This window comes from Paenibacillus marchantiophytorum (genome assembly GCF_014640555.1).
GTDB lineage: Bacteria > Bacillota > Bacilli > Paenibacillales > NBRC-103111 > Paenibacillus_E > Paenibacillus_E marchantiophytorum.
In genome coordinates, this window is record NZ_BMHE01000045.1 from 1 (window position 1) to 57,671 (window position 57,671).

Here is a 57,671-nt window from a genome sequence, read left to right on the forward strand (position 1 = left end):
ATAAATAGTCATTTTAAAGTAAATTCGGGGTTTTCATTGGGGGGGGAGAGGAATAGACGAAACCTACTCCTCCCGATGTTTGCTAAATTTAAGGAGTTAATCGACGGTCTCTGTAGTTCCGCTATTGCCACAGCATCCCTGCTATTTGCCCAAATAACGTACCAGAGTTCCCCTTCAGGATTTGTTGCTTGAAGAGGCACATCTCTCAACTCTCAGGGCGGCTGAAAACGGGAAGAGATCTAAATTTTTAAGCAAAAAGTTTTTGATCATCGGCAGGTTATAAGTTCTTGGTGCCTCAAGCCGATATAGACGGCAATTTCCAAGCACATTCGAAAATAGCAAACTTTTTGCCGAAGAATTTGGAATGCGGGGTTCATTCGAAGAGCTAGAATAAAGCTATCAAGATAGACAAGAGGAGAGAAACGTTATGGCCCAAATAGCTCGACAGTTCCGCAGATACAGTATCATGTATGTGCTTCTGCTGCCCGGTTTGCTGTATTTTGCGGTATTCAAGTACGTTCCTATGATGTATATCACCGCTGGTTTCAAAAATTACAATGTGCTTAAAGGGCTGTGGGAAAGTCCGTGGGTAGGATGGCAGAACTTCAAATTCTTCTTCGAAGGTGTCTACTTTTACCAAATTATTGGGAATACGATACTGATTTCTTTATACAAGCTCGTGTTTTCTTTTCCTGCTCCAATTATTTTGGCTTTGATGCTGAATAGCGTTACTTCCGGCGGATTCAAGCGAACGATTCAGACATTGACGTATTTGCCTCACTTTTTGTCATGGGTGATCATCTACGGCTTAATGGTTGCTTTTCTAGCGCCGGGCACCGGACTGGTCAACCAACTGCTGACAGCCTTCCATCTGGAGCGCATCTCGTTCCTCACGGAGCCGAGTTTGATTAGATCGCTCATTGTCGGAACGGATATTTGGCAGTCGGTCGGTTGGGGGGCCATCATTTACTTGGCCGCTTTGACGGGAATCGATCCTTCCCTTTACGAGGCAGCAACCGTTGACGGTGCTTCCCGTTGGAGGCAAATTTGGAGCATCACGCTGCCAGGAATCCGCAACGTAATTATTTTGATGCTGATTCTGCGCCTCAGTGCGATTCTCGATGTAGGTTTCGATCAAATCTATATCATGATGAACCCGCTGAATCAGGAGAAGGCGGATGTCATTGAAACCTGGGTCTACCGGGTCGGCATGCAGGAAGGCCGTATTGGGCTCGCGACGGCGGTAGGACTGTTCAAGTCTGTCATCGGCTTCGTGTTAGTGCTCGGCGCTAACCGACTAGCCAAGAGATTCGACGGACAAATCTGGTAGGAGGAAGCTCTATGAATACTATGACCAATAGCGAACGCATCACCCAAATACTGAACTATACGCTGCTTTCCCTACTCGCTGCTACATGTGTGATTCCTTTCATCTACGTCATCACTGTGTCAGTCACGCCTATATCCGAGGTAATTAAGAATGACGGCCTCGTCCTCATTCCCACTAAGGTGACCTGGACTGCCTATGAGGCGATTATGCAAGGCGGACGACTGACAGAAGCTTATCAGGCTACGCTGTTCCGGGTTGGGGTTGGAACGGTTTTCAATCTTATCTTCACCGTCCTTACGGCCTTGCCTCTTTCCCGCAAATCTCTCCCTGGGCGCAGTTATTTCCTGATGTTCATTGTATTCACGATGCTGTTTAACGGGGGCTTCATTCCGAGCTATTTGCTCGTGAAGGAGATCGGCTTGCTGGACTCATCATGGTCTCTCATTATCCCTGGGCTAATCAATGCCTTTTACATGATGATCGTTAAAAGTTTCTTCGAACAACTGCCAGAGGCTATCGATGAAGCGGCAAGGATCGACGGTGCCGGTGAATTGGCTATTTTGTTTCGGATCGTGCTTCCGCTATCTGTCCCGATTATCGCAACGGTCGGCTTATTCTACGCGGTGTGGCACTGGAACAGCTATTTCGACGCTTTGTTGTATATCAACGATGCATCGAAGCAGCCTCTGCAGCTGTTTTTAAGACAAATCTTGCTTGCTTCGGTAGCGATCAGCGGGGATGCCGCTGAAGCCGCCAATTCGGTTAACCCCATATCGGTGCAGATGGCCTCCGTTGCAGTGACGACAATTCCAATTCTGCTCGTGTATCCATTCATCCAGAAGCATTTCACCAGAGGTGTTCTGCTCGGTTCGGTCAAGGGATAGCCGAGCAGGCTCTGCCATCTTTATCATGAGGAAACTCTTGATATAAACATGTATAATACATTTTAAGGGAGAGGTTTATCGATGAAAAAGAGACATGCACAAGCTATGCTTGCCCTGACTGTTGCCCTAAGTATGACTGCGGCTGGCTGCAGCAAGGCCGATTCAAAACCGGGGACTGACAACAAGGCAACAACAAGTGCCCAGCCGGAGGCTCAGAAGAAGCTGAAGCTGAATTTCTACAACACGATCGGCTACCGACTGACAACGCCGATGCCTTCGAAGGAAAACGACCCTATCCGCCAAATGATCGAGAAGGACAACAACATTGAGTTGGAGATGACGCTCGGCGGCGAGAATTGGAAGGATAAGCTGAATCTGCTTATTTCGTCCAATCAAATTCCGGACATTCTCACATTTCCCGACCGCGCAAGCGCCATTAAATATTACGACCAAGGACTTGTCGCAGAGCTGGACGATGCGCTCAAGGAAGTGCCTGAGCTGACCAAGGCTTTCGATCCATCTAGACTAGAGCCTATGAAATATAAGGGCCATATGATTGGGGTTCCGGCGTCCGAAGGGGTCGGAGGTGTGAATGGCTGGTGGATAAACACAACTTGGTTGAAGAAGTTGAACCTTCAAGTTCCGACTAATCAGCAAGAACTTATGAACGTTATGAAGGCGTTCACATTCAATGATCCGGACGGGAACGGCAAGAACGACACGTACGGATTCCTCGCCATGCTGCCTAAGGATGGATCGCTTGGAAACAGCAGCGGGGCTCAAGGATTCCAGCAAATTTTCTGGATGTTCGGGGTACAGCCAGGCTTCGTCGACGTGAAGGAAGGTAAGGTCGCTCTGTACAACACGGACCCGAAAACCAAAGAAGCGCTGCAGTTCATTAACGAAATGATTCAAGCCAAAGTTGTTGATCCGGACTGGGTAACGATTGATGATGGGCTGAAGCGGGATAATAAGATGTATCAGGGCAAGGACGGCATTATGATTGTAGACTGGCGCCGTATGGAGCCTGCCGAACAGAAGAAAATGCAGGATGTCGGCGGAAGCGTACCGGAGTGGAAACAGATTGCGCCGCCGAAAGGGCCGTACGGCGATCAAATTCTCGATGTGAAGCCATTCCAGCAGTCGCTGATCGGCCTTTCTAAGGAAGCGCTTAAGGATCCCGCCAAGACCAAGCGCGCCATGCAGTTCATTCAATATTTGTATACGAACAAGGAAGCTTATCCTTACCTGGCTTACGGAATTAAAGATAAAACCTTCAAGACCGTGAACGGCCAGCCAGCCTTGATCGACAGGGCGACCTACAATGAGAAGGAAGTGGAATGGCGCTATAATTACGCCTTCGTCCGCAAGGCCAATGACGGCGTGTACTTTGACTTCAAGAATCCGGATGTCACCAATGCTAATCAGAAAATTAATACCAGCTATTTAAAAGACAACAATGTCAATCCTCGTGTATTTGACGATCCGAATGATCCTCTGGCACAGGACCGCGTCAAGTATGTTAATGAGATGATGCTCAAGTTCGTCACCGGCAAGGAGCCGCTCAGCAATTGGGATACGTATGTGAAGACACTGGAGGACAAATTTAAGCTTAACGACGCCATCGCCAACTACACCAAACAGCTCCAAAGCGATGGCGTGATTAAATAACCGTTCCAAGAAGGGGAGACGCCGTTCTCCTCTTCTTCCCTATGGGGAACGGGAATAACCATGCAGGGGTGGAACGTATGCGGGATAGGATTCGAAAGCTGTTTCACACTATATCTTTCCGATTATTCATTGTTTGTTTCATCTTTGTGCTGAGCTCGGAAGTGATTGTGAGCACCTTGTCCTACCGGTACATTAAGAATGAGATTTCCACCAGCCAAATGGAACTGGCCAAGCAGCTTCTCGTAAAGGAACAGCAGTATATGGACTTATATTTCGCCCTGGTCCAGAACACGATTGCCCTGTTATCCTCGTCTTCCGAAACGTGGCGCAACGATATGAGCGCGGCCCAAGCGGGGTTGGAGGGGGTATATCGCACTCACTCCGAGATGCTGACGGATGTGTATTTGATCCGAAAGGACCTTTCCATAATTGGAGGCAATCCTGTCACTAAGGTATTGAACGATCCGATGCCAACTCGGGAGGAGCTGTACCGAACTGCTTACAGCAACGCTTATGGCAGTATTTCGGTCAGTAATCCCTACCAATCTTTCTTCTCCGGCTGGACGGTTACATTCACCAAAGTGTTGACTTTCGCCGGGGAACCGATGGTTATTGCGGTTGACCTTAACTTAACGGCCTTGCAGGAGCGAATGGACCAGATCAGTCACGGCAGCAACCTGCAGCTTGCCATTCTCGACGATCAAGGTCGTGTCATTCTCGAGCCTTCTGCGGGCGGGCCATTCCGAGCGAGAGACCACCAGCTTCTGTTCGACGAACGGGACAGCATGGAGTTGATCCATCAGAAGGACGATGTGTTCCAAGAGCATATGAACGGTATTCCTGTCACCGTGATGAAAGGCTTCATTCCTAGAACGAAATGGATTGTGTTCGCTTTCTCCGACAGCACCTCGCTGCAGAAATCCCTGCAGCGGATGGAAAGCTTTTTCTTCTGGCTGCTGGCTGTTGGTCTCCTCCTCAGCATTGTGACGGCAGCCTTCGTTGCCCGGATGATTCGGACACCGGTCTATTACTTGATCCGCAAGATGAGTCAGGTGAGACAGGGCGATCTGAATGTAACGATTCCCAGGATACGGAATGATGAATTCGGCGAGCTGACCGATACGTTTAATACGATGCTGGGGCGGATACGAACGCTGCTTGAGCAAGTCAACATCAGCGAACGCAGGAAGAAGGAACTAGAAATCCAGGTGCTGCAATCGCAAATCAATCCGCACTTTCTCTATAATACGTTAGGCTCGATCAGTAATGTGGTGGACGTAGGCAGATATGATGAAGTGGACAATTTGATCGGCGCGCTGATCGCCATTCTGGAATATGGCATTACGGATTTCTCCGATAGGGCCAGTCTGAACCAGGAACTTAGGAATGTAAAAGATTACTTGCACATCCAGAATGTCCGGTATGACAGCGTGTTCGAGCTCCTGGAAGAGATCGATCCTGAGGTGCTAACACATCCCGTATTGAGAATGGCGCTTCAGCCGATTGTGGAGAACAGTATTTTCCACGGCTATGGCGGCGGAAGACTAGCGGGCGTAATTCGCATTACAGCGCTGCGCGCGGAGGGTCAACTCGTGATTGATGTAACGGACGAAGGGGTGGGGATGTCTCCAGAGAAGGTGTCGCTGCTGCTTCTCCCTCTTCAGGAGAATGCCGCTCTAACGGAAAGGCGCAAACGAATCGGCTTGTACAACATTCATCAGCGAATTCAGTTGAACTACGGCGAGTCTTACGGTCTTAGCGTGTGGAGTGAGGAAGGCAAGGGGACCCGGGTCACATTGCGGTTTCCCGATTTGCGAGTGAATGAACGGAATATCTTAGCCGTCTAAGGAGGAATGGACATGCGGGAAGTGATCACATGCTTGATCGTCGATGACGAGCCGCCGATGGTGCAGCGGCTGCAGCGCATGTTCGAGCGGTGGGCAGAGCAGCGGCTGCCGTATAAGCTGGTAGGATCAGCTTATTCGGGCAGCGAGGGGCTGGAGCAGGCTGAGCGACTGAAGCCGGATTTGATTTTGACGGATGTGGTCATGCCGGGCAAGAATGGCTTGGAGATGATTAGAGAGCTGAGGGAAAGTCACCCCCGCATTGAATTTATCATTCTGAGCGCATACGCTGACTTTGCTTACGCCAAGCAGGCGATTGCCATGGGAGTTTTTGAATATTTGGTCAAGGTGCCGCTGCGGGAGCAGGAGGTGCTAGCGGCACTGGCGAAGGCGCGGGATAATGTGCTGGGTTGGGAGGAGAAGGACCTAAGGCTGCACAGCCTCAGCGGAGCAGTGAAAGGTGATTCTCACCGAATGCGCAAGCAGATGCTCGATGAGCTTATACGAGGAGAGATGAGCGCCACGACGATGAAGCGAAGAAGCCTTGAGTACGCTCCGAGCTTCCAGCCTGGCCAGTACGCCAGCTTTGTGGTGCGTTTGGATGACTATGCGGCCTTCTGTGCAGAGTATTCGCCTGCTGACCGCAATTCGCTCAAGTACGGCATGCTGAATATTATGGAGGAGGTGCTTCAGGCTGCGGGCGGTTGTTTCGTATGTGAGATGTCCCCCAACACGCTTGTCGGATTTGCCATGATTCAGGCAGCGGGAGAACAAGGCGTTGATAGACAGGGGCTTGAGCTGGCCGAGGAGCTTCTTACCCACATGAAATCATATTTGCGTCTATCCGTTTCCATTGGAGTGAGCCGCCGACATCGTGGCTGGGAGCAGGCAGCCGAAGCGTATAGGGAGGCTTTGGCAGCACTAGCTGATTCGTTCTACTTCAGCTTCGGCATGGTCGTAACGCCGAATCGCCGCTTGGTCTATAACGAAGCCGATGCGCGAGTCATGTTCGAGCGGTTTGAACATGTACTGGATCGCGTATCCTCGGCTTCTGATAAAGACGAGCTGGCACCGCTTCTCAAGCTGCTGCACACGTACCGCATTCCCTCGTACAAGCTGCTGCCCTATCTCGAGAGGTGGTTAGTCCGGCTGCAGCGCAAGTTGTTCCGGGTCGGCAATGAGCTGGATGACACGAAGCCGCTCCAACAGGACGTCTGTACGCATTTGCATCAATTGACGGAATGGCTCCGTTTGGAGTGGGAGCGTATCTTATCCAAAGCGGAGCCTGTAAGTCTAAGACCGGATATGGCCAAGGCGATCCTGTACGTCGAGGAGCACCTCCACGAGTCGCTCTCGCTGAGCCATCTTGCGGACCATATTCACTTGAATCTGTCCTATGTCAGCGAGCTGTTCAAGAAAGAGCTGGGCATCAACTTTACAGACTACGTCGCCAAGCGCAGGATTGAGCGGGCTATTGAGCTTATGCGCAAGCAGGCTTATACGAATCAAGAGCTTGCAGAGGCTGTTGGCATTCAGAATGAGAAATATTTTTGTACGCTCTTTAAGAAAATTACCGGCACTTCGCCGCAGAAATATGAGCCTAACGGCAGAAGAATCTAATGGAGAGCGAGAGGATAGACAGTGACTATAGCTCGATTTCAGAGACGCAGTTCCTTGCCATGGGAATGGGGAACCGATACGGGCCTCATCTGGCATCCAGCCGAGGTGGAAACACATTATGAACACCCGGCGCAGTCTTATTGTCAATTCCGCAAAAGCTTTGAGCTCCCTGCGGATGTGACGGCATCCGGAACGCTGAGAATTTTTGCCGACTCCAGGTATATTGTATATGTGAATGGGATGTACGCAGGTCGAGGACCTTGCCGGAGTGATCCCAGATGGCAGTATGTCGACGAGCTTCCGGTTTCGAAGCTGCTTCGGCCAGGCCGAAACTGCATCGCTGTCATGGTGCTGTATTACGGCTACGGAACTGGGCAATCAATCGATCGGATTCCCGCACTGCTGGCTGAGCTGAGCGTGTCCGTGCCTGGAGGAGAGACGATCCTTCTGGGTACGAACTCGACATGGTTATGTCGCAAAGCGGACGCTTACGATTCTCGAGCCCCTCGAGTGAACGGCTGCCAAGGGCCCATCGAAATATACGATGCCCGGCTGGAACGGGAGGACTGGCATCTGCCAGACACTGCGGTGGACGGCTGGGAGTCGGCCCAACAGCGAGGTTTCCGGCTGTCGCCCTTCTGGAACTTCGTGCGCAGACCCATTCCGCTGCTGGAAGAGAAGGAGCTGGATGCGCTGCGGTTTGTGAGCCGTGGCGTCATCCCTAAGCTTCCGGCACCTTCCGGGAGAATGCATCTGGATATCATGGAGGAAACGAAGGGAATGCATCTGATCGAGGCAAGCCCCTTGGATTCGCCACGAGACGTAGGGTCTCAATCGCCTTCACCAGACGAGGCTGAAGTGCTGACCTACGATTTCGGCAGGATCGAGCCAGGTTATTTGCAGCTTGAGGTTACCGGTACCGCCGGTACCGTCGTCGATGTGGTGTATGCCGAAGAGCTGTGGGAAGGCAAGGCGCTGCTTAACGGGAATAACAATCGTTCCCTGGATAGATTTATCCTCGCAGAGGGACGACAGCAGCTGGAAGTGGGCTTTGGCTGGAAGGCGTGCCGCTACGTACAGCTGCGGGTTCGGCATGTGGATTCCCGCCCCGTTTGTGTGCACAGGGTGGGGCTGCGAACCCGCCGCTACCCTGTGGCGCAGCCAGCGGCGTTCAAGTGCAGTGACCAGACGCTGCAGCGGGTCTGGGAAATCTCCGAGCATACTATACGCATCTGTATGCAGGATGCTTTCGTCGATTCGCCCAGTCGCGAGCAGCAGCAGTGGATGGGTGATGGACGCTGGCAGGGGCTTTACCAGACGTATTATTCAGGGGATGGAAGGCTGCACCGCAAGCTTCTGGAACAGGTTGGCCAATCTCAGGATTGGCAGGGTATGACGGCCCAGCGGTATCCGGATGGACATCACAACTACCCGCCGATTCCGTCGTTTTGCCTGCACTGGATCAGTTCCTTCGGCGAGTATCGGGACGCTTACGGGGATGACGGGCTTCTGGCCGAATGGTGGCCGAACATCGTTCAGGCACTTCGCTGGTTCTCAGGCTTCGAGGATGAAGATGGACTGCTTGTGGACGTGCCATATTGGGCCTATGTGGACGCGGGCGAGGCGCCACTCGGCAGATGGCCGGACGTAGAACGCGGTGGGATCGTTACGGCGCTCAACTTGCTTTATCTGGAAGCGATGCGCCAAGCGATCAGCTATGCCGGATTGGCCGGGGATCATGAGGCCGAGGCGTATTACAAGAGGGTAAGCGACCGATTAGCGGACAGTATCAAGCAAACTTTATGGCTGCCGGAGGTCGGCGTCTACATGGAGTGTTTGGTCAAAGGCGTCCCTAGTGTACTATACAGTGAATCGGCGAACGCCCTAGCGTTGGTTGTTCTGCATGCAGTTGAAGACGAGCGAAGCCGAGAGATTTATGAGGCGATATTCTCGACTGAAGCGGCAGGGAGAGCCATTCAAGCCAGCCCATTCTTCATGTTGACCGTTTATAGGGCACTCGGCAAGCTTGGCCGTGAAGAGCGTATGCTGGAGCTGGTGCTTGAGAGGTACGGTCCAATGGTTGAAGCCGGTGCTACGACGGTATGGGAATGGTGGGGCTTGTTCTATCAGGATAAGCAGTCGGGGGAAGTGCATTTCAGCTCAGCGTGCCACGCCTGGGGAAGCATGCCCGTTTACATGTTCTTACATGCGATTCTGGGTGTACGCTCACTTAAACCCGGACACACCGTAGTAGAGATTTCCCCACGGCTCCTTGGCGGTCTAACCTGGGCGGAAGGTTCTATTCCGACGGCATGCGGCGTTTTGGCAGTTCGGGTGGAACGCGAGACCGAGCACGCCGTAGAAATTCGGCTGAACCTGACAGTGCCCGAAGGTGTAACCGTCTTGTCTCAAGGTGTTTCTTATGGCGTGGGTAAGCATGTGGTATATGTAGGATAAAAATAAAACGAGCAAACCCTCGTGACTTTAACCTCTTAGTTATAAACTCGATAACAATGAAATCATAAGAGTTTATGACTTTGGTTAGAAAGATAACTTGGAAATAAGCGTTTCCAAGAACATCAACAGCCTCTCAGTTCCTATGCAACAATCGTTTATCAGTCAAGCCATTATTTAGTTCTTTATTACAGCAATGTTAATTCAAAAACTGCAGCTCCAACGCTAACCGAAATGAAACAGGTCACTCGCGGCTGTACCGGATTGGGTAGGCGAAGAGGTCACACTGCGTGCTTCTACTCTAAAGGATGCTGTGATTATCAGGGCACGGACAGAACATCACGGATGGCGCACGGTTCGTGTAGCGCGTTTCCCCTACGAAGCCGGGAATCAGGCAGGTCCTTATACCTGTTCGCCAACCCGTGCGGGATTCGAGGTCACCTTCACTCGCTGGGGTTTCACAGAGCCGGACCAAGATCTTCATATTGATCCTCCCGTAGAATAGTGAATTCACAAGTAGCCGTTGCAAAGTGCAGATTGGGACTTGCTGGCATCACCGTAACGCTGAATTTCAGCGTTAACGAACGCCAAACGCCCCTCCGTCACCCCATAAGGCTGAAAAACAACCTTAACGCAGCCGAATTCTGGGCAAAGCTTCGACACCCCCACCGTAACGCTGAATTTCAGCGTTAACGAACGCCAAACGCTCATCCGCCACTCCGTAAGGCTGAAAAACAACCTTAACGCAGCCGATTAGGCTGCCGTATGATTGGCAGCCTTTGGCTCACTTACCAGGAAAATCACTTCAACCATTGCTGCACATAATTGATAAACCGTTTGGTGGCTGGTGATGCATCCTTCATGGAATGAACGGCAATGCCCAGGAAGCGGTAACGATGATCCTCCAACTCCAGCGAGTGAACGTTGTGATCCCTTCCCTGAAGCACCAGTTCAGGAAGTATGGAGATGCCCAGCCCGTTCTCCACCATCGCGATGATAGCATAATCATCCCCAGACGAGAACTTAATGGTAGGTTTGATCGACGATTGATCCAAGATGCGTCTGACATCGTAATCCGATCCTTCACGCTGAATGATGAAGGGCTCTTTGTCAATCTGTGATAAAGGGAAGAAGGGGAGTTGACTCAGGGGATGCGTCATCGGCAAAATGGCCAACATCCGGTCCTTCTTCAGTGGAACAACATCAAAGCTTCCCCGTGCGGGAATTGTAATAAACCCGCAGTCCACTTCGCCTGCTGCGATCCAGTTCTCGATCTCTTCATAGTCGCCTTCCATCAGTTTAAATGTAATATTCGGATAGTCATTCTGATATTGCTTCATCATGCCTGGAAGCCAGTGAACAGACACGCTGGTAAAGGTGCCGATACGGATCGTTCCCGTTTCTAAGCCATGGATGGAGGCAGCAACCTGCTTCAATTGCTCGTTCCAATTGAGGATTTCTCGGATCGGTTTGAGCAGCTGCTCGCCATTCGCCGTTAATTTGACGCCCGAGCGACCACGGAGCAGAAGCGTGAATCCAAGCTCCGATTCCAGACTGCTAATGGTATGGCTTACGCCTGATTGGGTGAAGCCCAGCAATTCGGCAGCCTTGGTCAGGCTCCCCAACTCAACGACTTTCATGAAAACTTCGTATTTGGCTATACTCAATGAAATCCGCCCCTTCCAATTTACATGAGTAATTATCATGTATAGTATAATAAACATTCATTATTCTTGTATATAAAGGTTTAGTATACTAGGGTAGCAACGGAACTGGAAATCATTACAGCTGAGATAAGAAGCAGGAGGATCAGAAATGAATCGTCAAAAAGCAGAGTGGTTGATGATCGCAGTGACCTTATGTTGGGGATCTTCGTACCTCTTCATGCAGTATGGATTGAATGCCATCGATGAGTTTAATTTAATCGCTTTGCGTTTCGGATTTGCTTTCCTTGTCACAGCAGGCCTTTTCTTTAAACATTTACGGAGAACGAATTTATCCACTATCAAATATGGAGCTTATCTCGGGTTCTTATTGTTTTGTATCTTTACATGCATTACCTTTGGCCTGAAAACGACAACGACATCCAATGCCGGCTTTTTGGTTAGCCTCACGGTCATTTTTGTGCCCTTCATTTATGTTCTTGTATGTAAGAGAAAGCCGCATCCCAGCCTTATCGTTGGCGTCAGCCTCGCCTTCATCGGAATGGGGCTCCTTACGCTCAACAGCCAATTACGTATATATCCGGGTGATTTCTTATGCATTCTGTCAGCGTTATTTTACGCCGTTTATATCATCCTTACTAGAACCGCAGCTAAAAAAGTGGATTCGCTGAATTTGGGTATATGGCAATTAGGTTTTGCTGGCGCCTTAGGATTGCTGTTCTCGTTTATTTTTGAAACGCCTTCGCTACCAGCCACATTAAACGGATGGATCTCCATCCTGGTGCTTAGCCTCGTATGCAGCGCCTTTGGCTTTGTTGTTCAACCATTGGTGCGGCGATTGTCCTTTTCGGTGTCGTCGTATCTGATTGGCAATCCTTCATAAAAAAGCAGGTCCCCAGGAATTACGAAGTATAAGGAACCGGTTTCAAGCAAAAAATAAAAAAGCCAGATTAACGGCGAATGCCGTCAACTGGCGTAGCTACCCGAGAGATTTGTAAGGGGAAATTGAAGGCATTGGCCATTTCCTCGAGTTGTACCTATGACCCGCCTTTCTTTATTAATGAAACAGAATCAAGAATAAGTTTGGAGAAAGCTTCAGCTCCCTTGGTTGTCAAGTGAACGCCGTCATTTGCAAACCAGTCCGGCTTGTTTTTACTCAATGAATACCAGTCGACAAGTTTGACATTCGTATGACTTTTGCTTGCAACGGCTAAAGAATTATTTACAACATCTTGCCATTTTCGGGGTACACGTGTATTTATGAGAATAATCTTCCGGTCTTCTCCAATCGTCACAAGGAGATTTTCAAGCTGTTCCGACGTAAAAGGTCCGTTCGTTCCTAGGTGAAGGATGACAATTTCACCTAATGTCTTATTGGCTTTGAATTGTTTGATGATGTCAGGAGCTTGCGACAGTTGCCGACTGACTTTCCCGTCTACGACAATCCCTGTTATCATTTTCTCTAAAACTGGAGCTGCGCCCAGAATTACTGAATCTCCGAAGCTGTAAGTTTATAAGCACCAGTTGAGTTTGTCGGGGCAGAGCTTGTCAGTGCAGGTAACTTCTCAGCTTTAGGTGAGGCCGTCGGGACAGGGCTCGTTACAACAGTCGAATTCTTACTTTCATAAGAAGATGTCGGGACAGGGCTCGTTACTACAGGTGAGTGAACTGCGGGTGTGGAAGCCGCAGCAGAATTCGTCAGACTTTGGGATGTGAGTGCTACCTCTGTGCTACTCGGGTTATACATGCAGGAAACGCAGATCATCATAAGAACGACAAGCGGTACGAGTCTAACTAAGAAAGTAAAATGAAGCAGAGTAGCAATCCAACTCGATCTAAATTTGGTTTTTTTAAACCTAATGCGCCAATTTCCAGTTCTGAAAGGGTTTTCAATGAAGGAATAGGATAAAGAAGCAAGTCCGATACTAAGTGCGAACTGAATGATTTGGAGAAAGTAGCTTGAATCCGTATTAGGACTAGCCGAATTAGTTAATAGGATCACAGGATAGTGCCAAAGATAAATGGAGTAAGACCGTACACCGATCCATCGTAAAGGCCTCCAACCCAGGAGACTTGGTGAAAAATGTTGTACCAGTTGCTTGTATAGGTTATCGCCGACCATATATCCCCTTGAATGGAAAATAACCTCGAGATATCCGTTATCGCCAGAAAGACGGCGACAGCAACGATCATCGACAACATGGCTGGAAGTAATCTGCGGATGCGACGTATCCAAAACCTTTTCAGATCGATACGATGATGAATTTTGCGCTCTTCTAACAGCATATCTGTAATAAGATAACCGGAAAGTAAAAAAATACACTTACGCCTAAGAATCCCCCTGAAGCCCATCCCCAGTTTAGATGATAAGCAATTACAGCAAGGACGGCCAGCGCCCTGATCCCATCCAACCCAGGCATATAGAGCCGATGATTTTGTTTGAGTTCTTTCACGTTATTACTCCCCCAATGTGTCAATTTCTTAAAATAGTACTTTTTTAGACTCTGTTCTACTTCTAGCAGTTCAAAAAAATACGTTAATTCGCGAAATTTATCACATGCTCCAAAATCTTTGTTGATTATGTCGAATGATGTCGTCTTGATAATGAATCTTGGTTTTACGTATGTTTCTAAATTGGGGGTGTTGACAGGCTCAACAGCTTATGGGATACCAAGTAATGTATATAAAAGTAGCTTCGCTTTCGTTAATAGCAATTCCCGTTTCAGCGGGATTCGACTTTAACCACCTTCAGTTTAAGATGGGCACGTTACTCTGTCTATTCCTCAGATTATGCCAGATGGTCATGAAAAAAGAGAAAACGTTTCTGCCTTCCCACTAAATAATTCAAGAACAACGATTTCAACAGCGGTCGGAACCCCACATCCATCCTCCCAATGGACAAAAGTAGGGGTTCACACATAAAAGGACCGTCAGGATGTTTCCCAGGAAAGGGTTTGATTTTGAATAAATTACCAAAGGTTTAGTTATATTATGAATGCAAACATTTATTAGATGATGGGAATAGTGGAGGGAGATCACGTGAGTCCTGTTGACTTGGGGATCGATATTCATGCGAAGGAGCAAGAGTTAAAAGAAATTTTCGCGAATTGTTCAGATGTTACATTCCGTCCTGTTCAAATAGATGGGGAGACCGTCATCATTATGATTTACATTGACGGGCTTGTAAATACCGATCTCCTGGATAACGCTTTGCTAAAGCTCAGTTTTGAAGGCGTTCCACAAGGCTTAGGCGATGTTGGAACTAGCGGCGAAGCTCTTATGCAACAGATTTTGGCTGTCACTGAGACGAAGGTTGCAACCAGCCTGCAAGCCGTTGTTGATGGCATTTTGAATGCGAACGTTGCCATTCTGATTCATGGCGAATCGGACACCATTCTTGCAAAATTGCAGGGTTTCGATAAACGGACTATTCAAGAACCGAGTATAGAGTATTCGATTCGCGGACCTAAAGAAAGCTTTTCCGAAACCTTGAATACGAATACAAGTTTATTGCGGAGGAAAATCCGGAGTTCAAAGCTTAAATTAAAATCCCTTACGGTGGGAGAATTCACAAAAACAGACGTATTAATTGCCTATATTGAAGGAATTGCCCAGGATTCAATTGTCAATGAAGTTATCAATCGGGTTGAACGAATTTGTACCGATGGGTTATTGGACACGAGCTACATCGAAGAATTTATTGAGGATGCCCCATACTCTCCGTTTCCGCTTATCCAGAATACAGAACGTCCCGATATTGTGGCGGCAAGCTTGTTAGAAGGTAAAGTAGCGATTCTTGAGGATGGAACGCCATCCGTGTTAATTGTGCCAATGACGCTGTGGTCAGGATTACAGACTCCGGATGACTACTATGAAAGATATATGTATATGAGCTTCGTTCGTTTGCTTCGCTTGCTCATGGTTCTATTATCGTTGTTCCTCCCTGCAACTTACGTTGCGGTTTCCACCTTCCATCCTCAATTAATCCCTTCTAATTTATTATACAGCATCATTAGCGCCAGAGAGGGAATTCCTTTTTCTGCCGTAGGTGAAGCTCTCATCATGGAATTTATGTTTGAGGTATTGCGTGAAGCAAGTAACAGGCTCCCCAAACAGATCGGTTCAGCGGTTAGTATTGTCGGTGCATTAGTCATTGGGCAATCCGCTGTGCAAGCCGGTATCGTGTCTGCTCCGATGGTTATCATTGTTGCAACAACAGGCATTGCTTCCTTTACGATTCCTCGATATAGCATGGGGTTTGCTTTTAGACTGCTCCGTTTCCCAATATTGATTTTAGGAAGCATCTTCGGCCTTTATGGCATCGTCTTGGCAGCACTCTTGATGCTCATTCATATGGTTACCCTTCATTCCTTTGGAGTACCATATCTTGCTCCTGTTACGCCGCAGGTGTTCTACAGTTTAAAAGATACGCTGATTCGCGCGCCCCGATGGATGTTGAGAAAGAGAATGCCATTCCTTTCAGGCAGTAATAACACCCGAATACCTGCAGTTGGAAAAACGGGGAAACGGAGCGATTCAAAAGATGATCAAAAAAATTAGATGTTTCTTAGTTCTTACTGTTTGTATAGCTCTGACTACCGGGTGTTGGGACCGCTTGGAATTAAATGACGTTGCTTTTGCAGTAGGTACAGGCGTTGACCTGTCAAAGGACGGGAATATCCTAATAACGGCCCAATTTAAACTACCGAAAAGAAGCGCCGCAGGGGAAATGGGTCAGAATTATTTTACGGCAACGTCTAGCGGTAAGGATATACTCGATGTTATGCGTAACATGCAGGCTCAGATATCCAGACGAATACTTCGAGGTCAAAGGCAAATTTTATTTATTGGCGAAGATTTGGCGAAAAAGGGTGTAACTGAGATATTGGATGGTTTCACACGGGATCCAGGGTCCAAGCTGCGGATCGATATTATGATTGTTAAAGGGACTGCTGAAGAATTGCTCAAACAAAAATATCCGTTGGAGCCCCTGCCGGTTATTGCTGCTCTAAAAGAACATTTGGCTGTCGGACTGGAAGGAGAAACGGCACTTCGGGATTTTCTAATTTCCGCATCTACGGATGGAAGCAGTCCTACATTAGAGGTTATAGAAACAATTAAAGCTCATTCCCCAAATTACATTGAGACGAATAATGTGAAATCGGGATTTCGAATAACCGGTTCTGCCATTTTTAACAAAGAATTAAAATTAGTCGGATTTTTAAATCCGGATGAGAGCGGGATTCTGAACTGGATTAAGCAAAATATGAAAAGACAAATCATTACGATTGCCAAATCTGAATTTGGAAGTTTTAGTTATTCGGGAACCCATATGAAATCTAAAATTCGACCTGAACGGGTAGGTGATCGAATAAAAATTCATTTAACCCTAGAAGGAAAAGGCTCGATTATGGAAACTGCTTCGCCATTTGACCTCTTGCAATCTAAAAATCTGAACTTGCTCGAAGATACGCTGAACAAGGAGACTGAAAAACAAGTGCTGAATACGATTAATAAAGTACAGACGCGATACAAGACAGATATTTTTGGTTTCGGTGAAGCAATTCATAAGAAATACCCGCAAGCTTGGCGAGACTTAAAAAGTGACTGGGAGCGCGATTTTGCTACTGCGGAGGTTGACGTTAAGGTAAAGCTGAACGTGGAACAAGTAGGGACAACGGGACCCTCTTTATATTTGAAAAAAAGTGAGATTAAAAAATGAAAAAAATGGATTTGACAGGGATACAAATTTTCTGGATCATTGTTTCATTTCAATGCGGAAATACGCTCCTCCTTACACTATCCCCCAATATTAATGAGGCGCAGCAGGACGCATGGATTGCAAGCATTATCGCGGGGGCCTTGGGTTTATTTATTGCCTATGTATCGACGAAGTTAAGCCTTCTATTTCCCGGTCGAACGATTGTTCAGTACAGTCAAGACATTTTAGGCAAATGGTTTGGAAAGCTCATTATGATCCCCTATTTTATCCAGTGGTATTCGGTGCTTGGCGTAATTCTCAAGGAGTTTAGCGATTTCACGATTCTAACACTTCTACCCAGAACGCCGATATGGATACTCACAATTACAATGGTCCTATTGCTCATTTATATAACTTATATGGGGGGGATCGAAGGCATTGGGAGATGCAGCGAGCTGTTGGGTCCCTTTATTGTAATCATGATTATTCTTATTTTGCCATTAAATATACAAGTCATGGATTGGACACGCATATTGCCGATTTATGTGGATACTGGAATCAGTCATATTTTCAAAGGGGCTTTGACTCCTTTATCGTTTTTTGGGGAGGTTTGCATGTTGACCATGCTTGTTTCCTTTATGAAAAAGCCTGCGGAGGGACCCCTTCGAGCCATTCTAGGACTCAGTGTAGCTTGCTTCCTATTAATGGTCTCCAGTCTTTTTGTCATTATGGTATTTGGCCCGGGGTTATCCGCAAAAATGGCACATCCGTTTTTTGATATGGTTAGATTTATCTCCTTTGGCGGTTTTATTGAAAATATCGACTTGGTGATCGTATTAATTTGGGTAGTAAGTGTATTCATAAAAATGTCTCTCTATTTTTTTATAAGCTGCTATGGGACTGCGCAGTGGTTGAATATCAAAAATTGGAGAACGCTGATTTGGTTTATCGCACCGATCATTCTCATTCAGGCATGGTTGTATCCGGATATAACGGCATCGGATATCGGATATGTCACCAAATATTGGATTCCAATTGTATTGCCAGTTAACATGTTCGGAATTCCTTTGTTGCTGTGGTTTGTGGCAAGTATACGTAAAAAATATGCAAATGCTCATTAATACATCAGGAACTATGAAGTATAAGGAACCGGTTTCAAGTAAATAATACCAAAAAAAGAATGAGAAACCACGTTGAAAGGGAGGGATGATCATTGGTTGTGAGGGAATCCCTTTCGAATGAAATTGAATCGATTATGACGGTCATTGGACACAATTACGATGTTGTGGTGCGAGAAATAACACTCGGTCGTACAGGACGCAAAGCAGCAATCATATACATCGCGACAATAGGCGACACCGATACGATTAACAAAAATGTGCTGCAACCCTTGATGCAGATGGAGGTGACAAACGAAGATTCGCAATCAGACCGATTCAAAGAAAGAGTGATGCAAAGTACGATCTCACTTTCAGAAATGATGGAAACCGATTCGCGGACGGTATGCATTAGAAATCTTTTATCCGGAAATACAGCGTTAATGCTGGAAGACATCAGTACGTACATCATCCTAAGTACTTCAAATTTAGAAGGAAGAAGTATTGCTGAGCCTACATCGGAATCCGTGGTTCGCGGCTCGCGCGAAGGTTTTATCGAGAAGATATCGACGAATATATCATTGATCCGACAGAGGATCAAAGACCCTTCTTTCACGATGCTGCAATATCATGTAGGCAAGCGTTCCGAGCGAGAGCTTGTTGTCGCTTTTATTAAGGACATTGCCAATGATCAAATGGTGGAGGAAGTTTGTCGCAGAATCGAGCTGATTGATATCGATGATGCGGCTGAATCTGGATTTATTGAACAATTCATTGAAGATAATACCTTTTCCCCGTTCCCTCAAGTCATGAATACAGAGCGACCGGATCGAGTTGTCAGTGCGTTGATGGAAGGCAAGGTTGCCATCCTCTTGGACGGAACGCCATTTGTTCTTCTTGTTCCAGTCACATTCCCCATGATGCTTTACTCACCGGAAGATAATAATGAACGCTGGTTGTTTTCAAGTTTAATCCGAATGATGCGATATATACTCGCTGTCGTTTCTCTTTATCTGCCTTCGCTCTATATTGCTTTTATCTCTTTTCATCAAGGACTAATTCCCACGAAATTGGCAATATCTATCACGTCTAGCAGGGAAGGGGTGCCATTTCCCACTTTTGTAGAAGCGATGATGATGGAACTGACGATTGAAATACTTCGCGAAGCCGCTATTCGTCTCCCGAAACCGATTGGGCAAGCGATCGGCATGGTCGGAGGCCTTGTGATCGGGCAATCGGCTGTACAGGCGGGGATTGTTAGTCCCATAATGGTCATTATTGTTGCTGTGACGGCGATTTCATCCTATACAGTACCTCTTTATTCCGCAGGAATTGCCATTCGGATGTTAAGGTTCTTCATGATGCTAGCCTCCGCAGTGTTGGGTCTATATGGGATTATAATGGCTTCCCTGTTGATTCTTTCCCACATAATGAAATTAAAAAGCTTCGGGACCAACTATGCAGGCGTTTATGTGCATTATCGCCCAACAGATTGGAGAGATTCAATTGTGAAATTTCCGCTGAAATGGCTAAAAAACCGTCAGAAATTGTTAGAGCCAAAAAATAAAGAACGATTGAATATTCACGAAACGCAAGTGGAGGGGACTGGGAATGAAGGTAGCGCGGAGTGATCAAATTTCGGTTTCGCAATTAACTGTCCTCAATACTTCCATGATTCTCGGACTGTCGATCCTTACATTGCCAAGGGCTGCTTCTGAGAAAATAGGTACACCTGATGTATGGATTACCGTACTTATAGCAGGGTTGATATCTATACTGCTGGCCGTTATTTGTACAAAAGTTGGCCAGCGGTTTCCTGGACAAACTTTTTTTGAATTCAATCAACTCATTGTCGGTAAAGCGATCGGAATTGCTTTTAGCCTGGTGTTTTGCATCTACTACATCATGATGGCGGCTTTCGAAGTGCGCATGCAAGCTGAAGTGATCCGGCAGTTTTTATTAGATCAAACACCGATTGAAGTGACCATGATCACATTTCTTGCTGTTGCCGCCTATTTAATTGTAGGACAATTGAATCCGATCGCCAGACTCATGGAATTTTTATTACCCATTACCTATATAAGTATCTTGGTTGTCATGCTGTTAAGTGTCCAAGACTTCGATATCGATCGTTTGCGTCCTGTTCTTGGCGAAGGGATACGGCCAGTATTTAGTGGCCTTCTCTCGACTGCGCTCTCCTACTCGGGTTTTGAATGTATTATGGTCTTCACCGCCTTTGTGAAGGAACCCAGCAAAATGATACGCTCAGCCATCATCGGTGTTGCTTTGATCATCGTCCTCTACACAATAAACGTGATCATCGTCATTGATGTCTTTGGTGTTTCAGAAGCTAGCACATTAACTTGGCCGACCTTGGAATTAATAAAGAACGTGGAGTCGGCAGGTTTCTTTTTAGAAAACTTCGAAGTTATTTTCATTGCAGTTTGGTTGGTTGAAATTTTCACTACATACATTATATCTCATTACATAGCAAGCTTGGGAATTAGCCAACTTTTTCGCATCAAGATTAACTATGTGCATGTTGGTTTGTTGATCGTCATTTACATTATCGCAATCTATCCAAGCGATTTGAACGGCAGCATCAAGCTCGGTGAAATTATTGGCTATTTATCCTTAATAACGGCAGGAGTTATGCCCGTCTTATTATTAATCATTGCTGTTCTCAGAAAAAGGGGACATACACCTTGAAATCTCCAGAAAAGCGGAGTGTCGTATTTCTCGTATTCATTTCGTTAATTGTGCTTTCAGGATGTTGGGATAAACGTGAAATCGAACAGTTGGGCATGATCGCCGGTATCGCGTTGGATCAGACGGAAGATCCCGCCAACAGTCGGATAAAGGTGACTCAACAATTCGTCAACACGACCATCGGAACGAAGGATGAGGTGGTAAAAGGCTATTATAACCTGACCGATGAAGGAACTAATTTGTTTGAAATCATTAGAAAAGCGTCAACAAGAACAGATCGATCGCCCTACTATACACACTTGAAGGTTATCATCCTAAGCGATAAAATCACTTCAACCACTCAATTGTTAGACTTGATGAACTTTTTTCAACGGGATCATGAGATGAGAAGAAGTGTGCGTGTCTATTTTTCAAAAGGACCTGCAAGCGGGTTTCTAGAAAAAAAGACGGAAAATAATGAAATTCCTGCCTTTAATATTTTTTATAGGTCTCGAAATCATTACAAAACGTTAGAAATGGCTCGACAAATAACCTTGGGGGAACTGTCCGTTCATTTGTCTAGCGACACAAGTTTCATTGTTCAAGAAATTAATCTTACAAACGGATATACGATGCAAGGAGCTGCAGTCATTTCAGGGAAAAAGAAGAGATTGATCGGATGGTTGGATAAAGATGAGGTTTCAGGAGTCAATTGGATTCTGGGAACTCACCATGGCAGTCAAGGGGGGGTTCTTAAGGTCGTCGATAAGAAAACAAAGAAAGAGATCATCTACGAAGTTAATAATACCAAAACAAAGATCAAGCCTAGAGTAGAAGGAGAACGGATTTCTTTTCTCGTTTCCATTGAATCCGAAGGGCGTCTGGGTGAGGACTGGACATTAAATGATGCTTTCGACAAGGATTATATTAAGAAAGTGGATAAACAAGTGGCCGAAGAGGTAAAACGCCTCGTTGAGCATTCCATTGTAAAAATAAAAGATACATATAAAGCGGATGTTGCCGGCTTCGGTGAACAATTAAGAATTCATAACTACCGTACATGGAAGCAAGTAAAGACAAACTGGGATGAGGCGTTCAGTGAAGCTAACATTGATGTCGAAGTGAAAATACACATTCGAGAGTTCGGTTCTAAAGGAAGGAAAACGCCAAAGATTGGGAAGTAATCGCGATACGGTACATAAACGCAAGCTTATCCTAGCTTGCGTTTTGTTATGTTTTCATAACACGGGGCGTTTCTATAGAAATCGCTCGTTTTTACATACCGAATTATAGAAAAACAATATACTTGTTGTTTAGAAATGATAGGTATAAGAGCTATGATAAGGTCACATCAAAAAACAACCTGCGAGTGCAGTAAACGAATAAAGTGAACAAAGAAGCGATTGCTTCCCCATTAATCGGCTTTGTTTTGAATCGAGATCCCAGTAAAACGGAGATGGCCCAAATCGATGCGATTACAAAGCAGTACAACAGTGTAGGAAATTCGCTGCTGACTGGATAAAGTTACCGCAGAAGCTCAAAAACAACTTGACGAATGGCGCAAGGCAAATAAAAAATAAGAGTCAAATGACCGCTCATAGCGTATACAAGCTATTGAGTGGTTAAATTTCCATAAAGTGGTTTTTCTTCCTTATTCGATTATTTTTCATGATATGGAGCGGCTTGGTTGGATTACTTTAGCTTTTTGTCTAGGGGTGCTGATTCCGGGAGTATTAATCGTATTTTATTTATCCAAAAGATTGTATTCTCCTATTCGCGGTTTGATGGGTAAAGTCTCTGGGTTGCCACGTTCTCCGTCTTTGGTCGAAAATAGGGATGATATTGGCTATTTAAACGATGTCATTTCAATGGCCATTCAGCAGAACGAAGTATTGATTGGCGATAAGAAGATAGCCTTTATCTCTCAAAAATTAGAGTTCTTGCGAAGGCTAGTCAGCCATTCGTTGGATGATGACCCTACTGATCTGGAATCGCGTCTCGATTATTATCAAATAGGATTGCTGGCTGATAAGCGCCATTTTGCCGTTATTTTAATGATTGACCGTTATGAGCAATTTATAAGAGCTTACAGCGCGGCAGATCAACAACTCTTCCGTTATGCGATCGGGAATGCAGCGGAAGAAATAGCGTCGCGTTCCACGAATAATTGTGCTGTTGATTTGGGAGATGAAGTTGTCTTCATTCTGGAAGCTTCTGACGAATCCTATGAGAAACAGCTTCGAGATATTAGTCTCATCATTGCGGAACTTCAAAACTGGGTCCAAAGCAATCTAAAACTTTCGATGACAGGCGTCATCGGGTATTCGGTTAAACAACTTCAGGATATATCTATTTCTTATCAAGAAGCCGTTCAGTTTAGCAAGTACAGATTTATTTTCGGACAAGGATCGATCATCTCATCGGATAAGTTAAAACACATGAAAACGGATGACTTCCGGCCGCCGCTCCAGCTCGAAAAAACATTTGACGAACTTCTTGTATATGGAAAATATGAGGAAGCGATTCAAGCCTATGAACAGATTGTCGCCTATTTGAATCATTATTCCTACGATATTGTCATTAGTTACTTATATTATTTAACATTTATTATCTATAAGCGGATCAAAGAAATTGAAGTGAACGGTCCAACCATGTTCAACATTCAATATAGTACGTTCGTTCGGATGATTAGTAGAATGGAAACTATCGGTGAAATCAACGCTGAATTCCATGTGCTTATTCGTCAAATAGCCGAAAGTATGCTGGATTCCAAGGTAAATCGAAATCAGCAGATCGTAAGTAAAGTCATTGGAATCATAGAATCCAACTATATGGATAAATCATTATGTCAGGATAGTATTGCTTTACTCTTGAACCTATCCAAGTATCACTTGGGAAAAATATTTCGCAATGTTCACGGTAAAGCCATTGCTGAATGGTTGATGGATTATCGATTGAGTATCGCAGCAGAACTAATTACAAGGCCTAATACCAACGTGGCTGAGATTTTGGATTTAATAGGCTGGGAGAATCAAAATTATTTCTATAAAATGTTTAAGACAAAGTATGGGGTTACGACCTCAGAATACAAATTGCGGAATACGACAAGTGAAAATAAGGTTTATGATAACGGATATGGATCATGAATCGAAGAAGGCTGCCGATGATAGCGAATTGGCGGCTTTTTCGCTTATAGATGAAGAATTTGCTGATAGTTTTATAGAAATCACTCTTTTTTGATGTGTACATGAAATAATAGATGGCATATGTTGAGGCAGGGAGGTGAATGTAAGAGCTTACATTACAAAAGGCTAAATCTGTACGTATCAGGTTAACCAGAACAAAATCGAGGAGGAGATGTTATGAAAAAAGTAAAAGTAAGTTTGATAAGCATGCTTGTTAGTTCGCTTCTTGTAACAAGCTTGATTTCAGTTGGAGCATCTAATCAAGCTCATGCAAATGTAGGAAGCACGGCTCTGCCTGTCCAGAAAACAGGGAATTGGGATGATTTGAAATTTATTTGACAACGCCGGCCAGCGGGGCAGATTTTAACGGAGCCCCTGTCGGGAACGGTTACTTCGGCGCTAAAGTTTCAGGAGGTGTTGCGACTGAAATTCTTCAACTTAGCGACAAAACGTTTCATTCCGGCGAACCTTTCAATGATTATAATCCAAATCGCAAAACGGCGCTGGATGCTACAAGAAGTTTGCTTGCTCAAGCTGATTCGGCAACGACAGTAACTGATCGCGAAGATAAATTGAAATTAGCTGATACGGCAGCAACAGGGATGTGGGGACCCGGTGCTACATATTATGCTAATTTTCTACCAATTGGAAAAATCGTCCTGGATGTCCCGAATACGACGGGATATACGGACTATAATCGAGAACTTCATTTGGATAAGGCGATGGTAACAACAAAGTATAAAGTAGGAAACATAACGTATACGCGTGAAGTATTTGCCAGTAATCCAGATCGCGTTATGGTCATAAGGATGACCAATGACGGGGGCCAGCCGATGAGTATGACGGCCAAGATGACGCTGCCGGCGGAAATGAACACACACGGAACGGTATCTTCATCGGGCAATGAGATCCAGATGACAGGAACGGCTCCTTACGATTACGACGCAAGTAAGTGGGCGAATGGGAGAGGCATGACGTTCGACGCCCGTCTTCGCGCGAGAACGACGGGAGGAACGATAACAGCATCAGGGGGTAATTTGAACATTTCAGGCGCTACGGTCATCGAACTTCTGTATGCTGACGCGACAAGTTACAAGGACCCGTTCACCAATCCGAATCCAAGCCAAGGCGGCAATCATCCTGCTCCAATCGTAACTAATATTATGAATACGGCTTTTGCCAAAACCTTTACCCAACTCCTGAATGCGCATCAGACCGATTATCGGAATTTGTTTCGCAGGCTATGGACAGAAGTAAACGGTAATTCAGGCGCTTCCAGAGCCTACACGCTGACCTACCAGTACGCCCGTTACGTTTCAATTGCTGCTTCCAGGGCGAATACATTCGACCGTCCTCAAAACGGGAATGGTATGTGGCATTACCAATTTAGGCCTCAATTTAACGGGGCGCATTGGTTTAATGAGAACGTAGAAAAAACGTATGGGTTAATTGAGACGGGGAATCTTTCTGAAAATGGCGATCCACTCTGGAAGTATATCAAAAACTTAGCCATAAACGGAACGAAAGCTGCCCAAATCGAATACGGCTCTGATGGGTGGATGGTGCCGCATGCATCTGATGTTTGGGCACAAACACACCTTTCAAGCTGGAAAAATGAATGGGCAATTTGGACAACGGGCGGCATGTGGCTCATGTTTAATATGTATGATCATTATCGGTTCACGCAAGACAAGTCCTTTCTTCGTGATAAGGCTTTCCCACTTATGAAGGGTTCTGCAGAATTTGCATTGGATTATCTTGTTACCAACAAGGACGGCTATCTCGTTACATCGCCTTCTACTTCACCCGAAGCGACGTATGTCTTGTCGGATGGAATAGAGGTTGCCGTCAGTCAAGGTTCGACGATTGATATGACGTTAGTTCGTGAGTTGTTTGAGAATGTTCTAGAAGCAGGGAGTATATTGGAAGCTGATTCTCCCGCGGATGTTGATTTGCTGAATCGTGTTAGAACAGCCTTGCCGAAACTGCTTCCCCATCAAATTGGAAATAGCGGTGAGCTCAAGGAATGGAATAATGACTACGCTCCGGATAGCGCGTACATGTGGGCGCGCCTTAATGAGGGGAATAAAGCTGTTTCAGCTGCAGACGTTTACCCGACAGGTGGATTTGTGAACGAATATCAAGTGAGAGGGGCTTACTACCCAGAATTGTTTGTGCAAAGTCATACCGGAGAAATTGAACTTCTCCCTTCGCTGCCTTCCGCATGGACCAGTGGCGAAATAACGGGTGTGAAAGCGAGAGGTAGGTACGAACTCAGCATCAAATGGGCAAACGGTCAACTCGTATCCGCTCAAATCGATTCCCCGAACGGTACGGTCCCTGTGATCCGGTACGGCAATCAACTTCTGAATCCATTTACGGATTCGCGGATTACATTCGTACGCGGAAATAGTCAATCTGCGTTCAACCCAATTGAAGCAGAGAACTATGACAGCCAATCTGGCATCCAGCTTGAGAGCGCCTCCGATAAAGGCACGGGTTATGATCTCACATCCATTGACAATAATGACTACACCGTTTACAACAATGTTGATTTTGGAAACGGTGCCGCTTCATTCTCCGCTAGGGTTGCGAGCAACGGAGCCGGGGGGACTATGGAGATCCGCTTAGGGAGTGTGGCGGGTACGTTAGCAGGCACATGTATGGTTTCGTCTACTGCAGGATGGCAAGTTTGGCAAACGGTTAGTTGCGGAGTAACGGGCGCTACGGGTTTACAAAATGTATTTCTCGTTTACAAGGGAGCTAGCGGCCCACTCTTTCATCTGAACTGGTTCCAATTTAGCCAGTCTGCTATGGTAGGAGGCGTGTATAAACTCATTAATGCGGGGAGCGGAAACCTTGCATTGGACGTGATAGCCAATGCAACAGCAAATGGGGCATCAGTCCTTGTGTCAACAGATAGCGGTGCTGCAAGTGAGCAATGGAATATCAGCGATAATGGCGATGGAACGTTCAGACTGCTGGGTGTCCCAAGCGGCAAGGCGCTGAATGTTTCCGCAGCCACAACGACTGACAACTCGATGACGGTTATATGGCCCTATGCAGGTTCACCGAACGAAAGGTGGAAATTTACCGCTAATGCGGATGGCACCTATACGATTATGGGTGTCCAAAGCGGCAAACCATTAGATACGCTTTTAAGCGGCACGGAATATACGGCGGTTATTAAGACGGCTAACGGTACGGCAAGTCAGAAATGGAGACTGGTTAAATTGCAATGATCTTATTGGTTTCAGTTAGAGGTGCCCTTGGGGCACCTTTTTGTTTACTGGAGGGAAGTCGGCCTCAGTGCCTTATGGGAGGTCGGGGTACTCCTTTCCATCAATCGTTTTATCAGGCTGCCAATGACTCCGCTGATCGGATTGCTTTATAAAAGAATGTCTTTGCGCAAAGGTCTTATTCTAGCCATACTCCTAGCGGCCGCGACAACAATCGGCTATAGCCTATTCAAGGGTTTCATCATTTGGCTCGTTCTCGGTTGCTTATGGGGGATCGCTTGGTCCTTCCTGCGCATGGGCGGCTATTTAACCGTTATCCGCTACTCGGACGATTCCAATCGTGGCCATCTCATGGGACTGTATAACGGAATATCCCGTTTGGGAAGTCTGATCGGCATGCTTGTTGGCGGCCTCCTCGCTCCGCTTGTCGGGATGCAAATCGTTTCCATTGCTTTCGGGGTGTTTATGCTGTTAGGGCTTCCTTATGTCGTTGTCTACATCTCCGGCGCTAAAGCGAACGAGCCAGATGTTTCTCTTCTGTGGAAGGAACGTCTAGACAATCAGGAGTCAATCTGGAGTAAGCCTGTGATTAAAATTGTTGCAACCGGACTGGTACCGTGGCAGCTTCCGATCTATTTGTGGTGTGCGGTTATTTTACTCATTTTGGCGGCAAGTACAGCAGTTTCTACTTTAATGGACGCTTTGGCATCGGACGTCGCCCATCTTTCATCTGTCGTTGCGGTTATGACCGCTTACTCGGTTGCGACGGATATGGGCTCCGCACTGGGCCCGATGCTGGTTTACTTAGCGATCGGCTTGCCTAATGGTATAACGTATATTTATATAGGCAGTGCAATTATTTTCCTGCTGGTCGCATTATGGCACAGGCCAAACGCCAAACAGGAAATGACCGCTTTACCGAGTGAACGTGAGCTTATGAAATAGGAAAGAAACGCATTTCAAATACGGCGGTAAAAGGGTAGTTCCACCTGGAAAAGCAAAGAAGGGCTGTCTCACAAGGTTACAACCTTGCGAGCAGCCCTTTCTCTTTTTGCTATCCAACCAGCATCACCAGACCCCGCTGCAGCAAGAAATAAGAGCCTCCAGAAGCTCTTATCCGCGTCAAAAGCAGCTCAATTCAAGCAATAAGTGTCCCTGGGGGCTCTTATCTTTAGTTAGCGGACGCAATCCTCCGGAAATCCGATGGCGTTACGCCCGTTTCCTTCTTGCAAATTCGGTCGTATCCGCCTGAATCTGTCGGCAAAAAAACATCATGATCCCTAGGCTGAGGGAACTACAGTACGCTATTCCAGCCAAAAGTGGCCTGATATCGAGTTTGAGGGAACTACAGTGCGCTATTTTGCTGTTTGCTCAGATATTTAGCGTTTTTCGTAGAAATAAGACCCTCTAGTTCCGCTATGGCCATAGTATCCCTCTATTTGCCAAAATAACGTACTGGAGTTCCCTTACGCTTCGAAGAGACTCATCTTTTAGGCGGCGAAGCCAGTTTTCTTCTTTGTCCGACAACCCGATGGACAAAATTCATTTATGAAATATAAATTACTTGTGTTCGTTCATTCACCTGCGGAGCGTGTCCTGCTATACTCATTTTAATCCCGTATAAGAAGACACAGTCACTATGTAAATAAAAGGGGGCTTTCGCAGTGAGCCGAATCTTGCTTGTTGATGATGAAATCTATGCCATTGAAGGACTTAAATATAACTTGGAATGGGAATCTCTGGGGTTTACAGAGGTTTTGGAAGCGTATAATATCGACATGGCCAAAAAGATCATAGCGGAACATCCCATTGATATCATGATATGCGATATAGAAATGCCCAATGGCAATGGACTTCAACTGATGGAATGGTGAAATCGAATTATCCTTCTATGGTTGTCGTGTTTCTTACTTGTCATTCGGAATTTGATTATGCGAAAAAAGCGGTTCAATTGGGCGTATTTGATTATATCGTTAAGCCCGTAAACTTCTCGGAATTCGAAGAGATTATCGTGAAAGCATTGGAAATCCGTAAAAAAGAGCTGGGGTTCGTTGAGATCAAAGAGACGTACGAAAGGTTCTACCCGCTGTGGGAGGCCAAAAAGCCGCTGCTAATTGAACGAATATGGCAAGATTATTTGGATGAGCGGATCTCCAATGACCCCGTTAAGATGGAAGTCGAGCTGCAAGAAGTCGGACTGACCATTTCTGACAACTTTACGATCCTGCCCATTCTGATCAGTGTGGAGAAGTGGCAGCGAGAATTCAGTTCCAGAGATGAGGAAGTCCTTGAGTATGCCATTCGAAACGCGGCTGCGGAACTGGTCGTCGGGCAGGATAACGGACTTGCCTTGCAGGATCATTCCGGCATCAATGTGATCTTCATCTACTCGGACGGAAGCGGGCCGCTTCCCCTGGAAGACTGGCGTCTGAGATGCGAAACCTTTATTCGAGCCTGCAACGAACATTTTTATTGCCATGTATCCTGTTACATCGGAAATTGGGCGGTCATCCAGGACTTATACCGTGTATATCAAGATTTGATCGCTATGGAAAGCAACAATATCAGCCTATCCAATCAGGCTTTCATGTACCAACGGCAATTCGGCCGCAAAGGTGAAAAAACGATGATTGAAATGGTGAAGACCTATATCAAAGAGAACTTGACCGCGGAAATAACCCGCGAAGATATAGCGGCGTTTGTTCATTTAAACCCGGCGTATTTGTCGCGCTTTTTTAAGAAAGAAACCGGTGAGACACTCACCGATTTCATAACGTTCGAACGAATGAAGATGGCCAGGGATCTCTTAACGGGGACGGATGCTACCATCAGTCAAATTGCAGTTTCTCTGGGCTATACGCATTTTTCTCATTTTTCGAAAATGTTTAAACGCACCTATCAGATGACGCCGCATGAATTGCGTAAATGGAAGAATGAAGATACGGGGGGGCGAGGCAGATGAATGACAAGAGTAGGAATTCGCTAATCTTCAAATTTGTAAGCGTATTTATCCTAGTGTCCCTTCCTTTGTTTTTATTGTTGTTTTTCAGTAACAGCTATGCGATGAACTTGGTTCGCGATCAAGTTGCCCAAACCAATTCGAGCCTATTAAGCGGGCAAATGAGCCATATTGACAGTAAGTTATCGGAAATCAATACCTACATGTTCAGGCTGGCCTTCCAAGATCCGGCGGTCATTTCCTTGGAACGGCAGCCTCGCGGAAGCGATGAATATTTAATGACGCGAATCGCTGCGGCCAATACGATGGAGAAGGATATTAACTACTACAGCGAATTGGGTGCTTTATTCATTTATTCGGCCAAAACGCAAGATCTTGTGATGACAAGAGCGAACGGGTCGGAAATTCCGCAGAACAAAGGGACAGAGGATTTCATGTATGAATGGATGCGCAGCGAGGGACAATTCGTGGAACATGGGGATGGATGGAGGACCGTGAAGGTCGCGGGCATTCCATGTCTGATTCATGTCGTCAAGTCAGGGGCGAGTCTCTACGTAGGGAGCATCATCCCCATTCAAAGCTTGGCTGCTCCTTCCAACAAGGTTCAATTGGTCGCCGATGAGCAAATTATTTTCTTCTCTGATCAGGCAGAACCGTTAACGGCAACGACGATTTCCCCGGTATTTTTGCGCCAACTTACAGGCAAGATTCTCCAAACAGATAAATCCTTCCACACGGTGGAAATCCCGGATAAGTATTTATTGGTTACGAATCGCTCTCAGGTCTCTAATCTGATCATGACTGTTCTCCTACCAGAGAAAAATGTGTATAAACAGCTCTCTCTGCTGCAAAAATTAATCTACTTCCTGCCTTTTGTCATTGGCTGCTTGCTGATCATCAATTTAGTTTTATTAAAAAAAATCGTCGTGAACCCAATCCTTCGTGTTATTCGCGCAATGAGACGAATTCAGGATGGGGACTTGCAGTACAGGATGCCGCCTAGTCATTCCAAGGAACTGGCCTTGCTTTCGGAAACCTTTAATACCATGTCTGCTGAAATTTCATCTTTGAAAATCAACGTCTATGAAGAGCATATTAAAACGCAGCAAGCCGAAATTAAGCATCTGCAATTGCAAATCAATCCTCATTTTTTATTAAATTCTTTAAATATCGCCTATAACCTAATTGCCACTAAGAAATCCGAATTAGCTCAGAAAATGATGGTGCATCTGATGCATTATTTCCGCTCCATGATCCGAAGCCCGCAGAAAATGGTCACGATCCGGGAAGAAATGAAGCACATCGACCACTATTTGCAAATACATAAGATGCGTTTTCCGCTGCATTTTGACTTCTCGATTGAAATCGATGAGCATGTCGGCGAACTGCTTATTCCTTCTTTGATTTTCCAGCCTTTTGTCGAAAATGCCATTATCCATGGCATGGTGATGCAGGAGGAGGGCTTTCGTTTGATAATTAGCTGTTATGAAGAGCAAGCAGATCATAGCCGTGGCTTCTGGATACAGATTGCGGATAATGGCAATGGATTTTCGGAGCAAGCGTTGCGCAAGTTCGTGACAGACGGTCAGACATCTGGGGATGCAGGGAATTTGGGCATGCACAATGTGAAACAAAGACTGCAAGCCTATTATGCCAATGAGGCCCGACTTATGATTGGAAATGGGCTGGAAAAAGGGGCGGTCGTTCGTCTTTTTATACCCAAGAAGTAACTTGAGTGATAGGTTCGGTATCTTGAGCGCTATCTGATGTAAGCTGATCCCTCTACAATTAAGAAGAGAAATAGAGTGGAGGGTAGCGGAATGGCAAAGAAATATAGCAGTCTGATTCTAATGACTCTGCCAGGCGTGTTGTATTTATTTATTAACAATTACTTGCCTATGCTTGGCACATTCATTGCGTTTAAGAACATTAACTACACCAAAGGAATTTTCCATAGCGACTGGGTGGGCTTTAAAAACTTTGAATTTCTATTCAAATCACAGGATGCCTTCATCATTACCCGCAATACGCTGCTCTACAATGGAACATTTATCATCGTTAATAATTTAATTATTGCCCTGCTGGTAGCGCTATTGTTGAACGAGATCAAAAATCGCTTCGCACGCAATTTGTACCAAAGTATTATGCTGCTGCCTTTTTTGATTTCTTTTAGCATCGTTGGTTATATTGTTCTGGCTTTTTTCAGTATCGAACATGGTTTTATTAATAAAGTCATTTTTCCGTTCTTGCATATACAACCGATTGAATGGTATTTGGAGTCCAAATACTGGCCTTACATCCTTGTTATCGTGAATACGTGGAAATATGTCGGTTATTCAAGCTTGATCTATTTTGCCGCTATGATCGGCATTAATCAGGAATATTATGAGGCTGCCCGCATGGACGGCGCGAATCGCTGGCTGCAGATGACGAAGATCACGCTTCCGCTGATCCGTCCGGTGGTGATCGTTGTGGTGCTGATCCTGATTGGCCGCATCTTTTATGCCGATTTCGGCATGTTCTTCCAAGTCCCTCTCAATACAGGCATTTTGTTCTCGACTACCAATGTAATTGATACTTACGTCTACCGGGCTTTATTGGTAACAGGTGATATCGGCATGTCTTCGGCTGCGGGTTTATACCAATCAACAGTGGGATTCGTGCTCGTCATCATCGCCAATATGCTGGTCAGAAAATGGGATAAAGAGAGCGCTTTATTTTAGAGGGGGATACGTATGGAAGTGAAGATGGTTAATCAAAAACGGTTTCGAACGCAGCGGGAAGGACCACCTTGGACGAGCGGTTTATTGCATGGTTTCTTCTTAGTGATGTGTGTATTTTGTTTATTTCCGATTGTGCTGGTGCTAATCGCTTCTTTTACGGATGAAAGTATTCTGCGTGCAGGCGGTTACACCTATTTCCCGAAAATATGGAGCACAGCCGCTTACCGCTATTTATTTATCGACATTCATCAATTATTTCGAGCTTACGGCGTGACCATTGTTATTACCGTGGGGGGGACTTTAACCAGCTTATTCATTTCAAGTTTAGTCGCATACCCTATGTCTCGTCAGGATTTTCCGTATCGCAAGATACTTTCCTTTTATGTGTTTTTTACGATTTTATTAAATGGCGGTTTGGTTCCTTGGTATTTGGTCTACACCCAAATCATTGATTTGAGAGACACGATCTGGGCACTTATGATTCCTGGACTGCTTATGAATGGATTTAATGTGCTGATCATGAGAACTTTTTTCTCGAACTCCGTTCCGATTTCGGTGATTGAGTCTGCTCGTATTGACGGGGCCGGAGAATGGCGGATCTTTTTTCAACTCGTACTCCCGCTCTCGGTATCTGTGCTGGCAACGATTGGGATGTTCACCACGCTGGCTTACTGGAACGATTGGTTTAATGGATTGATTTTTATTAGCGATTCCAACTATTTCAGTATTCAATACTTAATGACCAAAGCTTTATTGAATATTCAGTTCTTATCCTCACATACGGAAAATGCGAATTCTGCCAAATTAATTTCGGAAATGCCCCAAAATTCCATTATCATGGCAATGGCGGTTATTGGCATAGGTCCTATTCTTATTTCTTATCCTTTTTTTCAAAAGTATTTGGTGAAAGGTCTCACTGTGGGCTCGGTTAAAGGCTAGTACTAGATTTAATGGAGGGGGTGATTCATCTAAGCCACGTAAGGGGAAAAGGCTAGCTGCACGACAAAACAACATTTGGGGGAGACTTGGTCACAATGAAAAAGGTTATCGTAATGACGACGGCAATTCTCACATTAAGTACTGTACTAGCAGGCTGCAGTCCTTCGGCGACGAAGGAAAATACAGCGAAAAGTACTCCAGAAAATACGAAGGGTCAGGCTTCTACTACGAAACTGAATCCGTATAAGCTAACAATCGTTTACGCAACAGGCGCGGTTCCCAAGGACCTTAAAGCTGTGCAAGACAAGATGAATGCCTATTTAACGGACAAAATTAACGCTACAGTTGAGCTCAAGCCGATTGAGTGGGGAACTTGGATCGAGAAGACCAATCTGATGATTGCTACGAATGAGCAAATGGACGTGATGATGACGGCGGGCGGACTTGGTTATTCGCAAAATGTAGCCAAAGGTGCATTTCTGCCTTTAGATGAACTCATTGCCAAATACGGGGCCGATGTAACGAAGGCTTTGCAGCCGCAGTTTCTGGATGGAACAAGGATCGGCGGGAAGATTTACGGACTTCCAACGAACAAAGAATTTGCTAGTGTAGACGGCATTTTGTTCAATAAGGCGTTAGTCGATAAATATAAATTTGATATCAGCAAAGTGAACAAGCTCGAGGATCTGGAGCCTATGCTGCAAACGATTAAAGACAATGAACCAGGCATCGTTCCTTTCTTTGGACAAGAGGGGCGTCAGATGAGCAATTTTGCCGTCAGCTCTTCGTCGTTCGATAATCTTGGCGATTATTTGGGTGGCTTGGACCGTTCCAGCAAAGAGTTGAAAGTGGTCGATATTTTTGAATCCAAAGTGTTCATGGACTATGCGAAGCTGGCACGCAAATGGTATCAGGCGAAGTATATGAATCTCGATGCGGCAACGGTCAAAGATTTTGGCGCTATGCAAGCTGGCAAGGCATTCGCCATGTATTCGGAGCTGAAACCTGGCAAAGATGCCGAAATGTCCTCAGCCTGGGGAGTTAAGGTCGTTCAGAAAGAAATGGTGAACACGCCCATAACGTTGAACACAACAGGGATTATGACGGCCATTCCCAAAACTTCGAAAGATCCTAACCGGGCTATGATGTTCCTAAACATGCTTTACGGCGATAAAACGCTGCTTAATCTGTTTGATTTCGGTGTTGAAGGAACCCATTATGTGAAAAAGGATGAGACAACGATTGATTTCCCTGCTGGGGTTGATGCGGCATCTGTTGGCTATAAAAACGAGCCTTGGATGTGGGGTAATCAAATGCTGACCTATTTATTCCCCAATGAAGATCCGAAGAAATGGGAGAAATTCAGAACATTCAATGAAACAGCCGACAAGTCGCCTGCGCTTGGATTTGCCTGGAATTCCGAATCTTTAACGCAGGAAGTGGCCGCCAGCAACAGCGTGCTCAAGCAATACCAACAGGCGATTATGTCCGGTTCCGTGGACCCTGAAGTCTATATTCCCAAAATGGTTGCTGCCCTGAAAAGCGCAGGCATAGACAAAATTATGGCAGAGAAACAAAAGCAATTGAATGAATGGAGCGCGACAGCCAAAAAGTAACTACTTGTTTAAGGGGGACCTATTTGATTAGGTTCCCCACCTATCTTATAATCCCAGACCGCGCTTGAGCGCTAATTTGAAACGGGGGAAAATCATATGTTCATGATGAAGCGATTGACGTTCTTTTTATTCCTATTGGTTGCTATGATAGGTTCTTTAGGCGGGTTGCATGCGAAAGCCGCAGGTGCAAATCTAGTCCATTCGTGGTCTCCTCCATCAGGCACCGCTGCGAATTCGACCTTCACAGTTCAGGTGAAACCATCGGATGAGGCGGCATGGATGGATCTATATGAATACAATGTAAAAGTAGGTCATCAGGATGGTACGAATTTCGATTCATCGTATGTGAATTTTGATTTTTCCGGTTCATTAGACGTAAAAGTAACCTACGATGCAGGAACGATTAGCTCCTATAATATTACGCCATCTTCCTATGGCATTCAGGCAGTCCAGACGGGGAATACACTCTCTTTCTCCGTGGTACAAGACAATCTTTCGCCACGTAAAATCGTCGTGCGTATCAATAACAGTTGGGATACAGGCGTCTTGCATATCCTAACGAATCCGCTTGAGACCAATGCTCCGTCGCAGACAGCGTCCAATGTGTATCTCATTAATCCGGGAGATGCCATCCCCCTGGAGCTGCCGGCCGGCAAAGATACGTACTATTTTAAAGCTGGCGAGCATACGCTGCCCAAAGGTTCATGGGCGGAAGTGGATCTTGGCGCTGTCTATGCGATTGACAAAATTGGTCTTGAGCAGGCGCCTTTATACACGAATGGCCCTGAGTATCCGAATAAGTTTATCGTTGAATCCAAAGTCAATGCGGGTGACGCTTACACGACGGCCTATGACGGGACAAGCAACAGTTTGCTGGGATCGATAACCAAGAGCTTTCCAGCCAAAAATGCGAGATATGTGAGGCTGCGGCTGCTCGGAAGCAATGTGACTTCGGGGTATTTGTTTAGCAGTACCGTCACAGAATTTAAGGTTATGCAAGCTGGCAGCACGACGAATCTAGCTTTGAATCATGGGATAGCCGGGGCCTTCCCCAGCTACACGCAATTATTCGACGGCAATTCGCTGACCCAATTTGGCTCAAAAAAGGGGTATGGCAACTGGCACCCGGGAGAGTCATTCTATATTTCCAAGAATAATACGACGGTCTACCTGCAGCCAGGTGCAGTTGTACATGGCTCCATTTCATCTGATGGCGTCAGCAATGTGACCATTAAAGGCCGTGGCATCCTCGATGGAAGCCTGCTGCAGCATGCGAACCCAAGCCCTGGAGAAGGAAGAACAGGCGCGATTTGGCTGAATAATGGAAGCGACAATACGATCGAAGGCATTACGATTCAAGACGCCTGCATGTGGACGGTCGTGATGAATTTCTCAACAAGGCCTACAGTTAGAAACGTCAATATTATCACTTACGTGGCGAATGCAGATGGCATCCACTTTTCTGGCAGTACGAACGGGCTGGTTACGGGTTCATTCGTAAGAACGCCAGACGATAATATTGTCATGTACCACTATGGTCCAACCTCATTGAACACCGTTCAGAATAGTGTGCTGTGGGGAGATGATGCGCATACCCTGCTCATTGGTTTGGGAACGGAGCCTAATGCCAATATCACCGATTTAACTTTTCAAAATTTGGATGTCCTTGCCCAACAGGGGGTTGTGGATCTTGCGAAATTTAACGGTGTCATGAAGTTATGGCCCAATGGCGGCAATGAAATTAAAAATGTCTTATTCAAAGACATCCGGATAGAGGCCTTCCGAGACCCTGCCAAATCCGTCGTGTTTCAATTCCGAACCGATGAACGGTTTGCTGGAGAAGGCAATGGCCGAATTTCAAACGTCACGCTCGATAACATCACCTATAAGGGGTAATACCAGCGTAGCTGACACCACCCGCAAACACATGGATAAAAATGTAAGAACCCTCCGAGTTTGGAGAGTTCGTATTATTAGTGATAAATGTACCATTGCAGCCTGTTTGTTCAACTAACGTTTCCGTTAGCGTAATGAAGTCGGGACGAACGACGAACGCCTGCCGTCATTGTTTTAAAGGAGATGATGAAGAGGATTCCGTGTTGGTATCGTTTGAAATAAGTTCATTATTTCATTGACTGCTCTATTCTCCCGTTTTTAGCTCGGATTCTTTAATTTCCCTAACCCTTTGCACGATCTTATCCTTGAGAATCTCGAGTTTGTACCTGTGTTACCACCCTATGGAGTTTCATTCACTTTTTTGTATTTTCTCTATAATTTGACTAACACAATGTTCAATATCCTTATTTGAGCAATCAAGAGTTTTATCACTATACTTAATGTATAGAGGAACTCTTTCCTCGTAAACGTCCTTAAGACTATTTCCTTTCTTTATTACAATGCCTCTGGTTGTTATGTTTACTAGTCTTCTTTTAATTTCTTCATATGGGACATGTAAATAAATAATCTGTCCACTCTGTTTAAGCACATTCATAGCTTTTTCTGAATATATAACACTTCCACCTGTAGATATAATGCAATTTTTTAGTTGCAATTCAGACACAATTTTTTCTTCAACTTCCATAAATTTTTCGATACCATCATTATCAATTATATCTTGTAATAACCTACCTTCATATTGTTGTATAACAATATCTGTATCCACGTAATCCATTCCTAAAGCTTTTGAAAGCAACACACCTAAAGTGCTTTTACCAGCTCCGGACATACCTATAAGAACTATATTCATATCATCCTCACTTTTGTTATGGTTTCGTTAAACTATTCGGCATTATCCATAAATATCCTTCATGGCGTTATACTGCCCTTTAGTTGAGAAGTGACCGATGATGGCCTTAAAAGTACCGACGATATAATGCTCTCCTACGCTCACCGCGCAGCTGAGCATAAATCTGTGTAGTAGATGCTTTTTCATGCCCAAGCATACCCTGAATAAATTCTAGCGGTGCACCGTTATCTAGTAATTGACATGCATATGTGTGACGGAATCGATGAGGATATACATTAGCATTAATTCCCCTCGTTTTGCCAGCTTTTTTAATGCCCAACGTATTGTTGGAATCGACAATCGTCGGGTCGGATTCGTTTCAGTAACAAACAATGCTTTACAAGTATCCCCACGGCTCTCTAAATATCTCTTTAACCAAACCTTGCATTCGGTAGTGAAATATACCTCTCTTTATTTAGAACCCTTACCATTCACAATTGCTGAATAGTTCTCCCAATTAACATCTTCAATATTTATTTTCTGAACCTCTCCAACACGGCAGCCTGTACAGTACAGAAACTCCAACAGAGCATGCTCCCGATGAGAATGACAGGTAATTTTAAGATGAATAACATCCTCCTCAACTAGGAATTTCGGAATACGTTTGTCCATCTTAGGTTCTCTCAACTTGTGAGAAGGATTCCTTGTCATATGGCCTTCTTCAAATGCAAAGCGAAATAGGGAGCGTACAAATCGAATTCGATGACCTAAGCTACTTGGTTTTAATCGCTCTGATGCTCTTGCAAAATAATCTTTTAGCATATTTAAGGATATTTCTTCAATCTCCAGATTACCCAGTTCACGAATCAACATGTTGAGTTGTAGAAAGTATGCTTTCATGGTATGCGAGCTGAACCCCAGGATACGTTTGTCAGCTTCATACAGCATCCATAACTCCTTCAATGTCATAATAAAAACCCTCCCAAATATATGTTATCTCTAGCTTTGCTAGAATTGGGAGGATTTAATCTTAACGCTTAAGCTGTGTGTTGTACTAGCGTTCACCGTTAGGGGAATGAATTAAGGTTCTTGATTCATGATGTTCTCTTGAATAAACGGTAATACAAATAAACGCTAATGAAATAAATTGGCAATAAAACTAACCCTGTAAAAGCAGAAAACAAACAAATGCAAATAAGACCGACAAAGAAAAAAGTTAAAAGTTTCCATTTTATATCTTTCTTACACGTATGATATTTCACTATCATGCGTCATGGAAAGATGACTTCACCGGATAAACCTCCGAAATCATCCTAATATATCCTATTGGTTATCAGTTTTTATTTAATAATTCCAGTTGTGATTATAATTTTACCGGCAGAAGCGTTTTCGGCGTAGAAATAATATTCTCCTGTTGAATCTGCTGTAACAGTGTAAGAAAACTCCTTTGCCTTTTTAAGAACTTCACTGATAATCTCACCGTTTTTAATATAACCGATCTCCATATTTTCTCCTTTTGGATCTGACGACTGCATGTTGGTTTTCAGATCAAGCTCGTAATGGATGGTCAACTGCTCGCCTTTGTTCAAATGCCATCCGAAATCATCTGTCTTTGTGAAAATCACGAGATCACCGTTTTCCGTCAAAAGCTCCGGTATTTCATAACTGCCGTCGTTTTCTTTTACGGCAATATTAGTTACCGTACGGGGAGAGACCTTTTTGATCTGGTTTTTATTAATAATATTGTTACTCAGAGCCCGCTCTTTAAATGGTGCGGGTTGATATCCAGCTTTTTGCGCATAGGCCTGAATTGCTTCTTTAGCGAGATGCCTATTTTCGTTGTTTAATAGAACTGCACCATTCCGCTTTAAATTAAAGGATTCTTCCTTGTTATTCCAATTAATTTTTACTTTGATTGGCAAATTTTCGTTCGAAACTACACAACTTGAACAACTAGTTGGTATTTCAATAATTGTACCTTTGTGGTTGCCATCTTTAAGTACCTGTTTGTCATCATTAATGGTTACTTCTAAGTTTTGAGGTGTTGAACCTGTTGCATCTTTATAACTAATAAAATACTTCCCATTTTCATTATCGCCGCTAATGTTTGCCGTGTATTCGACTCTCCAACTCTGACTCTCTCCAACAAGAAAAAAATCAACTAATAAATGGAAATTACCATGAATTACTCCCAGGTGTTTTATCAAAAGGCTATAGAAATATTGAGTCCGTTTATATTGAAGATAACCTATTTGCCTTATTAAGACCAGCGATTAAGACGAAAGCCGATTCGGGAATTCATCGGTCTACTTAATTCCTGCCACTCCTGTATTGTTGTAATTCCCCAACCACAACAAACCATCTTCAAAGCTGCCCGATCTGCCTGTCGGTGCAGCACGTGATTCGCAAAGGTACCAATGGGACGCGAACCGTACGCCATCTGTCAGTCTTCAAGAGGAAATCCTATCTGCACGTACCGGCTTATATCTGTAGCAGTATTCCCCTCCGGGGAAGTACATAGGACTACCATCCTCTGCACTCCTTCTTTCACCCCCCGCCCTAGAACAGAGGCGTTATTGGATGTTTTCCCTACTTCACGTTCAAGGCTTGATATTTAAGCCATTTATCAACTTCCTCTTTCATAAAGAGTTTGGTCTCGCCAATTGTTGCATAGGGTAAAAATGTATAGATATCCCACGATCCTTTATTTACGAGTTCTTTTCTCTTTGATTGGTCATCCGAAATAATTTTTTGGAGTACATGGTCTGAAATATGTAAATATTCAGTCAACTCATTCTCTGTAAAGATAGGATTCACTTCCGTACCTCGATCATTTTCAGATTCATGTGAGATCAACCAACCCGCTGAAAATATACTCATACCCAATATGCAAGAAGCGATGATTAAAGATTTGTTCACAATTTTCAATCTCCTTCCATAAGTTACTCTATTTATATAATATCATGAAAAATTTCCTATATAAAAGAAGGAATTCGCATTTAATTCTAGAATATGGTATTTGTTAGAAAAATATCCCAAGGAAGTAGATGGTAAAAATGAAAACGAAATATTTGGTAACATTGTCGGCCCTTGCTTTGACTCTTGTTCTATCTCCAGTTTCTTCTTTTGCACAGAAAGCACCGGCCACACCGGCCGCACCGGCCGCCCAAAACTATACAGTTGTCCATGAGGCGAAAGGTAATCCGAATGCTATGGTTACTTTTGTTGATCCCAAGTTGACAGGATCGGCGAGACCGGCAGGACCAGAAGAAGTGAGTCCTTTAGGCATAATTAGTGAGGTTTACGACCACTCATATTATGTCGTTGATTCCAACAACATTACCTCCTACAACTGCGGTCCAATCGATTCTCAAAAGTTTTTGATAAGCGTCGCAACTGGACAAACCAAAACTTTGAGCAGTTCGACTACCGTCTCTGGTACAGTAACCTATTCGTCTAGTGCTTCCGTCGAGATTAGAAACCTTATTAACTTGAGTTTGACTAGCAGTATATCCGGTACAATATCTTATACATGGGGTACATCCGATCAATATACAGGACCTAATTCTCCTTATTTACATCGTGACTATTATGGCGCAAATCAGTATGATGAATATGGCAACAAGGTACATAGATACGATGTTTATAGAATCTATAACGGTTCTATCTTTATGTATAATGAAACGCGTGATGCAGGTGTTACAACCTACTACGCCAAAAAACCGAAACAAATTACGTACAGCATGGATTTCTAATTTTTTGGGACAAGATAGCCTACTTGCGCTGCCAGCATCTTAGCGCGGCGTATTAATTCATAATATATCCAGATGCCATTTGGAAGCAGCCGCACGGTATTCCCATCCGTGAGCTGCTGCTTAGCACTATGACTCTTACCTGCAGCCAAGTTTAGGATTAGTTCGTATGTGTGCAGCTTATTAAATTACTTATACTGAGCCGTTTTTTTATCATAAAGGGAGCACATTTATGTCGTAACGTTTGCGACACAAATATGCTCCCTTTCTATGAATACGACACAAATAGCCTCTTTGTGAACAAAAAGTATCCATGTAGTCAGTAATATCAAATTTTGATACCCAATTCTTAATATCCATTTGAAAGGAATAAAAAATCGGGAGTATAATTACAAAGGCCGCCGGTTTCAATTCCATTACTTTTTACTGCAGTTTACCGGGTATCGTGTTCGAGAAAGTTAAAGAAAAAAACTAAACCAGAATTTTGGGGGATTGTGAAGGAATTTGGAATATATTGAGGAATATAGAATTATTAACTTAACTATGGAGGGGACCTCATGTTTCCTGAATTTCTTACGGAATTCGCTTTTTTTTATAAGTTTGATCAACAACTTCAAAACTTAGCCGAATTCGCAGAGAAAGAGGATTGGGATTACAAATTTGTCGAACCTGAATTTGAACTCCCAGTACTATACAACTATATCCGATATACATACAAGAAGTTGGCTGATGAAGAAAAGATCGCTGTCTCAACTGACGGACAATTCGCTTGCTTCGATACTGGTCTGATGACCAAAAATTAAGAACCGATATATGCCTTCTTTGCGAAGAACAGAAATCCAGGGCGCGAACCTTGGCACTTTGCACAGTGGGCACGTAAGGGAGACTTTTGTCTGAATAAATTTTCAGTTCTTCCCGAGATGGATCATTATTTCCAGGATCCAAACGATCTTGTTTTTGATACAAGGTTGGAAATTAGGGGAAATGTGGAACACATTATCGAGGAGAACAAGGAGAGGTTTCCAGAGCCCTTTCGAAGCATGGACCTTTACATGGTGCAAACGATCTTCAAGGGTGCCTTGGATAACGCCAAAATGAGAGTAAGAAGGAGCTATAAGATCGCAATTCCTCAATACTACAGAGGCAGGATGCAACTGCTTTTGCCGATTTGCCTTTCCAACCCGAATAAAGCCGACATCGCCTTGACAATTGAAAAGATGGAGGGATTCTACCGAGCCTCTACTATTTTGACCCTAGACATGGCTTACAATAATGCGCGACAGATTGCGCGTCCAGACAAGGATTGGTTACAACCATAAATAATACCAAGCTCCAGTTTAAATCCGTCAAGGTTTATGCTAAGGGCTTTTTCTTTTTGTGTGGGTAAGCCAAATTTTGGCTAAATTTTTTAATTTCATCGTGAGGGAAGATGTTCGCCAGTGCTAGAAGTCGCAACGGGGTAGGGGCAGTACCAGCGTAGCTGACACCACCAGCAAACGTCTGTAAATAACCGGTAAATTTGCTCCGAAAGTTCCTAAAATGATGAGTAACGGAACAATTCCTTGCTTCCGCAGCTGTTTTTGAATGGACTGAGTGGACTTTTGGTGCCCTGGTTGTTACGGATGAAGCCCGGCTTTGCGATCGGCATACCGGCAACGGCTGCTAGCATTTTTCATATACAACTAGACGGACAATGGAATCAGCCGACTCATGGTCGCTTGGCCGTCCCGACTGGACGAACTGGGGGATCAGATAGTAATTGACAAGAGAAAATGCCATGAATATAATGGGTTTAAAACCATTATTATTTAAGCGAGGGAGATTAGCATGACCATTGAAGGCGGGAAATTTCTCAAAAAACGAAGAATCGAACGGGGCTACAAGACGCAGGAAGATTTGACATTTAAATGCTGGATCCCCCAGGGCCAAATCTCCAGTTACGAACGCGGTGATAAAACACCCAGCTTGGAAACCTTGCAAATCCTGGGCAAAGCATTGGACACCTCTTACGTGGAAATGTTTGAAGGAATAAATGTTACCTTGCCCCTCGACCTAGGCCTGCAATTGAATATCCAAGACCAAATTGACACACAGTTACTCAACCAACTGAAGGATATTATTTCAAAAATCCTTATCCAGCGGGATGGGACATTACAAGCAAGGTTTCTGGAGCTTCTACAACAAGAACTCGGTGCGCCCCACGCGACTGCATTAAAAGAAAAATTTAAAGACCTCATGAAACAAACAGACAGCATGACAGACCGCCCTCCTACCTGGGATGAGGCTATGCAAAAAATCTGCCGTACGGAAAGTCTTCGCCGGTTCTACAGCATTGTTAGAAGATATCCTTCTGGTGATTACCGACGGGATTTAATAGACAAGTTGAAGCAGATTCAAGCTGCAACGGACATGCCCCTTCAAAACAATGAACTGACAAATCAGGCAATCGAATACAGCGTGGACAACGAAAAGCTAACGGAGAAAGAAAGGCTCATGGCAGTAGACTTGATTCGCTCCATGAGAAACCATCAATTGTAGTTAAGAATAAAGTTGTTTATTTTATAGGCCCTGTACCAGCGTAGCTGACACAAGGGGCAACGTAAATTTTAATATCTGGGAAACACCCTGATAAATGCTGTAACCACAAGGGTTTTGCCGTAGTTCCGAATTTAGTTGTGTAATTGGAACTTGGCGATTCAACGCGCCAAAAGTCCCCACTCAATCCATTCAAAAACAGCTGCGGAATCAAGGAATTGTTCCGTTACTCATCATTTTAGGAACTTTCGGAGCGAATTTACCGGTTATTTACAGACGTTTGCGGGTGGTGTCAGCTACGCTGGTACTGCCCCTATAAGGGAAGCGGAGAATTGACATCGTTATTGTCCGGCGCGAGCAGCAGCAATGATGTTAAAGATATTTATATCAACAACTATACAAGAAATGGCATCCTTGTTACGGATCAAGCATCCGGTAATATCACAAGTGTGGGGAGTGTATCGAATGTTAACTATTCGTATACAGCCAATTTCAATAGCGATGTGGCAGGAAGCGCCCCTGCCGGTTGGACGAGCAGCCCAGGAATAACGGTTCAGCCTGATCCGAGCGCGAGCGACCAAAGCGTCCGTGTGAGCAAGACGACAAGCGCCGCCATAAGCAGTTCCAAATCCTTACCTCCAACATCCGGTATCGTGACTGTGCAAGCCAAAATGAAAATTGTCGACAAAACCAACTGGAAATCGTTAGCTGTCATGAACGCTTCCGGTACGGAGCTGATGCAGGTTGGTTTTGATTCGGCAGGCAATATGTACAGCAATAATGGTTCGGTCTGGACTGCTTTTATGCCGTACAGTACAAATCAATGGTATGACGTCAAAGTAGAATTAAACACGGCAACAGATCAATACAATCTCTTTATTGATGGTGTTCTTAAAGCATCCAACCAGTCATTCGAAGTATCGACTGCCAATATTGGCGCTGTCATGTTTACTTCGGGTGAAGCTGCCGCAGGAACGTATTATTTTGACCAAGTGAAGGTATCTTTCCTGCATACGATTGTGGATAGCGATTTCAACTCGGATACGATCGGAAACGCGCCAAGCGGGTGGACCAGCACTTCGGGAGCCACTGTCCAGGCGGTACCCAGTATGGCGGATAAAAGCGTGAAAATGCTCAAGACGACAAGCAGCATCGTCAATTCGTATAAGTCGATAAGCGCTATGTCTGGCATCGTGACGGTACAAGCCAAAATGAACATAGCCAACAAAACCAACTGGAAAGCGCTGGCGATATACAACTCCGCAGGCACTGAACTTACCCAAGTTGGCTTCGATAGCGGCGGAAATGTATACAGCAACAACGGGAATGTCTGGACAGCGTTAATGCCTTACAACATCAATCAATGGTACGATGTGAAGCTCATTATCAATACGAGTACGGACACTTTTGACTTGTACGTCGATAATGTGCTGATCAATGCGAATAAATCACTGGAGTCCGCAACCAATGAGATAGGCAGAGTAGGTTTTGTGTCGTCCGAATCACCCGTAGGCGGAATCTTCTATTTTGACAATGTAACCATTGCTAATTAGCCCTAAGCTGTAATCATATTCAGGTTTCACAGGAGGAATAATGTCCAATATTGTTCATACATGGTCCCCACCGGCAGGAATTGCGATGAATCCTACCTTCACAGTTCAGATTAAGCCAGCGAATGAGACGGAGTGGACCGATTTATTCGTCTACAAGGTTAGTTTAGGTCATCAAGATGGAACGAAGTTTGATTCTTCCATGGTTATTTTCGACTTCTCCGGCACGATAGATGTTAAAGTCGCCTATCAGGGGGGAACGGTTAATTGTTACGATATCAGGCCCAATTCTTATGGTATTGATGCTGCGCTAGTGGGGAATACTCTTACCTTTTCTACCACACAAAACGATGATTCACCACGTAAAATTGTCATTCGTATCAACGACAGCTGGAATACGGAAAACCTGCATATACTAACGAATCCTTTGGAAACGGAAGTGCCTTCGGAAAGTGCTCCTAATGTTCACCTCATTCATCCAGGGGATGCGATTCCTTTGCAATTGCCTGAGGGGAAAGATACGTATTATTTTAAACCTGGACAACATACCTTGCCGCAAGGTTCTTGGCTGGAGGTTGATCTTGGTGCAGAGTATGTGATTGATCGAATTGATCTCAGGCAGACGATCTTACAAATGCAAGGATTAGGCGTGGAATCTCTCTCGTACCCGAATAAGTTTGTGGTGGAAACGAAAGTCCAGGCGGATAGTCCTTATACCGCTGCCTATGATGGTACCGATAATACGGATACGGGATATTTGACGAGAGCCTTTGCTCCCAAGAAAGCCAGATATGTGCGGCTCATGCTGCTCGGGAGCAATGTTGCTTCCGGTTGGGTGTTCAGCAATTCAATCGGCGAGTTCAAAGTTTATGAAGCGGGCGGTACTGTGAATCTGGCGCTGAATCGCGCAATCGCGGGAGCAATGCCCAGCTATATCCATGCCGTTGACGGAAATGAGCATACCGGTTATGAGACAAGTTCCAATTATGGGAACTGGCATTCGGGCGAGTCATTCTTTATTTCCCAAAATGATACGACGGTCTACCTGGCAGCTGGTGCCGTTTGTTACGGGTCCATTTCGTCTGACGAAGTGGATCGTGTGACCATAAGGGGCCGCGGGATTCTCGATGGTAGTCAATTGCAGCATACCAATCCGAATCCGGGCGAAGGCAGGACGGGGGCCATTTGGCTAAGCAGCGGATGTGATAATCTCGTGGAGGGAATTACGCTTATAGATCCAACCATGTGGGCAGTGGTGATGAACTTTTCCACAAGACCGGTTGTCAGAAACATCCATATTATTGCTTATGAAGTGAATGCGGATGGCATCCATTTCAGTGGATCGAGCCATGGTCTAATTACGGGTGTATTTATTCGAACGCCTGATGATGATATCGTGATGTATCATTATGGCAGGACGTCCTTGAATACGGTGCAAAATAGCGTGCTGTGGGGAGATGACGCGCATACGATTCTCATAGGTCTCGGGAGTGTAGCCGATGCCCACATTTCAGATTTGACATTTCAAAATATCGATGTCCTGAATCAACAAGGGGTATACATCCTCGATAAGTTCACAGGCGTGCTGAAGTTATGGGCAAATGGGGGGAATCATATTCGAAATATCGTATTTAAGGATATAAGAATAGACGCGTTTAGAGATCCCTATAAAGCTGCCGTGTTTCAATTCCGAACGGATGAACGGTTTCCTGGAGATAGGGATGGGGGAATCATCCAAAACATTACGCTGGATAACGTCACCTATGAGGGTAGCGGGGAGCAGAAGGCTTTGTTAAAGGGTGTAAATCAGGCTTCTTGTGTGAAGGATGTTTATTTTACAAATTATAAAAGGCAAGACATGCTGGTTGTGGATGTCATCTCCGGGCACATTGACGTGCAGGATCATGTTTCGAATGTTAGCTTCGGGAAGGATGAATCGGGGAAACCGATTTATGCCGTTCAATGCGGTAAACAAGGCAGCTGAAAGTGCTAATTGTTCGACTAGCTGCTGAAGGGAAATTCAGCGCTTTTCGTGGAAATATGACCCTGTAGTTCCTCTACGACCCTCGCAACCCTGCTTTTTGCCCGGTGAGGCCATTTTTCTCAACATACGCGAATTTATATGTGTTTGGGTTTGGGGTGAGCGAAGCTTACCCCTTATATATTGGCGTCCACCACAGACTCTTTGCTTTGGAGGTCCTCGGCTCCAAAGGGCATCTAAAGAACTGCATGATGCTTATAGACGAGAAAATGGCTACTTTGGAGATCTAATGAACTGAGTTGGCGTTATCAAGCATTTTATTGGCCGAATGGTGATCATTTGCTTGAAATAGAGCATCTGGCATTCATTAGATTTTCAGAAGTAGCAATTTTGATCGAATAGAGGGTATTGAGTTCGTTAGGGGGCTTGGGTTTGCCTCGGAACTTGGTTTTCCTCAAGGTACCTTCATTTGATGACCTAGCCGCAGGCTGGGTTTTTCTCATGCACCTGTGTGAGAATTCTGAGAGACCTGTCCTGTAGAATGTACCGGGAGCTTACATAATTTGTGAATCTTCCGGAGGAGGACAAGAAAGATATGAATGAGAGACATGCAAAGCACGGTTTAGGAAAGATAGGCGTATGGAGTATTGTAATCTTGATGGTCTATATGACCTTATTCGCGGTTCCTGTGCAAGCGGCAGATCAATGGATTCAATACGCCAAGATCGGACAAGTCAGCGATGATGTCGCTGGAACATTCGCTGGTCCGGGCGGTGTAGCAGTGGACAGCGAAAGTAATGTATACGTGGCAGATTCCAGTAATCATCGGATTCAGAAGCTGACAGCAGCGACAGGCATATGGAGCGAGTGGATGAAGGCTGGAGGCGGCTATGGCAGCGAGCTGGGGGAATTTAGTTCGCCCGTTAGTGTGGCTGTCTACAAAGCTGATATTTTGTATGTAGCTGACAGCAGTAATCATCGCATTCAGAAGCTGGATATAGCTGCAGGTACGTGGAGCGAGTGGAAGAAGAGTGATGGCAAGCCAGGAAGCGGCTTAGGTGAGTTTAGTGATCCCAAAGGGTTGGCCGTAGATAAATGGGGAAATCTCTATGTAGCTGATTCTAGAAATAATCGGATTCAGAAGCTAACAGCAGCCACAGGTGTGTGGAGCGAGTGGGCGAGCGATATCTGGGGTGGCCAAGTCCTAGGTCAGTTCAAAGATCCCAAGGGCGTGGCGGTAGACAGCAGCGGGGAGCATATCTACGTAGCCGATTCCGGAAACCATCGAATCCAGATGTTGACTGTAGCTACAGGCTTATGGAGCGAGTGGAAAAAGAATGGCGGCGGCGCAGGGAGCGGGCTGGGCGAGTTTAATCAACCATTCGGCGTTGCGCTTGACAGTGGCGATAATGTCTACGTGTCAGATTATAATAATCATCGTATCCAGAAGCGGGATGCCGCTAGTGGCGATTGGAGCGAGTGGAAGAAAAGCGGCGGTGGTTCTGGCAACGGGTTGGGTGAATTCAATCATCCCAAGGGCCTAACGGTAGATAGCAAAAGGAATGTCTACGTGGCCGATTACGATAATCATCGGATTCAGAAGCTGAGTGCGGCGGGTGAGCAGTGGAGCGAGTGGGGATATCGGGGGGCAATTATTGGACAAGGCCTCGGCGAGTTCAGATTTCCCAATGGCCTATCGCTAGATAGCAGAAATAATCTCTATGTGGCTGATTTCGGCAACCACCGCCTCCAGAAGCTGGATGCAGCTACAGGCGTGTGGAGCGAGTGGAAGAAGAGCGGCGGCGGCTCAGGAAGCGAACTGGGCGAATTCGATGGACCAACCGATGTTGCTGTAGACAAAGATAGGAACGTCTATGTGTCCGATTTCTATAATCACCGTATTCAGAAATTCACAGCAGAGACAGGTGTATGGAGTCAGTGGAAGAAGAATGGCGGCGGCTCAGGAAGCGGGCTAGGTGAGTTTGAATATCCAAGCGGTGTAGCGGTAGATAGCTATGGGAATGTCTATGTGGCTGACTACGGCAATCATCGTATTCAGAAGCTGGATGTAGCTGCAGGCGCATGGAGCGAGTGGAAGAAAAGCGGTGGCGGCTCAGGAAGCGGTCTCGGCGAATTTAACGAACCAAGCGGCGTAGAGGTAGACAGCGCTGGCAATGTGTACGTGGCGGATATGAGCAATCATCGTATTCAGAAGCTGGATGCAGATACAGGCGCATGGAGTGAGTGGAAGAAGAATGGAGGCGGACCAGGAAGCGGCCTCGGTGAATTTAATGAACCATACAGCTTGGCGGTGGATAGCGCCCAGAATGTGTATGTGGCCGATTCCAATAACAACCGCATCCAGAAGTTGAATGTTACCACGAATGTGTGGAGCGAGTGGGCGAAGCTGGGTGGTCGTCCGGGAAGCCACTTGGGTGAATTTAGGGGGCCGCTCGGTGTAGCCGTCGATAGCAGCGGGAAGCTTTACGTGGCGGATTCCGCTAATCATCGCATTCAGAAATTGGATCGCGTTACTACGCCACCAGATGCACCGACGGCTGTAACGGCTGAAGTTGTAAAAGGTGAATCGCAAGCGAAGGTGAAATTTACGGCACCTGTTAACGATGGGGGCAGCGCCATAACCGGGTACACCGTGACCGCGAATCCGGGAGGTTTAACGGCTAACGGTACAAGCAGTCCGATTACTGTCACGGGCTTGACGTATGGTACCACCTATACGTTTACGGTAATTGCAACCAACAGTGTCGGCAGCAGCCTTGTTTCTGACGTTTCTAATGCGGTAAAACCAGAAGCTGTTGTTCCCACCACGCAACCGTCCTCTTCATCAGGAGGAACGTCTGATGACTCAGATGCTATTATTCTCGTCAATGGCAAATTGGAGAATGCAGGAACGGTTAAGGTGACGAGGGTGAATTCACAGTCTGTCACAACCATCACGATGGACCAGAATAAGCTGGCAAAGAGACTTGCGGCGGAAGGTCAGCATGCGGTAGTCACGATTCCTGTGAAGGGACTATCCGATGTTGTGATTGGTGAGTTGGATGGCCGGATGGTCCGAAATATGGAAGACAACCAAGCCGTTCTGGAAATCAAAACCGATCGCGGCAGCTATAAAATACCTGCGCAGCAGCTCAATATTAAAGCGATATCCGATCAAGTCGGCAAATCAGATGATCTCCAAGAGATCAAGGTTCAGATCCAAATCGCTGTGCCGACAGCAGATATGGTGAAGGTCGTAGAGAACGCAGCAGCCCAAGGAACGTTCACGCTCATCGCACCGCCTCTGAACTTTACGGTGAGAGGGATCTATGGAGATAAGACAATCGAAGTGGCTAGTTTCAATGTCTATGTAGAGCGAACTCTGGCGATTCCGGAGGGTGTTGATCCAACCAAGATTACGACAGGCGTTGTTATTGAACCGGATGGAACGGTCCGCCATGTTCCGACGAAGGTCGTTGTGATCGATGGGAAACATTACGCCAAAGTGAGCAGCCTGACCAACAGTACCTACACGGTAGTATGGCATCCAGTGGAATTCAGCGATGTTGCTAACCATTGGGCCAAACTTCCCGTTAACAACATGGGATCACGAATGGTCATTGAAGGTACGGGCAATGGGAAGTTCAATCCTGACCGTGAGATTACCCGCGCCGAGTTTGCGGCCATCCTTGTTCGTGGACTGGGGCTTAAGTTGGAAAATGGAGCCGTGCCTTTCTCGGATGTGAAGACGTCAGATTGGTACAGCAGCGCTGTGAAGACCGCTTATGCGTACCAGTTGATCAACGGTTTTGAAGATGGTACGTTCCATCCGCTGGACCTAATTTCCCGCGAACAGGCCATGACGATGATCGCCAAAGCGATGAAGATTACGGGTCTAAAAGCGAAGCTGCCGTCTCCAGCAGCGCAAGCGGTATTACAACCATTTCAAGATGCCAATCAGGCAGCGGGATGGGCGAAGGATGGCATTGTCGATTGTTTGCAAGCAGGCATAGCAGCGGGCAGAAACGGATCAGAGATCGCCCCGAAATCGTACATCACAAGAGCTGAAGTTGCAGCCATTGTCGAGCGGCTGCTTCAAAAGTCTGACTTGATTTAGTCCCAAGAAAGTCTCATTCTCCCCTCAGAAAAGTTGAAACGTCTATCTCTAGCGATTCGTCTAATCTACTATAATGTTCACATATCTTAACTCTTGGAACCTAATAGGAGGAAGGCAGAGATGAATTATTATTTAACGAATGAGGAATTAGTGGAGGCGGGCAAACATTATCTTGGGGAATATCCAGAGCTGGCGAAGGCTTCTATTGAAAAGGCGGAGCAAGCAAGCAAAAACTTGTTTCGCGTTCCCTTTTCGATGGACATGGATCATTGGGTTGACCTGGGCGAGCCGATTGATTGGCGATATAATCCTTCCAACGATCTCGAATTCACGTGGGTGCTCAATCGGCATTGGTACATGCTGGATTTGGGCAGAGCCTATTTGATCACGCACCAAGAGGACTATGTTCATACTTTCATCAAACATCTGCGCGGCTGGATCGTGCAGAATCCTGTTCCCAAGGATCTTTCCTACGAAGAAGCTACGTTTTTTCAACAACCGGGGCCTTGGCGATTACTGGAGGTTGGACTTCGTGTTCAATCCTGGATATCGGCTTATAAATACATGGAAGGCAGTTCGGTGATTACAACTCATTTCCGCGAAGAATTTCTATCGTCACTCGTTGAGCATGCGAATTATTTGACTAGTTACTTGGGGAGCACAGAAATCAATCATGCCATCATGCATATGCAGGGCTTATTTATGATCAGCGTTTTCTATAATGAGCATCCCCGAGCATCCTTTTGGCGGCAATTTGCCACCGAGCGGCTGGAGTTATGCATGGTTCATCAGATTGACGCAGATGGTGTGCAATGCGAGTTAACGACCCATTATCACAATGGAAGTATTGAAATGTTCGGCGCTCCCTACTTGCTGGGGAAATTGTCCGGCTATCCGATGTCCGAATGGTATGCGAACAACCTTCGCAGAATGGGAGCTTTCACGCATGCGATGATCAGACCCGATCACGGGTCAACAGCCGCAGGTGATTCGGATTTAATCAGTTCCGGCACGGAGCGGCTTGCCTTATTGGGGGCCATTCTGGAAGATGAACAATGTATCGCAATGGGTGAAATGAGTTCCGAAATTCTCTGGATGTTCGGGCGAGACAGGTTTGAAAATTTCAAAAAACAACAGCAATCTTTTAAGCCTCAGCCGCCTACGACGGTATCTTTCCCGCAAACGGGTTTTTACATCATGAAGGATGAACAGAACTATTTATTTTTTGACGCGGCCTCTATGGGCGGGGCTCATGGACATGCGGATGCGCTGAATTTGGAATGGATGTGGAAGCGCAACCTGCTCTTTCTCGATCCTGGAAGATACACCTATGAAGAAGGGGAATGGCGCCGCTACTTCAAAAGCACATGCGCGCATAATACGGTTGCAGTGGATGGACTGGATCAGACGCCTTACGTAGCCTCACAGGAATGGGGAATTCCTGCGGCGGAGTGCGTGACGAACCGGTGGATAACAGGGGACGAGTATGACTTTATCGATGCTTCCCACAATGGATACCTGCGACTTGATGCCCCGGTTCAGCATCGGCGCTGGCTGCTGCTTGGGAAAAAGAGGAGCTTCATGATCGTCGTGGACTGGTTGGAATCCGAAGGGACGCATGACATTGAACAGAGATTCCAGCTTCCTCCCTCAGCGAATGCACGAATCCTTGATGAGGGGGATGCAAGGCCGAAGGCAACCATTGATTATTCCTCAGCCATTCAGCTGCGAATGCATTGGATGACGAGCAGCGATCAAAGCGATCATTTTGCTGTCGTCTGCGAACAAGGCTGGGTATCCGAAATCTATGGTGTTAAAACGGAGACATCGACAATCGTCGGTAAAGGCACAATGAACGGTAGAATGGGCATTGTGACCGTCTGTACCCCGGTTGATTTGGAGGAAGACTCCGTACAGCCAATCATCACTGGGCTAGCGATTGATCATATTCAGCAAGCTGTCTCGTTCTCCATGACAGATAAGACGGGGAATCTAGCTATTCATCTTGATTGTAATGAAATCAACTGGACTTGCTAGAAGGGGAGGATCAGACGATGTATTTGTTCAGTTATTTCAAAGAGGAAGAGGAAAAACTGTTTATAGCTTCGAGCCATGACGGCCTGCAATGGAATGAAAGCAACGGCGGAATGTCTTTATTTGAATCCAATGTGGGAACGAAACAAATGCGGGATCCTTTTCTTCTGGAGGACGAAGAGGGGGTATTTCATCTTGTTTGGACAGACGGCTGGCGCAGCTTGAGCATCGGATACGCACGGTCTAGCGACTTGGTGAATTGGCACGATGCCAAGCTGATTTCAGTTATGGAGCACCTCCCACTAACACAGAACACATGGGCGCCGGAAATCTTCTATGACACGATGCTGCGGGCGTATCGGATTATTTGGTCTTCCACTGTCGGCGTGGGGCCGCGAAACCATCGGATTTGGTCCGTGACGACTTCTAATTTCGAATCGTTCTCTGAGGCCTCCCTGTACTTTGATCCTGGATACAATGTAATCGACGCCAGTGTCACCGACATGGGTGAGTACTATTATATGCTCTACAAAGATGAGCGTGGGCAGAACGAAAAGGGAACCGCATTTAAGGCAATTCGTTCCTGTCGCGTCGCTAAGGAAGATAGCAACAGAAGCAACAAACCTTCCGTTACGGAGGTATCTGAACTTCTGACGCCTGAGCTTACGGAGGGACCCACGATGTATGCCATGGAGGAAGACGGGAGTACCCAATGGATCATGCTGGTGGACGGCTTTCAGGAGCAGTACTACAGTGCTTATCAATCCGTTGACCTGGACAAGTGGGAGGATGTAACCCACAAGATTCAGCTGCCGCCAGGTGCAAGGCATGGTGCCGTTATGAAGCTGAAAACAGCAAGGAAGCTTGAAATTCTATTTAAATAAAGAAGATTGTAAACAAGCCGCGGAGCTAACTCTGCGGCTTGTTTGCGTTTGCTGAGGATGGCGAGGAGAGTCGCAGTATGGAAAAGTAGCTGGAGGGTTAGACGATGCGGCAGTGGGCTGGGGTTAGCCTCAAGGTACATGGACCGGGCGACCTAGCCGCAGGCTGGGTTGTTCAAAGTGGCGTCCACCGCAGCTTACTTTGCTACGACAGCTTTCGGTCCCAAAGGGCATCTAATGAACTGTAAGATGCTTATAGACCGGAAAATGGCTACTATGGAGATTTAATGAACGGAGTTGGCGCTATCGAGCACTTTTTTTGCGAAATGCTGATCATTTGGTTGTAATAGAGCATCTGGGATTCATTAGATTTTCAGAATGAGCGATTTTGAGCGAATAGAGGGTATTGAGTTCGTTAGGGGCTTGGGCTTGCCTCAAGGTACATGGACCGGGCGAACTAGCCGCAGGCTGGGTTGTTCAAAGTGGCGTCAACTGCAGCTTACTTTGCTACGACAGCTTTCGGTCCCAAAGGGCATCTAATGAACTGTAAGATGCTTATAGACCCGAAAATGGCTACTTTGGAGATTTAATGAACGGAGTTGGCGCTATCGAGCACTTTTTTTGCGGAAAGGTGATCATTTGGTTGTAATAGAGCTTCTGGGATTCATTAGATTTTCAGAATGAGCGATTTTGGCCGAATAGAGGGTACTGAGTTCGTTAGGGGCTTGGGCTTGGGCTGGCGCTTGCCTCAAGGTACATGGACCGAGCGACCTAGCCGCAGGCTGGGTTGTTCATAGCCATGATAAAACAGTTGAATTGTCCTACGGATACAGTTGAATAGCCGCTCCCGTACCTTAGCGGGGTTGTACTATGCTTGGAATACATACACCAAAAGGAGCAGATGCGCGATGCGAAAAAGGTTTTCTCTTTTTAATTCCTATGTCTTCATTTTTCCTAGTCTATTCTTGACTTTGGCGCTTGGGATCTATCCAATTATTTGGGCGCTTCGTTATATGTTTTACGATTATCAAGGGTTCGGAGACATGAAGTTTATCGGGCTTGATAATTTCTCGCGATTATTTCGGGATCAGGAATTTTGGCATTCCGTCTATAACACGTTCATCTATGCCGCCGGGAAAATTATTATTGTCCTGCCCATTTCCCTTGTGCTTGCCGTCATTTTGAACAAAGGGCTCAAGGGCAAAGTATTTCTGCGGGCTGTCTATTTCATGCCGACTATTATCAGTACGTCGGTGATGTCGATCGTGTTTTTCACCATATTTAATTCGTATAACGGACTACTCAATCAATTCCTGATCAAGTATGGCGTGATCTCCCAAGCAATTGATTGGCTGGGACCGAATTACGCTATGGTGACTGTGATTATTACGGCAATCTGGGGGGCAATCGGCAACTATATGCTGCTGTTTATCGCCGGATTGCAAGGGATTCCTGATGATCTATATGAGAGTGCTTCCATCGATGGAGCGAATGCCGTACAGAAATTTTGGAGCATTACAATTCCTATGTTGGGACCTGTTCTGCAAATGATTATTATGCTCGCCATCATTACGGCGCTGAAAGGGTATGAGAGCATTATGGTGCTGACCGAGGGCGGCCCCTTCGGCAAAACCGATGTCATGTACCTATACGTGTACAAATTGTTCTTCCCGGTTTCCGCTTCTACTTCGACTGTACAACAGATCGGTTACGGTAGTGCAGCAGGGTTTGTAACGGCTATGATTGTTGGACTCATTACGATTGTCTATTTCTATTTGTCCAAACGGTTGAATCGGGATTAAGAAAAGGAGGGACTGCATGATGCAAATGAATACGAAATCCGGTGTTATCAGAAGCGGATACTTCACTGGACAAACATTGAAATGGATATTTCTGCTGGTCATAGCTTTCTTTACGCTGTTTCCAATCGTTATGGCGATTCTAGGCTCTTTTAAAACGAATGCAGAGTTAACGACGGGGGCAACCCTGCTGCCGGCTGTCTGGAAGTTCTCCAACTACGCGACGGCGTGGAAGCAGGCGAACTTTGCCCGCTTTACGTGGAACAGCCTTTTTATCAGCACAATTGTGACGATCGGTACGCTGCTCGTCGCCACGATGTCCGCGTATGCGGTCGACCGCACGAAATTCCCCGGCAAAAGATTCTACGTGGCGCTGCAAGCAAGTACGATGTTCATTTCCATCGGTGCGGTAGTGCTGAGACCACAGTTCGATCTCATGGTCAAGCTTGGCCTGAATAAATCGCTGTGGGGGGTCATCCTCATTTTAATCAGCGCGCATGCCACGGTTTACTTTATGCTGATCGGCTTTTTTAAGGCGATTCCCAAGGATCTGGACGAGGCTGCGTACATCGATGGCTGCAATTTCTATACGGTTTATTGGCGGATTATTCTACCGCTGCTGAGTCCTGCACTTGGCGTTACAGCGCTGTTCACGTTCCGCGGCGCATGGAATGAATACATCC

General features: G+C 45.7%; 43 protein-coding genes and 2 pseudogenes (1 of these 45 running past the window's edge). 37 read left to right on the plus strand and 8 right to left on the minus strand.

Annotated features, from left to right (window positions below; genetic code table 11):
- Nucleotides 1-427 precede the first annotated feature (427 nt).
- The 7 genes and pseudogenes from IEY34_RS28215 to IEY34_RS28245 all read left to right on the plus strand — a co-directional run.
- Nucleotides 428-1,330, plus strand: a complete 903-nt coding sequence (locus IEY34_RS28215) for an ABC transporter permease (protein WP_189018409.1) — start codon at nucleotides 428-430, stop codon at nucleotides 1,328-1,330.
- Nucleotides 1,331-1,341: 11 nt separating this feature from the next.
- Complete coding sequence (locus IEY34_RS28220; RefSeq protein ID WP_189018411.1) at nucleotides 1,342-2,214, plus strand: carbohydrate ABC transporter permease; 873 nt, start codon at nucleotides 1,342-1,344, stop codon at nucleotides 2,212-2,214.
- A gap of 81 nt (nucleotides 2,215-2,295) precedes the next feature.
- A complete protein-coding gene (locus tag IEY34_RS28225) occupies nucleotides 2,296-3,885 on the plus strand; it encodes a type 2 periplasmic-binding domain-containing protein (RefSeq protein WP_189018413.1) in 1,590 nt (529 codons plus the stop codon).
- Between the two features lie 77 nt (nucleotides 3,886-3,962).
- Nucleotides 3,963-5,732, plus strand: coding sequence for a cache domain-containing sensor histidine kinase (locus tag IEY34_RS28230; protein WP_189018414.1), 1,770 nt, complete (start codon nucleotides 3,963-3,965; stop codon nucleotides 5,730-5,732).
- A 12-nt stretch (nucleotides 5,733-5,744) separates the two neighbouring features.
- Nucleotides 5,745-7,349, plus strand: a complete 1,605-nt coding sequence (locus IEY34_RS28235) for a response regulator (protein WP_189018416.1) — start codon at nucleotides 5,745-5,747, stop codon at nucleotides 7,347-7,349.
- A 21-nt stretch (nucleotides 7,350-7,370) separates the two neighbouring features.
- A complete protein-coding gene (locus IEY34_RS28240) occupies nucleotides 7,371-9,806 on the plus strand; it encodes a family 78 glycoside hydrolase catalytic domain (RefSeq protein WP_189018418.1) in 2,436 nt (811 codons plus the stop codon).
- Nucleotides 9,807-10,047: 241 nt separating this feature from the next.
- Nucleotides 10,048-10,308: pseudogene (locus tag IEY34_RS28245) on the plus strand (DUF1349 domain-containing protein); the annotation flags it as partial.
- Between the two features lie 5 nt (nucleotides 10,309-10,313).
- Here IEY34_RS28245 and IEY34_RS28250 read toward each other — a convergent pair.
- Nucleotides 10,314-10,514, minus strand: coding sequence for a hypothetical protein (locus IEY34_RS28250; RefSeq protein ID WP_189018420.1), 201 nt, complete (start codon nucleotides 10,512-10,514; stop codon nucleotides 10,314-10,316).
- Nucleotides 10,515-10,603: 89 nt separating this feature from the next.
- Nucleotides 10,604-11,470, minus strand: coding sequence for a LysR family transcriptional regulator (locus IEY34_RS28255; RefSeq protein ID WP_189018422.1), 867 nt, complete (start codon nucleotides 11,468-11,470; stop codon nucleotides 10,604-10,606).
- Nucleotides 11,471-11,618: 148 nt separating this feature from the next.
- Between IEY34_RS28255 and IEY34_RS28260 the strand changes: the two genes are divergently transcribed.
- Nucleotides 11,619-12,350 carry a DMT family transporter gene (locus tag IEY34_RS28260; RefSeq protein ID WP_189018424.1) on the plus strand — a complete coding sequence of 244 codons (732 nt, stop codon included), beginning with the start codon at nucleotides 11,619-11,621 and terminating at the stop codon, nucleotides 12,348-12,350.
- Nucleotides 12,351-12,504: 154 nt separating this feature from the next.
- Here IEY34_RS28260 and IEY34_RS28265 read toward each other — a convergent pair whose 3' ends face one another.
- Entirely contained in the window at nucleotides 12,505-12,924 is a 420-nt protein-coding gene (locus IEY34_RS28265; RefSeq protein WP_189018426.1) for an SGNH/GDSL hydrolase family protein, read from the minus strand.
- Between the two features lie 1,582 nt (nucleotides 12,925-14,506).
- On the opposite strand from IEY34_RS28265, the gene IEY34_RS28270 reads away from it, so the two are divergent.
- From IEY34_RS28270 to IEY34_RS28350, 18 genes are all read left to right on the plus strand, one after another.
- Nucleotides 14,507-16,027: a spore germination protein gene (locus tag IEY34_RS28270; RefSeq protein ID WP_189018428.1), complete on the plus strand. Its 1,521-nt coding sequence runs from the start codon at nucleotides 14,507-14,509 to the stop codon at nucleotides 16,025-16,027.
- A 55-nt stretch (nucleotides 16,028-16,082) separates the two neighbouring features.
- Entirely contained in the window at nucleotides 16,083-17,189 is a 1,107-nt protein-coding gene (locus IEY34_RS28275) for a Ger(x)C family spore germination protein (protein ID WP_229757890.1), read from the plus strand.
- Entirely contained in the window at nucleotides 17,186-18,289 is a 1,104-nt protein-coding gene (locus IEY34_RS28280; protein ID WP_189018432.1) for a GerAB/ArcD/ProY family transporter, read from the plus strand. Before IEY34_RS28275 ends, IEY34_RS28280 begins: the two co-directional genes overlap by 4 nt.
- Before the next feature lie 98 nt (nucleotides 18,290-18,387).
- On the plus strand, nucleotides 18,388-19,896 hold the full coding sequence (locus tag IEY34_RS28285) for a spore germination protein (RefSeq protein ID WP_229757893.1): 1,509 nt from the start codon (nucleotides 18,388-18,390) through the stop codon (nucleotides 19,894-19,896).
- The gene (locus tag IEY34_RS28290; protein WP_189018434.1) at nucleotides 19,877-20,974 is read left to right on the plus strand and encodes a GerAB/ArcD/ProY family transporter; all 1,098 of its coding nucleotides are present in this window, start codon (nucleotides 19,877-19,879) and stop codon (nucleotides 20,972-20,974) included. The genes IEY34_RS28285 and IEY34_RS28290 overlap by 20 nt, the downstream gene beginning before the upstream one ends.
- Nucleotides 20,971-22,137: a Ger(x)C family spore germination protein gene (locus IEY34_RS28295; protein WP_189018436.1), complete on the plus strand. Its 1,167-nt coding sequence runs from the start codon at nucleotides 20,971-20,973 to the stop codon at nucleotides 22,135-22,137. The genes IEY34_RS28290 and IEY34_RS28295 overlap by 4 nt, the downstream gene beginning before the upstream one ends.
- Nucleotides 22,138-22,340: 203 nt before the next feature.
- On the plus strand, nucleotides 22,341-22,475 hold the full coding sequence (locus IEY34_RS37400) for a hypothetical protein (protein ID WP_268240193.1): 135 nt from the start codon (nucleotides 22,341-22,343) through the stop codon (nucleotides 22,473-22,475).
- A gap of 115 nt (nucleotides 22,476-22,590) precedes the next feature.
- Nucleotides 22,591-24,099, plus strand: a complete 1,509-nt coding sequence (locus IEY34_RS28300) for a helix-turn-helix domain-containing protein (protein WP_189018438.1) — start codon at nucleotides 22,591-22,593, stop codon at nucleotides 24,097-24,099.
- Nucleotides 24,100-24,315: 216 nt separating this feature from the next.
- Nucleotides 24,316-24,477: a hypothetical protein gene (locus IEY34_RS28305; protein ID WP_189018440.1), complete on the plus strand. Its 162-nt coding sequence runs from the start codon at nucleotides 24,316-24,318 to the stop codon at nucleotides 24,475-24,477.
- Complete coding sequence (locus IEY34_RS28310) at nucleotides 24,474-27,380, plus strand: glycosyl hydrolase family 95 catalytic domain-containing protein (RefSeq protein ID WP_189018441.1); 2,907 nt, start codon at nucleotides 24,474-24,476, stop codon at nucleotides 27,378-27,380. Before IEY34_RS28305 ends, IEY34_RS28310 begins: the two co-directional genes overlap by 4 nt.
- 27 nt (nucleotides 27,381-27,407) lie before the next feature.
- Entirely contained in the window at nucleotides 27,408-28,322 is a 915-nt protein-coding gene (locus IEY34_RS28315; RefSeq protein WP_189018443.1) for an MFS transporter, read from the plus strand.
- Between the two features lie 719 nt (nucleotides 28,323-29,041).
- Nucleotides 29,042-29,251, plus strand: coding sequence for a response regulator (locus tag IEY34_RS28320; protein ID WP_189018445.1), 210 nt, complete (start codon nucleotides 29,042-29,044; stop codon nucleotides 29,249-29,251).
- Complete coding sequence (locus IEY34_RS28325) at nucleotides 29,245-30,339, plus strand: helix-turn-helix domain-containing protein (RefSeq protein WP_189018447.1); 1,095 nt, start codon at nucleotides 29,245-29,247, stop codon at nucleotides 30,337-30,339. The genes IEY34_RS28320 and IEY34_RS28325 overlap by 7 nt, the downstream gene beginning before the upstream one ends.
- Nucleotides 30,336-32,066: a sensor histidine kinase gene (locus IEY34_RS28330; protein WP_189018449.1), complete on the plus strand. Its 1,731-nt coding sequence runs from the start codon at nucleotides 30,336-30,338 to the stop codon at nucleotides 32,064-32,066. The genes IEY34_RS28325 and IEY34_RS28330 overlap by 4 nt, the downstream gene beginning before the upstream one ends.
- A 90-nt stretch (nucleotides 32,067-32,156) precedes the next feature.
- On the plus strand, nucleotides 32,157-33,059 hold the full coding sequence (locus IEY34_RS28335) for an ABC transporter permease (protein WP_173226008.1): 903 nt from the start codon (nucleotides 32,157-32,159) through the stop codon (nucleotides 33,057-33,059).
- A gap of 12 nt (nucleotides 33,060-33,071) precedes the next feature.
- Entirely contained in the window at nucleotides 33,072-33,998 is a 927-nt protein-coding gene (locus IEY34_RS28340) for a carbohydrate ABC transporter permease (protein ID WP_229757891.1), read from the plus strand.
- A 95-nt stretch (nucleotides 33,999-34,093) separates the two neighbouring features.
- Nucleotides 34,094-35,614, plus strand: coding sequence for an ABC transporter substrate-binding protein (locus tag IEY34_RS28345; protein WP_189018451.1), 1,521 nt, complete (start codon nucleotides 34,094-34,096; stop codon nucleotides 35,612-35,614).
- A gap of 96 nt (nucleotides 35,615-35,710) precedes the next feature.
- On the plus strand, nucleotides 35,711-37,510 hold the full coding sequence (locus IEY34_RS28350; RefSeq protein ID WP_189018453.1) for a discoidin domain-containing protein: 1,800 nt from the start codon (nucleotides 35,711-35,713) through the stop codon (nucleotides 37,508-37,510).
- A gap of 349 nt (nucleotides 37,511-37,859) precedes the next feature.
- Here the strand turns inward: IEY34_RS28350 and IEY34_RS28355 are convergent, their stop codons facing one another.
- From IEY34_RS28355 to IEY34_RS28370, 5 genes are all read right to left on the minus strand, one after another.
- On the minus strand, nucleotides 37,860-38,360 hold the full coding sequence (locus tag IEY34_RS28355) for a shikimate kinase (protein WP_189018455.1): 501 nt from the start codon (nucleotides 38,358-38,360) through the stop codon (nucleotides 37,860-37,862).
- A gap of 106 nt (nucleotides 38,361-38,466) precedes the next feature.
- Entirely contained in the window at nucleotides 38,467-38,679 is a 213-nt protein-coding gene (locus IEY34_RS37600; protein ID WP_308423059.1) for a tyrosine-type recombinase/integrase, read from the minus strand.
- 131 nt (nucleotides 38,680-38,810) lie between these two features.
- Entirely contained in the window at nucleotides 38,811-39,308 is a 498-nt protein-coding gene (locus IEY34_RS37605) for a tyrosine-type recombinase/integrase (protein ID WP_308423060.1), read from the minus strand.
- A 371-nt stretch (nucleotides 39,309-39,679) separates the two neighbouring features.
- Nucleotides 39,680-40,546, minus strand: coding sequence for a hypothetical protein (locus IEY34_RS28365; RefSeq protein WP_189018457.1), 867 nt, complete (start codon nucleotides 40,544-40,546; stop codon nucleotides 39,680-39,682).
- Between the two features lie 382 nt (nucleotides 40,547-40,928).
- Nucleotides 40,929-41,258: a hypothetical protein gene (locus IEY34_RS28370; RefSeq protein ID WP_189018459.1), complete on the minus strand. Its 330-nt coding sequence runs from the start codon at nucleotides 41,256-41,258 to the stop codon at nucleotides 40,929-40,931.
- Nucleotides 41,259-41,410: 152 nt separating this feature from the next.
- On the opposite strand from IEY34_RS28370, the gene IEY34_RS28375 reads away from it, so the two are divergent.
- The 11 genes and pseudogenes from IEY34_RS28375 to IEY34_RS28430 form a co-directional block, all read left to right on the plus strand.
- Nucleotides 41,411-42,094 (plus strand): hypothetical protein, encoded by a 684-nt coding sequence (locus IEY34_RS28375; protein WP_189018461.1) that lies wholly within the window; start codon nucleotides 41,411-41,413, stop codon nucleotides 42,092-42,094.
- 554 nt (nucleotides 42,095-42,648) lie between these two features.
- Nucleotides 42,649-43,410 (plus strand): annotated as a pseudogene (locus IEY34_RS28385) (DUF3825 domain-containing protein).
- 508 nt (nucleotides 43,411-43,918) lie between these two features.
- The gene (locus IEY34_RS28390; RefSeq protein WP_189018465.1) at nucleotides 43,919-44,629 is read left to right on the plus strand and encodes a helix-turn-helix domain-containing protein; all 711 of its coding nucleotides are present in this window, start codon (nucleotides 43,919-43,921) and stop codon (nucleotides 44,627-44,629) included.
- Between the two features lie 329 nt (nucleotides 44,630-44,958).
- Nucleotides 44,959-46,179: a hypothetical protein gene (locus IEY34_RS28395; protein WP_189018467.1), complete on the plus strand. Its 1,221-nt coding sequence runs from the start codon at nucleotides 44,959-44,961 to the stop codon at nucleotides 46,177-46,179.
- Nucleotides 46,180-46,219: 40 nt separating this feature from the next.
- Complete coding sequence (locus IEY34_RS28400) at nucleotides 46,220-48,160, plus strand: glycosyl hydrolase family 28 protein (protein WP_189018469.1); 1,941 nt, start codon at nucleotides 46,220-46,222, stop codon at nucleotides 48,158-48,160.
- A gap of 592 nt (nucleotides 48,161-48,752) precedes the next feature.
- On the plus strand, nucleotides 48,753-52,274 hold the full coding sequence (locus IEY34_RS28405) for an S-layer homology domain-containing protein (RefSeq protein ID WP_189018471.1): 3,522 nt from the start codon (nucleotides 48,753-48,755) through the stop codon (nucleotides 52,272-52,274).
- Between the two features lie 120 nt (nucleotides 52,275-52,394).
- The gene (locus IEY34_RS28410; protein ID WP_189018473.1) at nucleotides 52,395-54,311 is read left to right on the plus strand and encodes an alginate lyase family protein; all 1,917 of its coding nucleotides are present in this window, start codon (nucleotides 52,395-52,397) and stop codon (nucleotides 54,309-54,311) included.
- Nucleotides 54,312-54,328: 17 nt separating this feature from the next.
- Nucleotides 54,329-55,192, plus strand: a complete 864-nt coding sequence (locus IEY34_RS28415; protein ID WP_189018475.1) for a glycoside hydrolase family 43 protein — start codon at nucleotides 54,329-54,331, stop codon at nucleotides 55,190-55,192.
- 104 nt (nucleotides 55,193-55,296) lie between these two features.
- Entirely contained in the window at nucleotides 55,297-55,437 is a 141-nt protein-coding gene (locus IEY34_RS28420) for a hypothetical protein (RefSeq protein WP_189018477.1), read from the plus strand.
- Nucleotides 55,438-56,097: 660 nt separating this feature from the next.
- Nucleotides 56,098-56,991 carry a carbohydrate ABC transporter permease gene (locus tag IEY34_RS28425; RefSeq protein ID WP_189018479.1) on the plus strand — a complete coding sequence of 298 codons (894 nt, stop codon included), beginning with the start codon at nucleotides 56,098-56,100 and terminating at the stop codon, nucleotides 56,989-56,991.
- Nucleotides 56,992-57,016: 25 nt separating this feature from the next.
- Nucleotides 57,017-57,671, plus strand: the 5' portion of a protein-coding gene (locus IEY34_RS28430) for a carbohydrate ABC transporter permease (protein ID WP_373291361.1). Its footprint extends 203 nt past the window's final position; the window shows 655 of its 858 coding nt (coding positions 1-655); it begins with the start codon at nucleotides 57,017-57,019; its stop codon lies off the right edge, out of view.

Excerpts from the sequence above, each read along its gene's own strand:
- IEY34_RS28400 (WP_189018469.1), top strand. The coding sequence starts at position 46,220 with ATGTCCAATATTGTTCATACATGGTCCCCACCGGCAGGAATTGCGATG.
- IEY34_RS28425 (WP_189018479.1), top strand. The coding sequence starts at position 56,098 with ATGCGAAAAAGGTTTTCTCTTTTTAATTCCTATGTCTTCATTTTTCCT.
- IEY34_RS37605 (WP_308423060.1), bottom strand. The coding sequence starts at position 39,308 with ATGACATTGAAGGAGTTATGGATGCTGTATGAAGCTGACAAACGTATC.
- IEY34_RS28230 (WP_189018414.1), top strand. The coding sequence starts at position 3,963 with ATGCGGGATAGGATTCGAAAGCTGTTTCACACTATATCTTTCCGATTA.
- IEY34_RS28415 (WP_189018475.1), top strand. The coding sequence starts at position 54,329 with ATGTATTTGTTCAGTTATTTCAAAGAGGAAGAGGAAAAACTGTTTATA.
- IEY34_RS28235 (WP_189018416.1), top strand. The coding sequence starts at position 5,745 with ATGCGGGAAGTGATCACATGCTTGATCGTCGATGACGAGCCGCCGATG.
- IEY34_RS28290 (WP_189018434.1), top strand. The coding sequence starts at position 19,877 with ATGAAGGTAGCGCGGAGTGATCAAATTTCGGTTTCGCAATTAACTGTC.
- IEY34_RS28355 (WP_189018455.1), bottom strand. The coding sequence starts at position 38,360 with ATGAATATAGTTCTTATAGGTATGTCCGGAGCTGGTAAAAGCACTTTA.
- IEY34_RS28280 (WP_189018432.1), top strand. The coding sequence starts at position 17,186 with ATGAAAAAAATGGATTTGACAGGGATACAAATTTTCTGGATCATTGTT.
- IEY34_RS28330 (WP_189018449.1), top strand. The coding sequence starts at position 30,336 with ATGAATGACAAGAGTAGGAATTCGCTAATCTTCAAATTTGTAAGCGTA.
- IEY34_RS28215 (WP_189018409.1), top strand. The coding sequence starts at position 428 with ATGGCCCAAATAGCTCGACAGTTCCGCAGATACAGTATCATGTATGTG.
- IEY34_RS28250 (WP_189018420.1), bottom strand. The coding sequence starts at position 10,514 with ATGAGCGTTTGGCGTTCGTTAACGCTGAAATTCAGCGTTACGGTGGGG.
- IEY34_RS28340 (WP_229757891.1), top strand. The coding sequence starts at position 33,072 with ATGGAAGTGAAGATGGTTAATCAAAAACGGTTTCGAACGCAGCGGGAA.
- IEY34_RS28220 (WP_189018411.1), top strand. The coding sequence starts at position 1,342 with ATGAATACTATGACCAATAGCGAACGCATCACCCAAATACTGAACTAT.
- IEY34_RS28350 (WP_189018453.1), top strand. The coding sequence starts at position 35,711 with ATGTTCATGATGAAGCGATTGACGTTCTTTTTATTCCTATTGGTTGCT.
- IEY34_RS28420 (WP_189018477.1), top strand. The coding sequence starts at position 55,297 with ATGCGGCAGTGGGCTGGGGTTAGCCTCAAGGTACATGGACCGGGCGAC.
- IEY34_RS28410 (WP_189018473.1), top strand. The coding sequence starts at position 52,395 with ATGAATTATTATTTAACGAATGAGGAATTAGTGGAGGCGGGCAAACAT.
- IEY34_RS28405 (WP_189018471.1), top strand. The coding sequence starts at position 48,753 with ATGAATGAGAGACATGCAAAGCACGGTTTAGGAAAGATAGGCGTATGG.
- IEY34_RS28390 (WP_189018465.1), top strand. The coding sequence starts at position 43,919 with ATGACCATTGAAGGCGGGAAATTTCTCAAAAAACGAAGAATCGAACGG.
- IEY34_RS28265 (WP_189018426.1), bottom strand. The coding sequence starts at position 12,924 with ATGATAACAGGGATTGTCGTAGACGGGAAAGTCAGTCGGCAACTGTCG.
- IEY34_RS28305 (WP_189018440.1), top strand. The coding sequence starts at position 24,316 with ATGAAAAAAGTAAAAGTAAGTTTGATAAGCATGCTTGTTAGTTCGCTT.
- IEY34_RS28335 (WP_173226008.1), top strand. The coding sequence starts at position 32,157 with ATGGCAAAGAAATATAGCAGTCTGATTCTAATGACTCTGCCAGGCGTG.
- IEY34_RS28260 (WP_189018424.1), top strand. The coding sequence starts at position 11,619 with ATGAATCGTCAAAAAGCAGAGTGGTTGATGATCGCAGTGACCTTATGT.
- IEY34_RS28345 (WP_189018451.1), top strand. The coding sequence starts at position 34,094 with ATGAAAAAGGTTATCGTAATGACGACGGCAATTCTCACATTAAGTACT.
- IEY34_RS28325 (WP_189018447.1), top strand. The coding sequence starts at position 29,245 with ATGGTGAAATCGAATTATCCTTCTATGGTTGTCGTGTTTCTTACTTGT.
- IEY34_RS28225 (WP_189018413.1), top strand. The coding sequence starts at position 2,296 with ATGAAAAAGAGACATGCACAAGCTATGCTTGCCCTGACTGTTGCCCTA.